Source organism: Haladaptatus marinus (assembly GCF_051194195.1).
The window spans coordinates 173,015-229,405 of the sequence record NZ_JBLZNK010000006.1 but is presented as its reverse complement, the minus strand read 5'-3'; the positions used below and the strand labels follow the sequence as shown (position 1 = coordinate 229,405).

Genomic DNA, 56,391 nt, shown 5'->3' with positions numbered 1-56,391 from the left:
AGTGCGGGGTGCGCTCACAGGCAGTCATGCGAAGGGTGTCTGCGTGATGGCGCCAGACAGTGAGGTTCTATGGCCGTGTGAGCGCAACTGAACCAACGGCCAGGAGAATGAAGGAAGTGCCGAAAACACAACATTTGGTTTTAGTATTCGAGTGGTTCTGGCTGATTCAGATAGATTCGCGGTGAGATGCCCAAATCAGAATGTCGCCGAGCATATCAAGGAACATGAGAAGAACCACCGATAAACTGATCATCGATCACTGACGGTCTGCCTGATGGGAACACTCGTCAAGGCTGTGAGCGCGACTCCTGGAATGGACGTTCTTGGCCTAGTATACAATACTAACTTGTACTACTTTCCAAAATCAACCCGCCGGAAGATAGCCAGCGATAATCTTCTATTTACTCGGATACGCTGTCGCAGTGCTACGAATTCGAATATGAGCGCATCGAAAGCGAAGGTCGGAAAGACCTTTGCTTTTCGACGCAGGAAACAGGTGAACAATCCTGAACCAGGATGTTTGTAAGACGATACTACGACGACATCATTTGAATCATTCACAACCACACATAATTGTTACTATTAGACAGTTACTGCCTAAATTCCGAGAGGAATAGACTCATCGACAGTTTATAAGTTATGAATTGGTTTTTGAGTTATTATTTGGTATGTATTTAGAACTTCAATAGTAGCTACAAAAACACTTATTTATTTACATTAATAGGATAATATAAATCATACCTGGATATTACGACCTTATTCTCGGGTTGATTCCACTCGCTCTGATTGGTGTCACCAGCGCAATCAGCGCTACTGGGCTTTCGTTGACACCCGCAGTTCCGATCGGCGCAACCATCTCAATTTTTCTCATTGGGCACGCACTCTTTGTCAACGATCCCTTCGATGTTTCTTCTGAATCCATGCCGTCAACGCCGTCATCTCAGATGAACTCCGCTGACTGAGTTCGATATCCAAATCCGTGCTATCTTTTTTCAAGGCGAGAATCCCGCCCTTTAGGATTGGCGTGAAGCCGACAAATCCTACACGTTCCACTGTCGGTTGCAGGCCGAATACCCCACGCCTGTAAACCGTTATTAGAATTGGGTATATGGAAATCAGTACGGCCAAATGAAGTACAATCTGCAAACCGGGTCGCACACGGTCTACGCACTCCAATATCACTTTGTGACCGTCACGAAGTACCGCGCAGGCCTACTCACCGACGAAATCGCAGAACGCATCGGTGAGATTGCCAGCGACATCTCCAAGGACTTCGGCGTGAACATCCAGAACGTCAACGGCGGTTCCGACCACGTTCACGTCCTGTTCACGGCGAAGCCAACAACCGACCTTACCAAGTTCATCAACTCGCTCAAGGGCGTCACGTCCCGCAAAATCCGTGACGAGAACCCCGAAGTTCGGCAGGCACTCGACAATGCGTTCTGGGAACCGGGGTACTTTCTCGCCACCACCGGCCAAGTCAGTATCGACGTACTTCATGAGTACGTTGAGGAGCAGTAGCGATGTCCACGACTGTCACAAAAACGTTGCAGGCGACGTTCGCGCCACCCACTGCGCACAAGCAGTCGAAACTCAACGACCTGCTCGAAACGTACCGTGACGGTCTGCAAGAGGCGTTCGACGCCGGGGCAAGTACCATGTCGGCAGTCAGCAACATCGTGACACCCTACGACCTGCCGTATCAGGCCAAAGCCGCTCTCTGCAACTATGTTCCGAAACTGCGCAAGTCGTACAACGCAAAGGAGTTGGACGACAGCCACCCGATACGGCTCACGAATCAAGCCGCGAAGTTCGACCACTCTGACGAACGCTACTACGAGTTCACGTGGTGGGTTCCGCGACCGGGGCGCGGAACGAACTTCTGGATACCGCTCCGCATCAACCCCGAACAGGAAGACCTCTGGCACGACCTCGTATCGGAGGACGCGAAGGCGGGCGAGATACGGCTTCAGAAGCATCGGAAGAACTGGGTGCTGCACGTCACCGTCGAGTACCCGGTCGAAGAACCAGCGACAGACGGTGACGCTACGCAGATCGGCTTAGACATCGGAGAAACGGCCCTTATCACGGGCTGTGCCCTCAAGGATGGTTCTCCGACTGACCCGTTCGTGTGTAGCGGAAGCAGAGCGAAGCATCTCCGCAAAGAGATGCACACCACCCTGAAACGCCTTCAAGAGCACGACGCATCCGAGTGGCGGATTGAAGAACGCTTCTCGCACTACCAGAATGCATTCACCGACATCGTGGAGAAGGCGTCTCGGCAGGCCGTCGAGTACACCCGACAGTTCGAGAATCCGGTGTTGGTGATGGAGGACTTGACGTACATCCGTGAGCGTCTTGATTACGGGAAGTACATGAATCGTCGCCTTCACTCGTGGGCATTCGCCCGGATCCAAGGGCGCATCGAGGACAAGGCGACGGATGCAGGCATCCCGGTCAAGTACGTGAACCCGGCGTACACCTCGCAGACGTGCCACTCGTGCCACCGTATCGGTCGGCGGGACTCCCAAGCCGAGTTCCGGTGTCCGAACGACGATTGCCACGTTTCGACGTTTCAGGCTGACATCAATGCTTCCGCGAATATTGCACAACGGGTTGACCCGTGGGGAGAGAGCGTCCCGCTTGACAAGGCGGAACGCGATGACTCGCCTCGGGATGGGAGCGGTTGTGACACCGCCACGACTCACCGTGAGAAGAGCGTACCAGCGCAGATGACGCTCACGGCGTTCCGAGAGTCGGAACCCTCTGCCAGCGACGACTAACTGGTATTCCCATTGCGTGGGAAGCCTCGCCGTTTACGGCGAGGAGGATGTCACCAGTCAAATCGTGATCCTGGGTTCCACGATCCGTCGAAGTCTTCGTGAGTGAACTGCTTTGCATCCCTTCCGGCATAGGTTCCGACAGTCTGTCCGTCGCCTTCGAGGTAGTACTGATAGGTTGTCAATCCCTCGAGACCGACTGGTCCTCTCGCATGTATCTTGCCCGTGCTGATTCCGACTTCGGCTCCGAGTCCGTACCGATAGCCGTCGCTGAACCGGGTTGACGCATTGTGGAACACGCTCGCTGAATCGAGACTCCGCATGAAGCGACTCGCACGGTCTGCGTCCTGGGTCACGATAGATTCCGTGTGCTTCGAACTATACGTGCTGATGTGGTCGATTGCCGCTTCGAGTGAGTCGACGATTTTGATGGCGATAATTAAATCACCATACTCTCTTTTCCAGTCGTCTGGCTGCGCCTGTTCCATGTCGACTATCGAGCGGGACACGTCGTCCCCGCGCATCTCGACATTCGCTTCCTCGTACCGCTGGGCTATTTCCGGCAGAAAATCTGCAGCCACACTCTCGTGGACGAGTAGGGTTTCGACCGCATTACACACGGCAGGATACTGCACCTTCGCGTCGTAGGCGATATCCGTCGCCATCGGGAGATCCGCCGCATCGTCGACGTAGACATGACAAATGCCCTCCGTGTGCCCGAGGACGGCGATACTCGTATTGTCCTGGATGTAGCCGACGAATTCCGAGCTGCCTCGTGGCATGAGAAGGTCGATAGAGTCGTCCATTTCGAGTAGCGTATCGACGTCTGCTCGTGCCTCGATGAGTTGTGACCAGCCGTCGGGCATGTCGGACGTCGCTTCCCGAATAACGTCGAAGAGTATTCTATTCGAATGACTCGCCTCACTGCCTCCTTTCAATATTACTGCGTTCCCCGACTTGAGGCCGAGGGCAGCAATTTGGATCAGTGCATCAGGTCTCGATTCGAAGATCGTCCCAATAACGCCGATCGGAACAGTACATTTGTAGAGTTCCAAGTCCTCGTCGAGTTTACGTGCTATTTGGGTCTTGCCCAACGGGTCGTCTTGGGAAGCGACGCTGCGAACCATCTCCGTGATGCTGTCGAGCTTCGATGGCGAAAGTTTGAGTCGATCGACGAGGGCTTGACTATACTCCCCTTCTGCAAGGAGATCTTCTGCCTTGTGAACGTCCCGTTCGTTGGCTTCGAGTATCTCATCCTGCCGTGCGGTGATTGCGTCCGCAATCGCATTCAATGCCGCAGATCGTTCGTCGTTAGATAGCTGGGCGAGTTTCAGTGCGGCGGTTTGTGCCTCTTCGACTTTTGCTTCCGTGGATTTCTCAGTCATCGTTCACACCGTCCTCTGGGATGAATATCGTTCCGACCGCTTTTCGGTCTACGATTCGCTCTACGACGTTATTCTTTGTGGATCGTGCGATGATGGCCGGGATACCTCGTTCGCTTACCGAACGTGCACCTGTCATCTTCGTTTGGATCCCACCGAATTTCGCACTCACGCTTTTGTCGACCATCTCCTCAACAGCCCTGTAGTTTTGTCCAACTGCTTCAATACGCTCCGCTGTGGGGTCGTCTTTCGGGTTGCTTGTATAGATGCCCCCGACATCGGTGAGCGTGATGAGCAAATCCGCGTTCACACCGGTCGCCACCGATGAGGAGAGCATGTCATTGTCACCGATTTGGATCTCTTCGGTTGCAACCGCGTCGTTTTCGTTGATTATTGGAACGATTCCCCACTCTAGCAGAGTTTCAATGGTATTCTTGAAGTTAGTGAACCGTTCCGTACTGTCGAGATCGTTCTGCGTCACCAGTATCTGTGCGACCTTTTGATCATAGCGTTCGAAACTTTCCGTGTATCGACGCATGAGGTGAGATTGGCCAACGGTCGAGAGAGCCTGAGATTCCTCGATGGTCGCATCAGCGTATCCGACCCGGCCCTTCCCAGCACCGATAGCCCCAGACGAGACAAAAAGCACGTCTCGCCCGTGCTCACGAAGTTTCATGACGTCATCGACAAGTTTGTCGAGTTTCTCGTTGTCGAGTTTCGATGTTTCGTCTGTCAGCGAGTTCGTCCTGGCTTTCATGACGATCCGGTTCGCCGTCGCTGCTTGCTGCCTCGCCTGCTCTAGTGCCCATGTTTCGGCCGCCTCATTCGTGGTCATACTCGGGTGTCAACTCCTTCGAACGGTCTTCCGCCGCCTTCACTGCCTCTCCAACAGTTGCTTTTACGGAACTGTCCCAAAAGACTTCCATCCCCTCTATCGTCGTCCCCTTGGGGGAGCAAACTGCGTCTATCAGTTCCTCGATGGTGTCGTCGGAGCGAAGCACTGTTTCCGCAGCACCTTTGAACGTCTGTGCAGCAAGTATTTTTGCGTCTTCCGGGTTCAATCCACTGTTTACGCCAGCCTGTTGTACTGACTTGAGTAGGTAAAAAACAAACGCGGGTCCGCTTCCATTGACAGCAGTTGCGATGTCCATCTGAGCTTCGTCGATTTCGACGAAGACACCGATATCTTCGAGAAGCGATGTGACGTTGTCAGTGATCTCCGCACCGGAGACAGCCGCTGCCATCATCCCCGATTCGGCCGCTAGATTCGGCATCAGCCGAATCACCGACGCGTCGGTTCTTGTTTCGAGAGCTGTAGTCGGAACGCCAGCCGCGATACTAATTAATGTCTGTTCTGAAGAAAGATCGAGATCGGTGACGATAGCCCCGACAAGGTCGGGTTTTACCGCAATAAACACGATGTCCGGTTCAGTCGCCATATCAATATCGGTTGTCGTTTTCGAGCAATGTTGCGAGACTGCATCAAGGGCGGTCGGGTCTATATCACAGGCAATTACAGTATGATTTCCAGTCTGGAAAGACCCCTCACTATAGCACCACCCATATTTCCACACCCGATGACGCTAGCTTGTACCATCGTATACTGACCCGTCGTAGACACGAAGACTAAATAACGTTGATAACGGCGGAGACTGCCAATCAGGACGAAGGATCGTTTCTGGCCACTATATTTTATCAACCTCCAGATGTGACGGTGTCCAAGCCATGGTGTGTTTGGCCGTCATTTTCTATCTTAGGCTACACTTTTAGCCAATCTATGTTGGTTAATACGAGTAGAGATTCACACTCTTGGAAAGGTGTCTAATTTGTTGAATATCGTTATTTCGAACTCACTGGGGCGAGATATTCGGATTTGATACGGTCTCGTTCTCTCCATTGGAAATAGTAATACTGGTTGTCGTTGATCGTCTTTGTGACGATTGACGCTTTCGTGGGGACTCCCTTTTCGACGATCGTATTCCAATCTACGACATCATCGGAAATCCCCTTCGTTTGTGCTTTGGCGGCGAGTTCGTTGGCTGTCGCCTGTTCAGTGTGAGGGGTGTTGGCGGCTGTGGGATCGGTCTTCGTCTGTGTGGCACGATAAACCCGGAGTTCTTGTGCATATTGAGCAGCGGCTCGTAATGTCTCGCTGTCTTGTTTTTGGAGTCCTTCGACGATGTATTTTGGCAGTAAATCGGAGGGTGTGGGCTTTGATCGCTCTGGCATCGATGTTATCGTCCAAACCGATGATGAGTCGTGAAGAAGTGTAGTTCTGTTGGTTAACGCCGTGAGTCTCATCTGAAATCGAATCGGTCAAATTCCAGTAAAGCACAAGACCCCATGGCTCATTCTCTGGGAAACCGTTGAAAATCTCCGGGAAAATATACTTCCGACCGATCACGCACGTAGACACTTTTGGTTCTCGTCAGAGCTGTGTGGACGGCAAGGCGAAGTAGGAAATCCACCGTCTGGAAAAGCTAAGATGTCTTCGACGAGGAGCAAAGATCGTCATTCATCGATCGTATCAGCCAAGACGAGTTGATCACCATCCTTGAGCTGTGTCGTATCACAGTCAAGCTGTTGGGCGTGAATACCGTTCTTCATAACAACGAGATCGCTCGGGTCGATGTCGTAGTCCTCAGTCAAGTCTGATAAGACGTCTCCAATGGTTGCACCGTCTTTGATAGTCATAGTAAATTGTTTATCATCCAGTACGAATCGCGCCGTTCCGTATGTTCGGACTTCGATCTGCATGATCAGACTACGAGTGGAGAACTCATGTTTGTTCGGGGAGCGTATTGGCAGTATACAAGTGCTCGCGAGACCAACCGTTGCTCGATGCATGTACGATGTCACTTCTTCGGGCCGCTCCGAGAGATAGTCGGCGAGAAGACCGTCGAACGCGAGGTTGGCCCGGAGACGACAGTTGATAGTCTCCTCACGGCGATCGCTGACGACCATCCTGGACTCGAAGAATTGCTGTTCGAGAACAAGGAGCTACGGGAATCGATGACGGTCACTCGGAACGGCACGCATGTGATCTACCAAAATGGGCCCGACACAGAACTGGAAACAGATGACGACATCCGTGTTACCCCATCGATTCAAGGTGGGTAATTAGTCGTTTGCCGTCGCAAAGCCATCGACATTGCTCTCGGGGACAGTTCCATCATCATTCCAGCCCCGCAGCTCATAGTACTCCTGAATCGATTCCTGCAGATCTGGTAGGTCATAGGGAAGGCGGTCTTCTTCTGCGTTTATGCCGCGTTGATTGTTGAAGTGTCGCTCGAGTTCAATCACCCGCGACCCCACTGTGAGCAAGTCATCATAATCGGTCTGGAAGACCGTCTCTTTTTGTTCTTCGGTGAAGTAATCGCCTGAGAACGCGCAGAAGATTCCGCTATCACGGATTGCGTGGTGGTTCTCTTGTTCGATGAGGACTTCCGCCTTGCCGGTAGTACCTTCGGGGTTGATCTCGCCATCGTACTCGAGACCGAGCATTGTCGAGTACATATGGTCGGCGCCGCGGTTCGCGACAGCGTATGAAAGACCCTGTCCGTGGATAGCACGACCATCGTGGGCTGCAAATTCCATGCCTTTCACCGTGAAGTTCTCCACACCAAGCTCATCGTGGGCCCGATTGACACCTTCTGCGAGTAAATCTCCCTCATCGTTCCGGTAAGCAATCTTTTCGACCAATTCGTGAACACGCTCGGCGTTGCCGAATTCATCGTGGGCTGCGAGGTACGCGGCGACACTATTGCCACACGAGATGGTATCCATCCCATAGATATCACATAGCTCATTGGACTGCATCACGTCGACAACATTGCCGATACCGCAGTTCGACCCGAACGAAAACACCGTCTCGAACTCCGGGCCCTCGGTCACGATGCCGCGATCCTCGTCCTTGGTTGGAAGTTTACAGGCGAATGCACAAACCGAGCAGGCTTCCTTCTTGAATTTTTTCTCCTCAACGGCATCTCCGCCGATATCCTCGACGTGTTCAAAGGACTGCTCGGAGAAGTACCGCGTCGGCAGTGAGAAATTGTCGTTAATGAACTCCGTCCCTGAGGTGGTTCCCTGTCGCTTCATCATATCATCGGTGGTCGCTGCCTCCGCATGAAGCTCTGATTGGACGTTTTCATCGATCTCAACAGGCGGTGCTGAATCACCTCGGAAGGATACTGTCTTAACGTTTTTCGAACCGAGAACGGCACCGAGACCACCGCGGCCGAACGCTCGGCTGTCATAAGTTATCGGACAGGCGAACCGGACGAGATTCTCACCGGCAGGACCAATAGTGACGAGATTCTCACTTTCGAGGTCGTGGCGCTCGTTCATCGCGTCAGTGACTTCAGGCACAGTCGCTTGTGCAAGATCGGGAACCTCCTCGAATTCGACGCCCTCGTCGGTGATATGAATCGCGAGCAATTCGTCGCTCGCGCCGATGATCTCGACGACGCTGTGGCCGGATCCGACAAAGTTCCGTGAGAGATAGCCGCCCGCGTTCGTAGACAACAGGCCATTGGTCAGTGGTGACAACCCAGTCATGTTCATTCGGCCGGTGAAACTCATCTGAGACTGCTGGAGCGGACCTGCCGAAATGTATGCGCGGTTCTTCGAACCAAGCGGATCAGCGTCAAATGGAATACGATCGTGTGCGAGTTTTGTCGCAACCCCTCGACCGCCAATGAACTGTGAGAGGACATCTCCGATGTCGGTCGTCGACGTGGATCGATCGCTCGCGTCGATGGTGAGAAGGGATCCTTTCGCGTGGAGCATTGCAAGCTATAACGAACTACTGTGATAAAAAGTCATAGGCTGCCGGTGTTGTTACGAGATTACAGCGAATTTAGTGTCCGAATGCAGCGAACGTCGCTGGGTACAACACCTGGAGGACCGACTTCGACCGTCACGTCAGGCAAGGCGAGAATGGAATCTGGATCTGGGCGCCGATCATCACGAAGCAGTGTCCCGAATGTGAGAACTCTTCTAGTTACCACGAGCAAAGTGAGTGTGAATATGACGAGACACCACCTGAAGCGTGGTCGAAAGGACTCGTCGGATTCAATCCTACGGCTGTTTTCGATGTGTCTCAGACAGAGGGTGAACCACTTCCCGAATCGGAGACTGAAGCAACCGGAGTTGCTGAAAGTCTCGTTCCTACCCGCCAAGATGTAGCCGATGATCTCGGTGTGACGGTTCGCATCGTCGACGACGAGTGGGAACATGGTGAGGCGAAGGGTGTCTGCAAACAGCGGAGTCTGTACGACCTCCAACCAATCGTGGAAGTGAAAGCGCGGACAAATCAAGCAGATCTCGCTGTGACGCTGATTCACGAATACGCTCACGCACTGTTGCACTTCGACGACGACGATGAGTGTGAGCGATCGAAACGCGAAATAGAGGCGGAAGCTGTCGCGTACATCGTCGGTCGGTACGTCGGATTAGATACGAGTGGATCAGCGTTCTACCTCGCAGCGTGGCAAGATGATGATGCGGACGTGATTCAAGACCGGCTTGGACGAATCCGTAGGACGGCAGCGACAATTATCCAAGTAATCGATGGATGAGATAGGCATTATTTAGGGAAAAGTCATCAATATCTCTCAAGCTTCTAGATTAGTATCACCGAATTTAGGAAAGTGAAATAATTATTTAAACCAAACCAGAGGACATGAATAGGTAAAGTTTCAAGGATACCCTATTTTCGTTGCACTCTACACAAAGCTTATTACGAGATTCAGAAGATACAGTGACCTCTAATGGATCGTAGAACATTCCTCCAAACCGTTGGAATTGGAGCGACCGCAACGCTCGCAGGGAACCAATTTACACGAGGCGCTGGTGCAACTGTTGTAAACTCAGCGACAAACTGGACGCGACCATGGGGAACCACAGGTCAGACACGGTTCAATCGATTTCATGAATCCACTCATCCATATGGGCAACTCGACTGGGAACGCCGTGATAGTGGCTATTGGTCGGGAACACCGACTGTGAGCGATAATATTCTCTACGTTGGCGAACTCACAGATGATGTCTCCTTTACCGGAGCGATCAGTGCGTACGATGCCGAATCTGGAAATCGACTGTGGAGTGCACGTGACCATCCCGTTACCGAATCAGAAAAGGAGAGAATAGCACAGAGTTCCGAATCACTCCTTGAGGAGTCCACTGCACCATACGGGTTCCTAACCCATGCTCCCGTGGTCGACAATGGCGTCGTATATGCGATTGGACGATCGTCGGGAGATGAACACTACTATGTTGCTCAGGGTGTGTACGCGCTCGATACGAAAACAGGTGAAGAGCTGTGGGCCCGCACTGATCTCACTGATTATTCAGCCCTCGAAATTGCGAATGGGCTTGTGTATCTTTCTGGAATTGCGCTTGACGCACAAACGGGCGACACAGTCTGGGAAACAGCCGCGGATGAGAAGATGATCGGTGTTGTCGATGACACATTCTACACATACGCAACTCTTGAGCGGCCAAGCGACGATGTCGTCATACTCATCGCACGCAATGCAAAGAGTGGCGGTGAAAAATGGCGTACCCTTTCGCCATTTGGTACAGAAGGGCGTCCAAAAGCAGTTGATGAAGACTTTATCTATATTGTCTCACCAGAAGCACCGGATGAAGATGGGATTGAGTCACAAGTCTGTGCGCTTTCAACCACTGACGGACAAGTCCAATGGAAGACAACCCTTACAGTTCGTGACGGAACGGTCGATGTGAGTGCTCCAGCAGTGGATACTACCAGCGTCTATCTGTTCACCAGAGGAACAACCGAGTCGCTCATGTCTCCGAATATTGAAGCGCCAATTGACGGAATTGGAACAGCACTCGCAATCGATCGAGAGACCGGAGCTGAACAGTGGCGATTTGAGACCCCGGCTGCGTTTGTTGGTGACCCAGCGGTTGATGCGAGTTCAGTGTATGGTGCTGCTCGATACCACACCTGTTCCGAGTCCCCAACTCAATGGGTGAAAGCAGGACTCTATTCGCTTGATAAGCAGACTGGTGTTGAGCGGTGGAACTATGCCATGGAGAATCTCTACACTATTTCCTCTCCTGCAGTGGCAGCTGACCGAATATTTCTTGCCACTCATGGAGTTGGCGGGACGATGGCTGATGCAACGATGTATTCGTTTAGAGGATGTGAGTGCCCGCCTGATTGTCATAGCCAGTTTGCAGACGATGGAAAAACGCAGACCGTTCCTCAACCACCTGAACAGCCCCAGACAACCACATCATCGCCAGAAACCACACAAAAAGACCACCAAACTACGACACCATCGCCAAAAACCACAGATAGCGAACAAACAACGACAACCACTCCAGCTAATTCACTAACAACAACTGACCGTTCTTCGACTGTGAGATCTACGACGACCGACCAGCGGTCGCAAACCAGCACTTCGAAAATCAGCTCGATCTCTACGAACACAGCAGCTCAAACAACGACGAGTGACGGTCAAGCCGGGTTCGGTGTTCTTGGAGCGATTGGTGGTCTGATTGGCGGTGGTCTCTATGCACTTCGTCGATCGACAGGAAGGGATGAAAACTGATACAAATTAGGCGACCATGTCGAAATTGCCCTGCTCACAGTCCACCTTCGTACGACGGCAGCGAAGATTATCGAGATAATCGAACAGAGAAGTGAGTGTAAATCTGTCTAATTCGAGCGCCGAATGGGGCCTTATCGCCGAGTCCATTCGCGCTATTCAGGTCGGTGATCAGTCAGCCGAAGCTTCCCCTCGACTTCATAGAGATGGCCTCGCATGTAGAGTCGTTCGATGATATCTTCGGCAGCCAGCTGCTCAAGCTCCTCGTAAATCCTCGGGACAAACTGCACACTCGCCTCATTTGTGGTCTGGTGATGCAAGGGGAGTACACGGCATGGCAGGATAGGTAAGGGCACAGGAGCCACACCGTGTACTGGGGGACGGCGACTGCAGATTCTTATTGAAGGAGAATAGACGAATACAGCCGGCCACTCGAATTGACAACGATAGTCGGCCTCCAGAAAACACCCCCACACCGAATTTCAAATGAATTCCGTTCCAAGGGAAGGGGAGCTTTCGAAGAAAATGGGGATGGCGTGAGTAGCCGAAAGACGGAATCACGTAATAAAACGGTTTTTCCCTATGAATTCTCGGGAACTGAGTTCATTTGGAGAACAGCACCACTATTCGCGTTATTATATATATTACTATGAAGGTAATATAGTAGTAGTAGTAAGGCTGCAAGAAACCTGATTCCAGAGGATACAACCACTCTGAATAGAGATCAATTTCTATGATCTACCTGTTTATATACTAAATTCTGAACCGCTGTTTTGATGATAAGTACTCATCTTGTCCGTCGTGTCCCACCAAACAACACCGGATTTCAAATGATTACCCCGAGAAAAAGCTTCTAACTCCCGTTTAATGGGTTTTCAGATGACTCCCTCTTTTTCCTCCCTCGCTGTGTGCCCGCCTAAATCGTGCCTGAATTCATTTGAAATGCGGTGTGGGGGTGTCGAGTATTTCTTGTCTTGCTACACCCTACCGAGAATTCATTTGAAATCCGGTGTGAGGAAAGAGGTAGTCGACACTTCTAGCATTACCCTTTATAAAGAATTCATTTGAAATCTGGTGTCATCCGTCCGTCTGACCTTTTTGCTTCAATGCATAGATTCCAACATCAGAGATCTGCTTTCGGTATCGATCAATGACACTGACGTACCCGGGGAAAGAACTAAGGTGAATTCATTTGAAATCCGGTGTATGGATTCAGGTACAGCACAGGTGAAAACACTCGGCGATTATGCTGCCGAGCATGGGGCGGTTGCCCACTCTCGCTCTAAAGCTCGCGAAGATCCTCTTTCCGTACTCGACGAGGATGATCCTATTTTCGCCAACGAAGATTTACTTCGTATCGACCACATTCCTGAGCATGACAAAATCGTTGGTCGAAATGACCAAATTGAAACCGTCGCTCGCCGACTCAAACCGACGATCACTGGTGGATCTGGAAAAGGGACACTCCTTCTCGGTAAGTCTGGCTCTGGAAAGACGCTTGTCACTCGGTATGTTAGTCGTGAAGTCGAAGAACGCGGTGCAGACAATGATATTCGAATCGGCCGTGCAATTATCGACTGCGCGCAACGCCGCTCGGAAGTTCAGACTGTCATTCATCTCTCGAAAAGTCTGAACGACCCACAGAAAACGGGTATTACTATCCCGCACTCGGGAATTGCGACGGGAGCGTACTACGACCGTTTGTGGATGATCATTGACAAACTCTACGACGCGATTATTGTCGTCCTCGACGAGATTGATCGGCTTGCACCGCCCGATGACGCCCGGAATATCCCGCCAGAGGAAGCGGACGACAGCAAACTTCTTATGCAGCTCTCTCGAGCTGGTGAGGAGAACGACGTTGATGCTAGCATCACTGTCGTTGGCATCAGTAACGATCTCAAATACGGTGATCGATTAGACACCCGTGTCGAGAGTTCCTTTGCTCCAGATGAGATCGTCTTCCCAGCGTACGACGCAAACCAACTTGGAGATATTCTAGACCGACGTCGCGACGCCTATCACGAAGGCGTCCTTTCGGAGGACGTGATCCCGTTGTGCTCTGCATTTTCCGCACAGGAACACGGGGATGCACGACGTGCACTCGATCTCTTTCGACTTGCTGGCGAAGTCGCTCGTGATGCCGATGTCGATCAGGTTCATGAAGAACACGTCCGTGCCGCGAACGACGATGCCGAGGTCACACGAGTCCAAGATTTGATTCGAGGCTGTCCAACGCAAGCAAAGATCGCGATTGCCGCACTTGCTGCAATGGACGAATTCACAAACCAATCCCATTTTAAGGCGACCGAGATGTATCGAGTCTATCGTACATTTGCAGAGTCAATCGGCACGAATGTTCTTGGTCAGAAGCGCATCACCGATCAACTTCGTGAATATGAGACGCTGAAAATCATCGATATGACCCGGACAAGTGATGGATACCGTGAAGGAACGTATCTAGAACTTTCCCTGTTGGATGAAGCAAGTCTTCTGCTTCAGTCGATCGGGCTCGATGACCAGTGTTCGCGAATCCCGATTGACACCCAAATGCGCCAAGAGATTGTTGGCCACGTGGGACGTTGACTTTTCACCCGGAACTACTGCTTCTAGACGATTTTAATCCAACACTTTTCGGCTGCAATTCGTCGCTACAGCTTCCAATACTCACTAGAAAGAAGCCGCGCGTCGTTCTAGAACGCTACGAGATTCTGTAGCATCATATGATGGCAACGAAATTGATTTTTCACAGAGAGACGAGCGGACTTTCGCCGATAAATTTTCTCGGATCACAAGATCGTTGCTCATCCCGATGATTCCGACTTTTCGATCCGCGATGTTTCCCTTGCTGCGGGCACGCGGGAGGATGTCAAAACGAATCGTCAAATTGATCAGCTGGATCCTGTTGTTCGTCGGCCATCTGCGAGAATAATTCTTCTTCGAACTCATCTTCTGATTCGTCATTCATACCGTGAACTGATATAGCAAGAGACAGGAGTTCTTCAATTGCTTGGTCTCTATTCACGAAATCTCCTTGGTCAACAAGACGATCGATCTCGCTTTCAGTATGGTCGGGCAGTACTACCTCGAAGGTAACCATAGGTATGAGTCTCTTTGAACGTTATTCATTGTAAGGGGCTTAACTCATGTATATCGGTACGTAACCCAATCCTATTGCCGATTAAACTGGTTGTACTGTTGTGGAATCATTGGTTAGTATGTTATACTAATACAAAATAGTCGTCTAGCCAGTGGCGTTCTCGGTGCAGTGGCATCCGGTAGTTCGTATCGTCGACAGGCAATAGGAAACGTACATTTCTTCCTGTGAATCCATCGACGTTCAACGTTACTTCCGCTCTAGCTTGGTTGACCTCTTTATTGATTACCTTCAAAGAGAGAACTGTAGTCGTACCCCAGTACACGGAGTGGCTCCTGTGCCCTTACCTATCCTGCCACGCCGTGTACTCTTCCTGTATCAAACCAACACCTCCCAAGCAATGAGGCGTGTGCCATTTTATACCAATTATTTTGGGGGTGGGAGAAATATCCAACCGACCGATTACTGACTCGAAAAGCGAGAATGACTCCTGTGATTTCATCGCGTCGAGTGTTGGAGTCGTCAAACGACATCGCCAAATTGGTACACGTTATCATCGATGCTCAAACTCGGACGCTTCTGTCGAGCGCACCGTACTATTTCTGGGGGCGATAAAAATGCCAGTCGAGTCGATGTGGGTACTGGTACATTGACTCCACTCTCGTGCGATTGTATGCGAAGAAATGGCCCATCTCTGGTTAGTGCACTGATCGACAGTGAATCTTACTCATTGAACACGTCCAATAAGATGCCAATTCTTATTGCGTTGGATTCAAAAGGACGGATGCTATGTCGCTCTCCGCCAAGGTTCGGCGGTGGTTGTCTGATGATGAGACTATCATGTATGAGTGTAGGGATTGTGGGACAACACTCCTTTCCACCAGGCAACGATGTCCCAACTGTGGGTCAACCGAAATCGCTAGTTTTGACGTCTCATAGCCCCGTTTTGTGTTCACTCCCGTGTTCAAAGAGAGACCATTTGGGGCATCGGTCTTCTCGATACAATATCAATGTAGTCCCGCCCAATGGCGAAGTGTGATTCGATCAAGTATCTCTTGAGATGTTGCGAGGGCTGCTAGCCCGGGGAAATTTGTATCGAGGTCTGTATAAATATAATATGAGAACAATTTATCATTCGATCTCTTGCGCTGATGTAGATAGGTTTGCCACCTGGCCGTAAGTTCATCGAGTTGCTGTTGTATTGCAGCTAATCGATCGCTTCGCTCTGCAAAGGGATACTCGCACCGTTCGATTGCAGCCAGTTCATCACCAATCTCAGCAAGTGAACTGCGAAGCTCCTCAAGTTGTTTTTGCTCCTCTGTTATTAACATGAGAGAGCGTTGTCGAGTTTCGATGGCCGTTTCACTTGCAGTTTGGAGTTGGTTCCACAGTAATTGTGACCACGTCGCTGAACCGCCTGCTAGACCTGCTGCCACCTCTGGTCCGAATTCATCTTCAATACTCTCGAGGACGGTTTCTTCACCATACTCGTCTTTCCAATGGTCAACTGATAGAACCGTTTCTCGGTAGGCGGTTTGAACAGCACCTGGAAATGTATGTACCGATTGTGGTCGAGTTTGAACTGATCCTTGCAGTGATCCGCCGTCCGTCTGATACGGGTGGGGCGGTATTTCGCTCAGTCGGTCAAGGAAGTTCTCAAATGCGTCGATTTCGGCTTGACACTGTGATTCTTCCTTGTTTGTGAGTCTCTCTGCCCTCGGCAAAAGCGTGTGATCGATTAATTGTTCTCCGTTTCGCGCCATTGTTAATCAGTACCATGGATGATTTGGCTATTATACTTTATTGGCAGTGAACTAGAAGTGATTATATAATATTAGCCACTTTTATCACACTTATATTAAGAGACAATTGGGACAGACCATACTTGGTACGAAGACAGACCATACTTGGTACGAATGGAGATGTGAGCATTCTTCTATGTTGCTCCCCTGCCGATTGAATCATTACTGTGGAGTGTGATAGCAACCCAATGACGTCACACCCTCTATCGACTCAAATTGAAATTGAGAATATTGTAGCCACATCTGCAATTGAGCAAGAACTCGATGTTGCACAATTAGGAGCTGATCTGTCGGGTGGAACATATGATGCCGAACAGTTTCCGGGTGTAATCTGTCGATTACCGATGACCTCTGCTACGATGTTGCTGTATCGTACGGGAACGATTACCTGTACCGGTGCTAACAGTATTCAGGACGTCGAACAGGGATATCAAGAGCTGTTTACACAGCTTCGTACCCTCGGAGTCTCTGTGCCAGACGAGCCATCGATTTCGATTGAAAATTTGGTCTCGAGTGCTGATCTTGAAACGTCACTCGACCTCAATACACTCGCCATTGGATTAAGAATTGAAGAAATCGAATATGAGCCAGAACAGTTTCCAGGACTCGTCTATCGGCTTGAAGAATTGTCAATTGTTGTCTTGATTTTTAATAGCGGGAAACTTATCATCACTGGCAGTAAAACAGAAGCCAAGACACATACCGCCGTTGAGCGTGTTAAATCACGGCTTTCTGAACTCGGATTTTTAGCTGAAAGTAGGCGCTAAGCCCCCTTCCTCAAGGAGCGAACGGCGTCAGCCCTGAGCGGGTAGGGTAGGGTAGGGTAGTTCACTAATGAACGTCTGCCCCGATAATATCGGGTTTCAAATAAAATCGGATGGAATTCTGTTGGGTAGTGACGGTCATATGATATCCTTGCACTTGCAACGAATAGACCGACTGGACACCGGAGACTACCATATAGTATAGAAGGGTGGGAATTGTTCCGACACCACCCAAGAATATTTAAATCTATAAATGATATAGAGTGAAATATTGCAATGTCTGTACCACAGCCTGACTCTGACGAAGTGGTTGAACAGTGCGAAAACTGTGCGGTGAAGACACCCCACAATGTATCTATCAAACTCATCACGGAAAGTAACAAAGAGGAAAACACTGCATTCTCACGAGAACCATATCGGATCACGGAATGCAGTCAATGTGGGGCTAAAACCCGTCAGCGAATGAACGACGCCTGAACGCGTTTCTTCGACCATGCCACAGCCACACCAAGTAATCGAAGGGAACACAGGTCACAATGAGCGTCGCTGTCGGAATTGTGCTTCGTTTATAACGCCGGAGTTTGCTCGTGTCTTCGGTAATAACGACGACGAAGTGTTCGGCTGTCTCGATTGTATGTCGGCAACAGCAGTACGAAACGGTCACGCCCACACACAAAACGCCGATAGATCTCTCAAGTGACATCCTCCCCGTCGTAAACGACGGGGCTTCCCACGCCCGATTACGCTGGTTTGGGAACTTACGTTTACAACCCGACGTGCTGAAGGGAGTGCCACGCCCCCGGTACTCCTATCCCGCAAAGGACTTGGAGGTACTTGGTTATTTTCTGTCGGTTTGGTATCCGTGGGCTTACTTTTTGATGCGGCAAACACCCAGTCAACTGCCAGTTGTCGGACTGTCAAACCCGATAGGGTACTATCGAATCGACAGTCACAGAAACACAGTGTGGGAACGCAAACCTTCCGATTTCAGTGTTTGCAACCAAAGACGGCGCTGTATCCCTGCCCTAAAGGGCGAGGTTTTAGCGCCTGCAATCTTCATAACCTTATAAAATTGCAGGCGAGAATACCACGCCCTTGAGGGTGTGGATGAATCGCCGTCTTTGGTTACTTTCACTGTACGGCATAGTCTTAGGTGCTCTCCCCGCGTATCTCTCGGTGTCAATTCGATGGTATCCCATCGGATTCTGACAGTCCGAAAACTGGCAGTTGACTCGGTGTTTGCCTCATCAAATACGTAAGCCCTCGGACACGCAGACCGACACAAAACACCCAAGTACCTCCGAGTCTCGTCCGGTCTTCGGACGGGATAGGAGTACCGGTACCGTGGCAGTGCCAGCACCTCGTCGGGGTGCGAACCCTAAACATCCCACCGAACCGCCCATTGGTGGGCGTGGGAGGCCCGCGTCTTCAGGCGCGGGAGGATGTCACTCGATCGCTTGGATGAACGCCTCAGGGTCAAGTCCCGATGCACTCGCCTTGTTTGTCCGTAGAAATCGAGCTTATAGAGATGTGTAGCTTCTTCCGGCAGACACCCCGTTTTGTCCAGTGTCTTCTCTACCGAACACCCCACCCTGTCCAGTGTCTTGCGACCGTCAGACAGTGGACAGGGTGGGGTGGCAATCTCAGACCTGGTCACCAAACCGTTGCTGGATTGACTCGGTTTTACCCACGATGTCCACTGTCTCTTCAAGAGCTTCTAAAAGGAGTTCCGGACTCGTATCGAGGCTGTACTCGTAGTAGCGCCCCCCTGCTTCTCCCTTGTTCCGTTCTGTCCGGCTCGCGATCCCAAGCATTGCCAATTCACCAAGATGATCACGCATTCGACGTGGAACAAGTGGATCAACGGCAGCACGCTCGCACACCATCTCGTATTGGGGCTGGACATCACGTGCGCGTGTGGGGGTTTTTCCTTCTTCATTCAGTATCAAGAGTGCGTAGAGAACGAGTTGACCTTGGTGAGTAAGCCCACTGACGCCCTCGACAACACGGCTCTTCTCAAGGGAGTCGCGTGCTTCGTCAACGTGTGCTTCTGTGAGTTGTTCAGCCTGATGTTCAACAGCGATATCACCCGTTTCCATCAGAAGATCCAAGCTCTGGCGAGCGTCACCAGCGTCCTTTGCGCCATACGCTGCGCATTTCGCGATGACAGCATCAGGAACGACGTCTTCATGGAACGCAATATCAGCCCGCTGCCGAAGGATGTCACGGAGTTCAGCTGCCTCGTACGCCGGAAATTGAAGTTCCTTCTCACAGAGACTCGATTGAACCTTTGACGAGAGTCCTTCACGGAATTTGAAATCGTTTGAAATTCCGATGATACCGACCTTCGCCTCTGTAAGGTTCTCGTTGGCTCTTGCACGAGGGATTTGGTAGAGAATGGAATCGTCATCGATATGATCGACCTCGTCGAGAACGATGATCACCGTACTACCAACCTTGTCAAGTTCCTCCCAGAGCATTTCGTAAATTTGGCGCTTTGAGTACCCAGTGGTGACGTGATCTTCTGGAGGACGAAGTTCATTAATGAGCTGAATTGCTACTTGGTAGCTCGTGGAGAGGTCTTCACAGTTTGTCCGGATAGTTGTGATATCGACATCGTATTCTTCTGCGTCTGACTGAAGTTCAGAAAGGAGATATCCGGTACAGGCGGTCTTACCCACGCCTGCTTTCCCGTACAGAAAGATGTTCGATGGCTGGTCGCCATTGATCACGGGTTGGAGTGCAGAGATATACTGCTGTAGTTCCTCATCACGACCAACGATCTTCTCGGGTTGATAATCCTCACGCAGGATATCACGGTCACGATAGATGTTCGTATCTGGTTCGAACAGCCCCATTGAACCAAGTCTCGTGAGATAGGGTAATAAAACCACCGCGTCTACTGTGTCTCGTGTGTCCGGTGTCCAGCTTCTCGTGGCACCCACACACCCCACCACGTCCAGTGTCTCGGCCGAAAAGATACTCGGTGGTTCTGCAGACAACTTCAAACACAGGGAAAGTTTATAACAATCCGTGTTCAATTACTCCGAACGACAGATAGAGCCAGAGAGAAGATAGCATCTCATTCGGCGAATCGCAGTATTTTTCCGTTCTATGTTCACCAAGACACTGGACACGGTGGGGTGTGGGAGGGCGACGATCGACCTTCTATGGCTGTATTCCGAATCGAGTCTGGCGTCATTTGGATAGGGTATGACAGAGATATCTCCCGTGAGTAGCGTACGAGTGGTCGGTTCTCTTCTTGGAGTTGGTCAACAAGCTCATCCATTCGATTGACGAACGTTCATGTTGGGGCACAAAGTGTCGATTCTGCGTCGGTCGCTACCTCGAAACGACAATCAACCTACCGACCAATACACTTTGAACGTAGGGTGGTGTGGACGGAATAGACTGGGACTGTCGCCATCAGACCGTGATTGTTACACATCGATACAGGGGTTGGGGATGATTTGCTGTCCGTCGTTCACGAACTCTTGAACTTCTGCATTCTCGTTTGCGCGATGGTCTTGAGATGGTCTGTTTCGCCAGCAATCGCTGTGAGTCGAGAATCCTCCGCGAGTAGATCCAGAATCGGACGAGAGTTATCCGTGAATGAAAACACCATGTGCAATCTTTGACCGCGGCCACGGCTTTTCCGCTCCGCGTCTACGACTCCATATGAGTTGATGGCGAGTTCCCGGAACTGCATCTACCAGCGTTGAGAACGGACGAACGAGCCGTACTTCTACTTAAGACGAGAGTTCTCCGTCTCATTCTGACTTCGCTGGCCGTAGAGATCGGCGTCCAATTGTGCGTTTCATGCCTTGTGGATTGATGCAGATAATTAGACCTGCTCTCGCCGAATCGTTACTATCTCGGCCGCCAGTCGTTTCGACCCTTCTGCTGCAATCACGAGCATATTCGGGACTGGCGTGCATGGGGCGCGATCTCCGACATGAAATCCTGCATCTGCAGCACCTGGCAATTGAACCTAATAGCCATTCCCCGCGATTTGGAGGGAAGCGTTTGCAGCTCGATGGATTGAGACGGTATCGAGGGCGGCGGAGGTCGCGAGTTCGACGATATTCTCGTCTGTGATACGGTCTATGTCGATGACGAGGAGGAGACCATCGAATGCAAAGACACGGATATTGGCAAGGCGAATGGTCTCGTTTTCTTTCTCTTCAACGAGCCTAGCGGCTCGGGCGGGCTTTGTGACATTGGAGGGCAAGTCCATCGCCGGAACGTTTGATTGTGTTGGGCATTACTGATTAGTATTGTATACTAACCCAAGAACGTTCGCCCCATCTCTTGATATTCGGTTCTGTTTCACTCTGCATTAGACACAGCAGATAGCACCGATCATTGAGATGCGCCCACCAGTATACCTATTCTGCGGCGCGTCAAATCGCAGATTATGCCTATTCCGAATGACCTGGAGAAGTACGACGCACCCTCGATCCTGACCCCGGACGGGATGCTTTCCGACGCACGAGAGTCCGGGGCACCACTCGTCGAGGACGCGCCAGACGGCGTCCTCCTCTGTTACCAGTCTCACTTTTTCGACCGCGTGCTCGACGTTCGCGAGACCGAGCCGCTCCACGGGGAGAGCGACCTCCTCGAATTCGAGCTCCATCGGTTCACCGACCTCGATACGGACGCCGAACTGGGAATCCTTGGGCACTTCGGCATCGGCAGTCCCACGACGGCAGTACTGATGGAGTTGCTGCAGGCAGCCGGGACAGAGGCGTTCCTCTCGGTCGGCTGGTCGGGCTGTCTCCAGCCGGACGTTCCGCAATCGCACTATCTCGTCATAGACGAAGCCATTCGGGACGAAGGCGTCTCACACCACTATCTCCCAGATTCGGAGCGAATCGATGCCTCGGACGCGATGGTCGCCGAACTCGAACGCGCGGTTGAGATGGCAGGCGGGGAGTTCGAGGTCGGAGCGACTTGGACGACTGACGCGCTGTTCCGCGAGACTGTCCCCGAAATCAAGGGGTACGGCGAGGATGGCGTGCTCGCGGTCGACATGGAGGCGGCCGCGACGTTCGCTGTGGGCGACTACCGGGGACTGAACGTCGGGTCTCTGTTCTTAATCAGCGACTACCTGACGACTGACGATTGGGATCCCGCGTTCGGGGAGAGTCCCGACGTCGTCGACGCGCTTCCGGTGGCGATGAACGCACTTGCGGGAGTGCTGGATCAGTAACCCAGATTGTGACGGTTTCACGAAATCGGGATGTAGAGGATCTACAAACGATTCTCGGCGGAACCGGACAAATCCGAGGAGTAGTCGGAAAGATTTCTGCATCGATTACTGACTGACGAGACGGCTCAAGTGGTGATCCCATTGTGTCACGGTTCTCTACTCAGCAAGAGACAACGTCTCGTCCAAGGGTTTACGTACTGATTGCCTCAATCAATAAGTGCCAATGGTTGCACAGGGAGGATCACCACTCACACCGCTCGCTCAAGACGCCCTTGACGCGCTTGCGACAGCATTCCGGGATGAGCGAGAATTCACGTACGAGCAAGCCTATGCCATTCTCAAGGAGAAAGAAGATCTCGGGCGACCGGCTGCTGAGGATATTATCGAACGGCTCTACAATAAGGGCCATCTGTATGAAGTCGAGGGGAAACTTCGACTCACTGATTACGGATTTACTCGGTAACGACCGTCCCAATGATGAGACAGCACTAGTTCAGTAGCTGTTTTTTTGCGTTTATGCAGGAGAGAGAATGTGGCGGGGCAAGCGCGGATCAGGAGTGATGGCGCCAAATCCGGCGAATGTTAGAGCTGCCCTGCCACATGCTAGATAATGTCTTGTATTGCTTGCCCAAAGTAAGGAGATGACGTCTCATTTTCGGAAATTAATCTGAGTGCTGGTGACTGCACACCCCCAGAGATCGGTAAGCACAATGTCTAACTCATTATCTTGTCTCTGGCTCTGCGGTGTGTTCGACAAGAACAATTCCATTCCCATAGAGATCAGTCGCGATGGCTTCGATTCCATAGGGCTGTTCTGTCGGCTTTGATGTGAATTCAACACCACGTCCGCGCAGCGTTTCATATGTTGCCCGGCAGTCATCCACGGTGAAGGCGAGTGCCGGTTGCTCACCAATCATCGCAGAACGACGGTCTGCCTCCTCGTCCTCGAACCAGTCAAGCGGTTCGAGGACGATTTCCACGGTATCATCGTGTTCGGCACCGACAGTAACCCAGCGACGATTCTCGGGACCAAACGTCTCGTCTGCAGTCTTTCTCAGGCCAAGCTTTTCTGTGTAAAAGTCAAGTGCTTCGTCTTGGTCGCTAACGATGCGGGTCGTGAGACGGAGCTTTTCAATCATGGTTTTCTCCGTCTCTATTGATACCGTTCAGTAGCAAATACGCTCGCCAAGCAGACTGAAAGTGACCATCAGTCGCTTTGCCATCGACACTTGGTTGCGTCGTGTCGTCCGCTATCTACTTGTCCTACAGGGCGATATTTAGGATCTTCACCAACCGTTTTGGCTCCATCAAACGCTCTCACGGAGCGACGCTGCGAGTGACTCGATGGCATCTTCCGCGGCGTCGATGTAGTGACCGAGATTGACAAACCCGTGGATTTGCTGCTCATAGTGAAGGTGATTAACGGAGATACCAGCGTTTTCAAGGCGATCGGCGTACGCGAACCCTTCGTCCCGCAAGGGATCGAATCCCGCTGTGAGAACCGTCACGGTCGGAAGATTAGCGTGGTCGTTCGCGCGGAGCGGGAACGCATAGATGTTGGCGCGATCTGCCTCCTTCGATAGATATTGGTCGAGGTACCACTCTACGCTCTCGAACTCAAGAAAGTAGCCGCTGCCGTTCTCATCGTATGAATCGAACCAGCGGATGTTTGGCGGGTTCACTGCGGGATAGATAAGGAGCTGGTGGGCGAGGTCGGGACCACCACGGTCGCGGGCCGCGAGTGCAACCGCAGCAGAGAGGTTTCCACCGGCGGAATCGCCCCCGATGGCGACGCTGTCACCATTGCCCTGGAGCGTCTCGGCGTGCTCGGCCACCCACGCGGTAGCGTGATAGCAATCCTCGAACGGAACTGGGAAAGGGTGCTCGGGTGCCCGACGGTAGTCGATGGCAACAAGGACGCTTTCTGATTCGTTCGCCAGCTGGCGTAGCATTGGATCGTAGGCGTCAACGGAACCTCGAACCCAGCCGCCACCATGGAGGTACACAAGGATACGATACGGTGCCTCGCCCGACAGCGGCGTGTAGATCCGCAGTGGAATCGAACCGTTCGGTCCCTGTATTTCGAGGTCAGTCGTCTCCTCGACATCCGCATCTGGTGCATCGCCGAAAAGGTCTTCGAGCAGCTGTCGACCTGTCTCCACGGAAAGCGTCCACGATGGCGGGGCGACGCCCTTCTCGAACTGGTCGAGCAGTGTTGCCGCCTGCGGATCGAGCAAATTATCAGACATACGATCACATCGAACGCGAAACAATAAATGTGTTAGCGATATCCACTATTTCATGGGCCGAGTCCTAGTCATAAATTCAATCGCCATAGAAGAACGACGCTGACGAGAGTGTATTTGTATTGAACTCACTATTAGGTGGTGCGTTCCTGATCTTGTGCTGAATAGAAGATACGTATCTTGCACGACCGATCGGTACGGATTAGTCGATAGCTACACCCCGCGGAAATATTAATAATCCTATACCACATATGGTGAGTGATTATGAGCGTGTCCACCCCACTGACAGTCCAGCGGGTCTCCGAACTCGTGATGGCGAACCAAGCAATCCGAGCACCCTATTACCAGTCCGCCCACGACGAGGGGGTTCGTTTCACAGATCTGGATAGGGGGCTCCAATGGGGTGCCGACGTTATTCCAGCCTTGATGGGACTTTTCCGAGTCGAGCAAGACACCCGGGACGACCATCCCGACGGCTGGGTGGGCTTTGCTCGTCACTGGCGAGGAGCGACGTTGTGGCTGGACTTCGACCTGTTTTCTGAATCCGAAGAGTCAGACTCGATCTTGGTCGTAACCGCGATATCAGGCCTGGATGGAAAGAAAACCATCGTGGACGAGGATTTCGGGGAAATCGAACTACCGACCCAGGTTCCGACACAAGAGGAATGGGGGGTACGACAAAAACAGTATCAGGCGGTGCGAAGGAAGGACGATGCCGATGGATCGGCAGCGGTAATGGCGTACATTGCAGCGCTGCCGGGGTGGAAGAGGGACGTCGCGACACAATTCGACGAGATCATCCAACGCGAAGTGTCCGATGTACGCCGCGCTGTGAAGTATCACCAGCCGTTCTATGGCGTTGAGGATCAGGGATGGTTTGCGTCATTCAGTGCGTTCTCGAAACACGTGAAACTGTCATTTGTGTGTGAAACGCATCTTGAGCCAGAGCCGCCTAGCGGGACGGCTCCGGAGCGACAAGCCCTGGATCTGAAGGAAACAGACATGATGGATGAAGAGCAGGTTGCTTCCTGGGTTCGGCAAGCCGCCGAGAATCCGGGAATGGGCTGGTTAATTTGAATCAATCTGGCCGCCGTGGCCATGTCCATCGCCACGATCTCAACTATTCCACGGCAGCCGCAGTTTATGCAGTATGTTCACGGCAGGAAAGAGTCACTATCGTCAAGTGGTGTAACTGGATCAATCATATCTTCTCCATATGACCATGAGAGAAGTCCATAATTTGCAAGGCGAGGAAGATGTTCATGTTCGAGACTAATACGCATTTGCTCTTGTTCGGTTGGTGTAACATCCGTGACTGGTCGATTATTTACTCGACTGGCGAGTTCTACCGCCATCTGGGAGAGTGGGATTTTAGTTTCTTGTTCGATGAGATAGAAAATCAAATGCCGACGCTGTTCATTCGCGAGTAATTTAAAAACTTCGTCAGGTGTGGACATCAATACGTCGGAATCAACCGATCCTAGCAATTGTTGCAAATATATGATATCATACGTCCATTCTGTATTGTTGGTCATTTTGACATTGGTTTCTGGCTGATATTTATCTATAACTTTTCCACCGATCTTATTGTGCGATACTACTATTTTAACGAACTAAAATATTTATAGCGTATGGAATAATATTAAATTTTTATAATATATAAGCAATTCTATGTCGTACAGTTGTGACCGATATCTCTCAGCTATTATTTCGACTCAATAAAATCAACATTTATTCATTAATCGCGGAGTGTACTGTGTGGAACGGGGTAGTTACCTTTTTATTCTATTTCATATTTTGGCTATATGACTGATTAATTCCAAACATATTTTTATTTCTTCGGCTCAAGATTCATAGAGTAATATGAGAATGGAGAGAAATGGGAACAATAATCCCTTCATTTGTGGGGTAGAAGCACCACTTGAGATACAGTACGACCAGCAACGCGATCACTCACTGAGTGCCGTCATTATTCAGGAAATGATTGAGGCAGCTGGTGTAGAACCTTCTGACATTCCTAACCCTCTGTATGAGAGTGTCGACCCAGATGCTTTAGAAGAGTTGTTCCAACCACTAATGGATGGAACTCCTCGAGAGAATTATGAGGTGTCATTTGCATTTGCAGGCCATTATATTACTATCCGAGATGGTGGACGTATCCAAATTGAATCTGAACTCGGGCGATTGAAGCGGACTGGTGGGAATATTCTGCTTACTGGTAACGTCCCAGAGGATGTTCTTGATCAAGTAAGCGGACAGCTCCTTGGTGAACAGTCATTAAACCGGACTCCTGTCATCGCACAGTATGGAAAAGATGCTGAGGTCGCACAAATGCGACTCTCACAGGTTGATTCTCCCCTGGATCACGCTCATATTCTAACATACAGGGCGGATGCTCGGTCAGCTACACAATTACAAGCGAGCCAGCCGAGTCAAATCGCTATTTCATACGTTACAGGGACGTTTGAGGAGTTCCAGGTTGCAATTCAAGACAAAATATCCGATTTGCAGAACCAACAGAATGGATTTGACCCCGCCGAGTTACGATTCTGCTTTGACTCTCTTCGATTGCTTATTGAAGAAACGGGCATTGAAACTACTAAAGAATTTATATCAAAAACCGTCAAAACAGTCGACAGCGTCAACGGATTAGGTCACTATATACACTCAGGCACATTCGATTCGGACTCTGTCCAAGCAGTAAAATCGAAATTTGATGTGGTGATTGAATTACGGGCAAACACCAACGGATTAGAACAACGGTTGCATCTTCATGGGACGAATCATACGACACAATGGTTCCCAATATAGTACTCGACGAACGAGGTGGTTGCATACTGTCGTGGAGTGAGAGATATTCAATAGTAAAGGATATACAGAGGATAGTATCCTCTGAAAACCAATGGCGGTGGGATGTATGAAGCCGATATTTCGATCCTCTGGAGACTCTTCTATTACGATTATCGATCCGATTCAGCGGCGTCAGTATCCATTACAATTATCAATGAGTCCTCGTCTTGAGCCAGCTGATACTGAACAATTCTATTTCCCGGTAGATAATGCAGTTACTCTGTCAACGGAAAATATTGTACTACCATATGTCGTCGGAGTACACGTCCGAACCCTAGAGGGAGAGACCATCGTTAGAGCCGAAGAGTTTGCATACGAGGAGTTGCCAGAACAGGAGTATATTGTTGAACTTAACGGACGAATCAAAGTATATCTACGTGTCACCAGTGAGCTCACGATCGCGTCGTCAACAGAGCGCATGGAGCTTGATTTTGGGACTACAACACGTGTTCAAGTTGGTGCTCGTTCATATCATGAACGACCAGGAACCACAATTACGACGACAACAGAGCCCTCTGATGTGATGAAAGCCATTTCGACATTTGGGTCAGCATTAAAAACCACGAGTTGTGAGCGCTCACTTCCGTCACTCCGAGGTCATCCTCCACAGATCGAACTAGGTGACGAACTTCAGATTCCAGAGGAATTATCTACACCTGAATCCGGCATAACTATTGAAATACCACCGAAGATCGAGATGATTTACCCGGTGAGCACACTTGTGTACTATCTTGGAGCAAATGTTATACCTGGCAATCGTCCTCGGTTGATTACTGATCGTGGATTTTGCCGAGCTTTCGATCGTTCAGTACGAGCTTTTGAAAGCGAAGTCGAACAAGTATTCAAGCAGATATTCTTCTTCGATTGTATTACTCGGACTGAAGGATATTATCAAATTGAGCTCAATGAGCGGCAGGCAATTGAGAAATATGTCGATTTTGCGTTCGATGAATTGTATCAAAAACCACTTGCTGAGCAGATTGAAGCATATCTCGATGTTCCGTTCCATTTAATCAAGAAATTCCTTCCGACGTGGCCGTTGACAACGTATGCTACCGATGAACTGAGAAATGTTGAATCACTCCCATTTTTAGCAAATAACTTTTCACTCATTAGAATGGCGAAAAAACAAGAACACAAAACTGAGATGACATTTCCGGATCCAGTCAGTGGGTTTTTACGGAGCAGCGGGACTGAGGATAGAGGACACTCAGTTGATGAGTATAAGTCGTATGTCTCTCCCCCAGAGACTGATTCTTTAGAACGAGCATGGCTTGGGACTGGAAACCCCCTTGGTGCAAACAAAATCATCAAGGATGCATTTGATAATAAACTCGACCGAGATTCATCCACCGATGGCATAAAAATTGCTGTTGTCTGTAACGAATCAGAAATGAGTCCCGAGTACGACGATGGAGATAATCTCTACGGTGAACGAGACGAACTAGAATTCAATATTGATGTGTATCGTAACCTATCCGTTGACGAGTTGGAAACGGTATTTGCAACTGAAACTGACTTCCTCCACTATATCGGGCATCTGACAGATGATGGGTTTGTCTGTCGAGATGGAGGACTCGACATCAAAGACGTCGATGACGTAGCAGTTGATACGTTCCTACTGAATGGGTGTCGATCATACGAACAAGGCAAACAGCTAATCGAAGCAGGAAGTATCGGCGGCATTGTAACGTACAGTCATATCGGAAACAAGAGTGCGACAACAATCGGACGACTAATTGCCCGTTTACTAAATCGAGGGTTTTCACTTCGATCGGCACTCACGCTGGCACGTGAACATCAAATTGTTGGAAATCAGTATCTCGTGGTTGGTGACGGGAGTGTAGAAATCGCGCAAAGTGAAAACGGGACTCCAATGAAGTGTTCGATTGAATCTGGTTCAATAGATGACGATTTCGAAGTTAAATTAACGACATATCCGACCCTCGAACAAGGGATGGGATCGTTATATAGGCCATATATCGATGAGATCCAGCCGTACTTTTTGACTGGTGGTGATCTTCCCACCTTCACACTCTCAGATGACTCTCTCTCCCAGTTTTTACGGTTAGAACAAGTTCCAGTTCTCTTTGAAAACGATTTAGGTTGGTCTACCGAATTCGAGGTGGATGATCTCTGATTTATGAAATTGTATTACCGTTAGCAGCCGCTACGTTACCAGTTTGCGCGAGCAACAGGCAAATGGTAAACAGGACGCCGAGCATTCGGGGGTTCTCTGCGAAGTATGCCGCTAACGCATCATTACTCATCGACATGCGAGCAATGCTTAGGAAACCTTTATCTTATCCTTTCCTAAATCCGTCGCGCAGAATAGTCGTTGATAGTTTTATTGCACAATTGGTGGGGGTTCACAACAATTATTAAGGTAATCAATAAGATAAATGTATCATATTTAAAATTGCAATACAATCAAATATATATATCATTTGAACAAAAATGGTTACGAAATGGTTCCTGAGGGTGAGTAATCTTATATTCAACTTAATAAAAAATTGGAAAGAGGCCGAATTTTTTATTACGTGGGGTCAGAGAGGACAGATCATATGGCACTCTCAGACATTGCGCGGCGATGGCTCTCTGTAGATGAGAGCGTTATTCGAGAGTGTCGCCACTGCGGGACGTCGCTCGAAACTACCACACAGCAATGCCCTACCTGCGGATCGACTGAAACCGTAGTTTTCGACGTCTCCTAATCGCATTTCACCATGTGTGGGTGCAAGCGTGGCTTCCAACACCAACTCCTCAGCGTGAAACAACCTGTTCGACTCAATAACAAGTGATCGGAACGCAGTATACTACGTTGAACAGACGCATTCGTGCGTAAGTACACGTCTTCGACTTATTGGCCCTCGGTGCGTTTCTCGTGTAAGTTGACGAGCTAGGTTTTCTGTTCCGAACGCTGGATCGTCTCGAAAAGTTGAGGGCCTTCGATGCTTTCGCGTCGTGGTTTGGTAAGCCGTCGTCAACGTTTTCCTCAATCACGTACGCTTAGTCAAGATTAATCACAAGTTGGAATCATCCTAAACGTCAGACCACATGAACTGGCACGTCAGATAGGCCAAGGACACGCTTCGTCGTCGAACCAATAAGTGGCTTGTCAGGGTCTGACCGTCCTCGTCTTCCCATCACCACCAGATCGACATTATTTTCATGGACATACTCAACTATCTCGTTTTCCGGGATTCCGGATTTTACGACGGCAATGCAGTCGACTCCACTTTCTTCGGCTTCCTCTTCTACTTCGTTTACAAATGCACGTCCCTTTTTTTCTAGTCGCTGCCGTGTCTCCTTGATATCGCTCGGAATTGCGACGAAACCTGTGTCCCCCATGTCCATCACGTATAGTGCGTGTACTGTTCCATTGCTTTCCTTTACGAGTTCTACTGCTTGTTGGGATGCGCGTTTTGCTGCTTTACTCCCATCCGTCGGCACCAAAACGTGTTTGTAAGATACTCTCCCCGTTTCGTCCATAGATACTGCTTCAACCCGGTGTCTAATGAAAGAACACTCATATTTTCGCCCGTTGTTTACTTAGTCGAACAGATATTCCTTGTCAAAAACGACGCTTGTGTTAGCGTCAACCGGTTAACCGTGGACGATGGAATGCGTGGACGAGGATTCCTCGCTTTTGTTCGGGCCAGAGATTATGATGCAGACGGAGGACGGACTGCCGATGCGGCTTGCGTCGCGGTAATCACTCTCGGCATGAATCGTGAAATCATAATATTACCGAATCAATGTGGAATATCCGGCCCAGCCATCGACGGCGAGTGTGTAAGCAAGTTTACGGCGCGTATCCACGGCCTAAAGACCGTGGTATTGCGCCTGTTCAATCTATAACGCTGTACCCTATGCATTCTTCATCATCTTCTACTCTCATGCACGTATTTAATAGCCACAAGACTTGAATATCAGACAACGTGTCGGTGGGGTGGAGAACTTATCCTTTTTAATCGCTAGATTTCATTGCCGCGATTCTCGCTCGCATCTCATCGATTTGTTCATCGAGGTTTTCGATAAATGAGCGTGTTTGATCGGTGCTCACGGCACCTTGCTGTGTTGGATTGATTAGGTTCTCTTCCTCGAGCACTCGAAGGGAATACCGGACTTCGTGATGAGCATGATCCGATTCGTTCGACATCTTCACAATTCCAATTGGTCCGTTATTGACAACCATCTGAAGAATGTGCAGATGGCGTTCAAGTATGTCGACTTCCTCCTCAACACTGTCGATCATTGTATGGTATCTCAGGAATCTGTGGCGTTATTCGTTTTCATCCCGGCAGTGTTTGACTCTCAAGTTAATAGAATATTCACTCATCGAAAATAGGGCAAGCAGTCAGCGTTTGATATCTTGAATTACTGTGATGTCTGGAGTGGTTCGTAGATGGGGATGGTATTGTTCCTGTAGGCGATGATGAGATCGCCCTCGCCCGTGAAGCGCTAGTTAGTATTGAATTCTAACAACGACGAGTTTTCCGTGGAGGTGCGGTCTGAACATGAACACGATGGTGTTCACTAGTTGTGTTCACTACTGTATCTCAAAGCTGTGGGGTCACATTTTGTAGATGTGGTTTCCGAGATTGGTTTTCGAGACTCATCTCTCAGCCGAACCGTTGCATGCCTTGAGGCACCGTATTCGAACGTATACTCGTTCAGAATATAGAAGACGACTACCGACCAGAGTGCAGTTCGTTAGTTTCCGTCGACGAACGGCAGGTGTAACGAGCACAACCCTAATCTCGGTCTTTGCGTTTATCGAACACGACGTACTCGAGTCAACAGCTGGTCTATTACATTTTCCTACTGTAATTGGATCAAATAATACTCGAAGAGATTGGTCGCCGGAATATTCTGCTGTATTATGAATGTATTTCTCCTTTCCTGAAAGATTTCACCTATGTCCCTCAACCAGTCGATTGGTGCGCTTCTGGCTCGCCTAGCTGTTGGCAGTATTATGATCGTCCACGGTGCTGGAAAAATGTTCTCGGTCGGTCCAGCCGTGATGCCGATGACTCAGTTTACAGGATTTCTCGCCAGTCTCGGTATTCCTGCACCATCTGTCGCCGCATGGGTCGTTGCACTCGTTGAACTCGTCGGCGGTCTCTGTATTCTGGTGGGCTTTCTCACACGTTTTGCCGCACTCGCGGTTGCGATTAATATGCTCGTTGCGACGCTCCTCGTCCATCTTCCGGAAGGATTCTCTGACTCGGAGCTCACTATCGTGCTGTGTCTGGTTTCGCTGGCCCTCGTGTCAATCGGGGCGGGTAACCTATCGGTCGACGAAGTCGTGGTCGATGATCGGTCGACTTCGATGGTACCAATCGGTGAGTAACCGATCGATTAGTCTCTCTTACCGGCATTCTGTACGCCGGATCCCATTTCTAGTGGTTCGATATGCTAGGGCCACAACCCCCGTGCTTCGTGAGCTTCGGCGATTCGTGAGAGGGCGACAATATAGGCTGCATCGCGCCACGTGACATCACGCTGTTCGAACTCTGATCGAACCGCATTCCAGGCAGCCTGCATTTCCGCTGCAAGTTCGTCGTTCACCCGTTCAAGCGACCATGCCCGGCGATTGATGTCCTGAAGCCACTCGAAGTAGCTCACCGTGACTCCGCCAGCATTGGCGAGAATATCGGGCACAACTGCAACGTCTCGCTCGGCGAGAATCGAATCAGCCGTGGACGTTGTCGGACCGTTCGCACCCTCGACGACGAAATCCGCGGCGATCGCCTCCGCGTTCTCCTTTGTAATCACGTTTCCAAGCGCGGCTGGAATGAGTACGTCGACGTCAAGGGTGAGCAACTCGTCGTTCGAAATGACGTTGTCCGCGTATTTGGTGACGGCCTCTGGCTCTTCGTCGTGAGACGGAACCGAAGCCGTATCGATTCCCTCTGGATCGTACATCGCACCGTTCACGTCACTGACTGCGACGACAGTCGCTCCCCAGTCGTCGAGTAGTCGAGCAGCATTCGCACCGACACTCCCGTAGCCCTGAATCGCAACCGTCGTCTCATCGAGTTGGCAGTCGTAGTGCTCGCAAACCAGCTGCGTGATGATCGCCACACTCCGTCCGGGAGCTTCTTCACGGCCTTCACTGCCACCGACGATGGGCGGCTTGCCGGTGACGACACCCGGTGTTGTCTCGCCTTCCTGCATCGAGTAGGCGTCCATCAACCACGCCATCGTTTGGGGATCTGTCCCCATATCTGGGGCTGGGATATCCTGGTTGGGGCCGATAACGTCCCGAAGTTCCTGTGCGAACCGCCTGGTGAGTCGCTCTTTTTCCGCCGAACTCAGCTCCTTGGGGTTAACAGCAACACCACCCTTGGCACCACCGAACGGGAGATCCATGACTGCGCACTTCCAGGTCATCCACATGCCGAGTCCGACACACTCGTCTCGGGTCACTTCGGGATGGTACCGGAGCCCGCCTTTGAATGGCCCTCTGACACTGTCGTGTTGTGCTCGGTAGCCGGTGAACACCTCAACAGTTCCGTCGTCCCGTTTGATCGGAACCGTTACCTCGTGAACCTTTTTTGGGAACTTGAGTCGTTCGACGATACTGGAATCGATATCGAGATGATTAGCAGCATGATACAGCTGTCGACGAGCCGTTTCGAGTGCGGATTCGGATGTGGATGATCCTGCCGGTGTATCTCCGGACTCGTTGTGGCTGCTATTGGATGTCGATGCCATTGTTATTCAAGGGATGTCTGCCGATTTCGCATCGAACCGCTGCAGTCTGGGCACGAGACTGGATTGCTATCAACGATAATAATATTCCCACATTCGAAGCACTCGTACGGACGTTCCGCGTCTGGATCGGTTTCGACATCTCTCATAGTAGATCATGAGCGCCGGCAGGCGTTCTGGGGCACTCTACAAAGGCGTAATAAGTGTATTAGGGAATATTCGGGTGTTAATCACCAAACCCTTCACTGAGACTGTGGTTTGTTATTTAACCAACCCTGAAGAGGGAGTGACGGCGAGGGTATCCTCTTCGAAGAGTGTCGTAAACAGCTTGCGCTGAACTGTACGTGCATGCTTATAGAACGCAGGTGGAGAGATTCCAAGTGTCTTCGCGATATCCTCTCCCGTGCTTTCGCGTGGCGACTCGAAGAAGCCACTGTAGTAGGCTGTCTGAATCACCTCGAGCTGTCGCTCGGTCAGCTTTTCGAGGAACTTCGAGTAGAGGTCGTGTTCGATTGCTTGGTTGAGAGTCCGCTTAGAGCGGAGTTCGACACTGGAGAATGACTCACGGACGAGTTGTGTGATCGTTCTGACGTCGATACTATCCGGGATATCGATGACGAGCGTTGTGGCGGTCGAACCAGCAGTCGCCTCTCGGAAGACAGCACCGTGATCGGCTAACTCTAAGGCGAGAAACGGCTGTGTGAGCCGCAACCGGAGGACGCCACCCTCACCGTCTGCACTGATTTGCTGTACGTCGTCGATTGCGACCAGCTGTGATGCAGCGTCAGCGACATCCTCCGGAGACGCATCTTCGACCGTGACGAACACGTAACTCCCCTCGGTGGATTGCTGAACACCACCTTGATACGAGAGAGTGCACGCTGTGTCCTTCGCAAGTCGTGAAAGGATGAACGTCGAGTCGTCGATGGCAAACTCGACGCGGGTCATCGACGTCGTGAGCAGTGCGTTCTTCCGTTCGATCGCACTGAGTGCCGACGCGATGGTTTCGCCGAGCTCGGCTAGGACGGCCTTCGCGGTGTCGTCGAACGCCTCTTGTGTCGGTGCATAGACCGTCAATACGCCGTGTCTGAGGTCGTTGTATACGAGCGGAATACTTAACACCGAGAGATAGTCGCGGGTGAGTGCGTCCTTTCGCCAGGCTTCATCGCGAAGTCCGGCAGCGACGTTAGACACCATCGTCACGTCGCCAGTGGCCGCGGTTTGTCCGGCGGGGTCTGTCCCTGAGGCTGCGACAGTGAATAACTGGCTATCCAGATACCCCTGGTTGATCCCTGCCCAGGCTCGAGGATCGACGGTGTCGGTCGTTGGATCGACCGTCCCGATCCATGCGAACCTGAACCGGTCGTCGGCGGTCAACAGCTCACAGACGGTATGGTCGATTTCCTCGCGTGTTTCAGCTTGCACGAGGGCTTGATCGATCTCTCGAATCGTCTCGTTGATGCGATTCAAGGCGGTCAATTGCTCGTTTTGTGTCTGGAGTGTCCGGTCTTGCTCCCGGAGTCGTGATTCACGCGTGATGCGGTCGAGGGCTGCCTCAGCGGTAGCTGCGAGCAAATCGGCCAGTTCTCGGGCCACGTCGTCATAGACACCGACCTCGTTCGAGCCCGCGATGAACACGCCATGGTTGCCAAGTGGAATATAGGTCGCACTTCGGAGGTCTGTCGCCCGGTTTTCGAGCCGGTCTGCGTCGTGGACGTCGTCGAAAAATAGCGACTCGTCCTCGACGAAACTGTAACTCGGGAGGGTTTCGCTGTTGGTCTGCACAGTTGGGAGAGGTCCGTACAGTTCTTTCATCCTCGCGGAGTGTGCTGCAGGTCGGAGCTCGTTGGCATCACCATCGAAGAGATAGACAGCACTCGCATCGAGATTGAGCACACCGGGCGTGTCATCTATAACGTGCTGGGCGATTTCCTGGTGGGTTTCGGCGTACAGAAAATCCCGAGCGGTCTCGTGGAGTGTTGCGAGTGCCTCTTCCCGTTGCTTGCGCTTTGTAATGTCCCGACAGCTAATGAGGAGGGTTCCGTCCTGAATCGAGACTTCACGAACGTTAACCAGAAGCGTGTGTTCGCGGCCGGCTTTGTCTGTCGCCGTCGTTTCGATGTTCTTGAGGACGCCTTTCCCTGCGAGTTCATCACGGTCGAACAGGTCTTCGCCGAGGAGTTCGTCGATGGGCCCCAGTTCACGAATCTCTGCAGCCGTGTAACCGAAGATGAAGTGGACATTGGGACAGACATAGGTGTATTCCCCGACTTCGTCCGTGATGAGGACGGTATCGGTCATGTTGTTGAGCGTAACGCGGTGGAGCTCCTCGGACTGACGGAGGTTCCGTTCGAGATCGACGCGATCGGTGATATCGACGCCTTCCACGACGATCGAGACAAGGTCGCCGCGTTCGTTCTCAACCGGACGAAGGGAGAGATCGATCACGCGCGAGCCGTCGATATGTGGCGGTTGTGAGACGACGACATTACCGAACGTACCGTCAAGTGCGTTCTCTACAATTTGGTGTACCTCCGCCTCTGTCGCATCGGTCTGTGACCACCACGGAAGTGTCCAGAATGGCTCGCCGACGATGGCTTCGACGTCCTCGTCTATCATTTCCCGTGCCGTCTGGTTCACCCGGGTGAGGGCGCCATCAGGATCGAGCACCCACGTCGCCGTCCGTGAATCGTTGAAGATCGCATCGAACTGTCTGGCGCGTTCCCGTAGGGTGCCCGATCGCTGTGCGGATCGAACCGCCCGCTCGGTTCGATCTAATAGCTCTTCAACCATCTGTTCGGTCGAATCCGTCAGTGCGACGTAATCGGTAACCCTGGCTCCGATGGCCTCGCTAGCGATGGCCTCACTTCCGGACGTTGTACCGAGTATCACAGGGAGTGCGGTGGTTTCACTGCGGATCGCTCTGAGGAGTTCGACTCCGGTTGTCTCCTCTAGTGCATACTCACTGATGAGGCAATCAATGGGCTGCGACTGGAAGACCGCAAGCGCCTCCGATTTGGTCTGAACCCTCTGGATAGTTGTGTCTGCCCGTGTTTCGAGCACCGTAGCGAACTGTGTGATCCACTCACTTGTTCCGACAAGCAAGACGGCTGACGAATCAAGGATGGTTGTGGAAGATGGCACTATTCGGTACCCACGTGTCTGCGGAAGTACAGTTGGATGTCGGCCCGAACCCAGCTTTGCTGTTTAGGAACGAGATTCATGATCATCGCTTGTTAACAATCTAACCTACGAAAAACAAAGACATTTGCTATGTAACCCCTGACGAAACTTTTCTTGAACGGCAATAGTTGAGACTGATTCTCTCAATGTATACGCCTCACTGTCCCCTCTCCAACCGCAAACCAAGACGTACTCGTCAGTAGTTATTGGTTGTTTACGGAAGATTCGAGGAGAAAGCCCCGTCCTTGAGGGCGGGGAGGAGGTCAATTGCGCTTAGCTGTTGTTTCAACGCGTAAGTCGTACTGTGGAAAGATTGATTATTGACACGCACCAAATCATCATAATCCATTAATGTGCTAAAAAATCTATAACAATAGATAACTATATTTCCTTCTGTGACCATCTATTTATGAATTCTATGAATTCAAATCAACTTCCCCAGACCCGCCGAACAATACTCAAAAAAGGAATTCTTGCGACAGCGACCGCGGCTATCGGTGTCCCATTAACCACGGGACTGGCCAGTGCCGAAGCCTGCTGTAAAACTTGCTGGGTGGACGTCAAACCCGACAGCTGCCCGAACTCGATCAACCCCAAAAACAATGGTGTCGTCTCCGTAGCTGTCGGGTGGCCCAACCTAAAAATGAACACCATTCGTCTCGTTCCATCGGCTGGAAACCCTGACATCCAATTTACCGGCTGTCAGGATTATCTGAATCCGGATTGGAAGGACGTCTCCTGTGAAGACATTGACCAACTCCTTTCGGAATCCGATGGTCGAGAGGCCAGTGCGATCCGAATGACGCGAGAAGACCTCAACGGCGATGGTGACAACGAGACGGTATTGAAGTTCAACACACGTGATCTCGAACTCAGGTCTGACGACGAGTATCTCGTTCTCGAAGCGGAGACCGGAAGCGGTTGCCGCCTACTCGGTATCGATAGCGTCAGAGTTGTTGGAAAATCGAACAACCGTAACTGATTTTTTGATCGGTGAAATCGCTCGCGATAGTCGTCTAAGTCATTTCGTCCTCCAGTTGTACCTGAGGTCGTACTACCTGATCCACTAATCTCCGACCACAGACGCGGTGGCCGGTACCACCTTTCCTCCTCTCCTGGTTTGTAGCCGATAGCTGCCGATCCAATTGCCGTCCTTACGAGTAGCCGTCCAGTGTCAGTTCCGAACTGTGTCAATTTGAGACGTCCACAACCGCGTTTACGCTGGGATTCGTGTTAGACTTGTCACCCTCTCGGGTGTGATTTCGTCCCGGCTACGCTACCCTCCGGTAACCTGGTCTGTGGCCGGAGCAGCGTTCGTGTCGCTGTTCGTTACCTCACCGGGCAACTCGACGTCGGCCTTGAGGACAAGACGTGTCTCTTTGTAACTCAACCCGTCCTTCGACCGTTGGCGCTTGATCTTTCCAAGGCGTTCATTCGAGAGTTCGTGCATCGCGTCCATTGTCCGGCGAGCGAGTTCCTGTGAGTATTTCTTGCTCACACCGGACTCTTTCAGCCGAATCCACTCGGCGAGGTCTGAGGCGTCTAAGTAAGCTCGAATCTCGCCACTGCCGGTCGACCAGAGTGAATTAGTCGATGCTAGTGATTCGACTCGTCGGCAGATGCTTGCATCGATTGAATCTTGAGGATGAGAATATTGTTTGTTGTATCCGTGCTATCGAGTTCACCTTCGATTTCCAGGTTTGAGAGCGGGGTCGGTCCAACACGAACCAAATCACCAGTGTGGAAATCGCTCAAAGACCCTTGAATATGAACCTCCGCACGGCAGCGCTCTGGGTGATGCACGCTACTCAACGAAATCTGATCAACAGTTGCGTTCTCGACAGGCTCATCATTGTGAACTAGCGGTACCTCCGCAGCTTCATCCAGTGTCTGGATATCGAGCGCATTAAAGGCGGTTGCCGTAGGTTTGTACCCACCCTTCGGTCCAGGCACTCCTTCGACGAGTTGGAGCGCTTTCAGTGATTGCATCTGATTCCGGATCGTCCCTGGATTGCGATCGACTTCGTCTGCAATCTCTTCACCCTTCACTGCGTCTTCGGACTCGCTATGGAGATTAACGAGTGCAGTGAGAATCGTCTTCTGACTTGCTGTCAGCTCGATCGATGACATATCGAACTCTCTCATCTTCCGGCGGATAAATCCAGCCTTTTAAAAATAGTACTATATATGACATTGCCATTCCTCTTTCTTGTTCACCTCTTCCATACGATTGTGAATGTATAGAGCTATTATTGCGATTCGTCCTCACGGTATGAAAGACCGTGAGGACGAATCGACGACGTGCAGAAAACTGAGTGATATCACTTCTAACAACCTTTCGTCATATGTGCTCTCGTCTGGCGCCAAATTGGTTTCACTGAATATCTACTGTTTAGCTGAATACAGGCACTAAGCCCCCTTCTCAGCGAGTGCGTTCTGTTAGAGGGACTTCACCGTCTGTTCTCTCTCCCACGAGAGTTCACGAACTCAATGACTTCCGCGTGGTCAACTGTCCACCAACCATCTTGTGAGCTGACGTACTGCTCACGGAATGCAATCTGGTAGTCTGCTGGATTCACATTGAGATTGCTATCTACGATACTTAGTGCGTGTTCAAGAATCGAGCGAGCGACGTTCGTTGGCCCTGCTCCGCTGTAGCCCCACGTAAAATCGTCTGGAGACGATTCCGTGTATGGAACGTGCGGAATCGGGATCCCATCGAACAAAATTTCGTTACGGCCTGTTCCGTCGTAGTCTTCGACTGCCGTATAGACTCGTGCCGCCATACTTGTTCACGGGTAGATGGTGTAATGTACCTTTGTGCTGCTGTTTAGATAATTCATTCGTCTACGACGATTCCCACTACCTATTCATTCCACAGAGTCCGAATCCGCTGTTCGATCTCGTCAAGAACGAGCGACTGGACATCACGATAATCGGCTGGCCACGACGCATCCTCACCCAGCGTCGGGGCAGTGGGTGGTGGGTGAAAATGATCTCGCATATTATGCGGATTTGGATGGCGATCCCAGCGACACTCCCAGGCTCTATCAGCGTGCACTTCTTGATAGTGGATTTTGAAATCATCAATGGTGTACCACCAGTCAGCGAGGGTCGCCTCATCCACCAACGTTGGATAATACGGCTGGGCAAACGTAACGCACAGTTCGAGCTGGCCGTGGTCATCAGTGATGCCTGCTTGTTCGACTTGCTGTGTGGCGGTGAGCCTGGTCTGTAGAGACTCAAGGATTGATCGGTCGATGGGTGCAGGACGGCTCCCATCGCCAGTTGGCGACACCATCGCTATCCTGAAGCCTGTTCGTGTTCGGTGGCTCCAGCACGTTGTTGGCGAGCGCGTTCGTAGCGTGTTCTCTCTTGTCGAGCGGTCGTCCAGTCGCCGCGATCGTACTACTGTCTCTTTCAAACGGGTTACTGACACCGTCGTCAGAACCAACTCACGCTTCTCTGTTCACTTTCCAACCGCAACACAAGACCGTACTAAGCAGTAATCGATGGTTGTTTCTTTAGTATGTCTGTACATCGAGATTCGGTATTCGTTCGAAGTGCGAGTCGTTCCGGGTTAGGACTGGTTCGTCCTCTTGGAGGGCAGTTGCAGCGATAATACAGTCTTCACGGTCGATCCGTTGCCCATCGCTAATGAGATCCCCACTGAATTCCCCTGCCTGTGTCATGATGCGGTGGTCAGCAGGAATGACGTGCTTCGAGTCCAAGATATTCAACACCTTGCGTTTTTCGTGCTCTGGTTTGTCCGATTGCTGGATTCCCTCGTAGAGTTCGAAGGACGTAATCGACGCTACCTTTTCTGGGCGATTCTCACGCTCTATGAGCTCAAGTTGATCGAGGGCATCGGCATCACCGTTGAGGACATCGATGAGGAAGGCCGTATCCTGAATCATCCGATTACTCGTTCAGTTCCTGCTGCAGTCTGTCACGACGTGCACGTGATCGTTCACGGCCCTCCTCGATTACCGCTTCGAGCTCGTCGGTGTCATCATCCCAGATTCCTGCAACCTCGCGCCACGATCGTTCGCCAGCGAGTCGCTTGACCACGGTGCTGAAGCTTTCTCCCTCGCGTTTGTGGGATTTTAGCCGCTCATACGCTTCGTCGTCGAGCGAGATTGTTTTCGTCCCCATGGTACACAGTAGTCTGTGTACACTTATATACTCTCTGTTCACATTATATCTGCTCTCGATTACAACGTTGTAATAGAGGGGATCGCGAACGTGACTCCCTCTGTTTCGCAGAAATAGACGCACTCCACCGTACCCAACCCACTACTACCATCATGTGTCACCGCCAAGGCGATGTGACTCTCGTGTGGTGGTGCCGAAGAGGGGTTCTCCGAACCCCCGTGATTACAGCGGTGTAATTAGCGACCTCCGGTTGTTCTCTCCGTGTTGGCTTCGTGTGCCCGCATCCATCCCGCTAGGTCGGGATGGGAACGTGATTTCGATGTGATGGCCACTAACGCCCATCGCGTCGTCGACGGACAACGTACGCGATGTTTTAGTAGCTCACGCCGGGGACGCGCTCTGCCATCTCTTCCATCACCCGATAGCCGTCGTTCTTGCATACACAGCCGTAGTGGGTTACGATCTCTCGATAGCCAAGGTGGGCAAGCATCACATCGTTCGTCTTGGCGACGTTCTTCGCGTGTGAAAACGATCATACAGTCTTCGTGCCTATTATTCTTGAAGCCACAATCGGCTTATTGTGAGAACCGAAGGTCTAGAGCATGCCCCGGTTTCAGACCGTCCTGTTTGATATGGATGGCGTCCTCGTTGATTCGGAATCATTTTGGCAGCAATTCTGGCGTGACCAGGTTTTTGCTCACGTAGAAACTGGTGACCCAACCCTGGAGGACGTGAATGGTCGCAATTTCCGTGAGAGTCTCGACGATCTTGCAGCGACGTATGGTCTTCCGGATAAACCTGAGTACTATGCACGGCAGTTCGAACTGGCTGCTGAGACGGTGTATGGCGAGCAGGTATCGATTACACCCGGAATCCCAGATTTCTTTGCGACGCTTCATGATCGAGATGTCAACGTTGGAATTGTGTCGTCAGCACCAGCCGACTGGATCAATATAGTCATTGAGCGGTTTGATTTGGCACCAGTTGATGTCCTGGTGAGTGCTGAACAGATCGATCTGCCAGGCAAGCCAGAACCCTTTATTTATGAGCATGCTGCTGCCGAACTCGATGTCTCTCCTTCCTCGTGCCTTGTTGTTGAAGACTCTGTCAACGGTATCCGAGCAGCAGCACGAGCAGGCAGCACTGTGATCCGGTTTTGTCATGGGGCTACTGTGCAGTCTACCGACCACACTGACTTTGTTGCCAACTCTCCAGGCGATCTTCAGCGAACCATCCTCGAATTACTTTCGTAGTTTTCTCTTCCCGTTTTGAAGAGGACTCGGTATGAATTCGCGTTCTAGTATTGCCATCGATAACGGAAAGTTCGAGGCGAAAGCCTCGGCCTTCAGGGCGGGGATGAAGCCGACCAACAGTATTCAACCGCCGACGATGGCACGGCCCGTGCGATTCGAGTGGGACGCCCACGAGTGGGCGGGGAAACCACACCCTCACGAAAGTCCCAAAGAAGTGCGCACGAACCCGCAAGTTGTCTCCGTGGGTCGGTAGCCGAACCCCCAACGGAGGAATCCTCGCGCTGTAGCGCGGGGAGGATGTCAATCTGAGGAACTAGAGGGTGATACCACTGCTCCTTCATCGATCAAATCTATCTCGATTTCAGGCTGTCACACCCGTTGTGACCGGCACTACGAACGAAACCACCGTTTAGACCTAAGATACTACCACACTACTACTGAAGCTGTCGAGAGTTTGGAACAGAAGGTGAACTAGCAACAGGAGCAACTCAAAGCTCTCCACGACGTCGACAGGCTCATCATGGGTCACCGGGGAACGCAACTCGCAGGAGCCGCGTCGGCATACCTTCCGCCGCTCTCTGCTCACAAAGACGCGTTCTGAAGAGAGGCAAACTAATTAGCGGATTCGCTCCATAGTTCTTTCTAGCACTCATGTACGAGGATATCTTGCTTCCATTCGATGGAACCGAAGGAGCGGCGGAAGTACTCCACCACGCCGGCGAAATTGCACACTGGGGCGATGCGACGATACACGTCCTCTACGTAGCCGACACCACTCGTGACAGCGTCACCGTCGTCGAAGGCCATCCTGTGGATGCACTAGTTCAAGAGGGGGAAGCCATCGTCGAAGAGGCTGAGGAAACCCTGCGTACGCTCGGTGTCGACTACGACTCCGACGTCGTCCAGGGGAATCCAGCGCCGACGATCGTCGAGTACGCTGAGCGCTACAATCACGATTTGATCGTGATGCCGACCCACGGCCGGGAGGGTATCTCCAGATATCTCATCGGGAGCGTGTCCGAGAAGGTCGTCCGCCTGTCGCCGGTGCCCGTTCTCACGGCCCGGATGCAACCCGACGAACAGTTCGCGTTCCCCTACGAGAACATCCTCATCCCAACAGACGGCAGTGCAAGCGCCACCCATGCCGCCCAGCACGGGCTTTCACTCGCGGCAGCCCTCGATGCAACTGTGCATGTTCTGTCCGTCGTTGACGACACGTGGCTCGGTCCGGACATCCGATCGGCTATCTCGAACCAGGAGAGTGAGCAGGCAGCGACCAAAGCTGTGGACGACCTTCTCTCGGAGGCGGCGACACACGGCATTGCGAACACTGTTCGATACGTCGAATACGGGCAACCCATCTCGGAAATTCTCGACTGTATCGAGACGAACGACGTCCACGTCGTCGTGATGGGTACGACAGGAAGACGTGGAACCGACCGCATCTTGCTCGGCAGCGTCGCCGAAAAGACTGTGCGCTCTGCACCAGTCCCCGTTATCACGGTTGGAGAAACAGAGTAAAGCGCCTGCTCTCGTGTTTAAAAACGAGAAATAAGAGCTATCCGGGGAGGAAAATGTTGATGAGTGCAACGACGATACCGGCAATGCCCATTCGGATTCCGGCGACGTACCACCGCTGACGCGATATCGACGCCATGTACGCGCCAAAGGCGAACAGAACGCCGCACGCGATTGCGACCGAGAGAATAGTGGCGTGGAGCAACGAGAGTGCCGCGCCCTGAAACAGAAACGGAACGAGCGGCACCACGAGACCACATAACGGGCCGAGACCGCTCATGAGGGCATTGATGACCTGGTTGCTGGTCTTATCCCGCTCAATTCGCGTGTCGCTCAGGTCGGTGAGCATCGCATCCTCCAGGTCGTGTAGTTCGGCGCGCATCTCGGCGCGTTCGATCTCCCAGACGCTCCAGACACCCGAGGTCGTCAGTCCGACGGCGCCACCGAGGCCGATCGCAATGACCTGTAACCCGTCCGAGACTCCAGAGAGATACGCGCTGACGGTAACACCGACGCCAGTCAGTGCACCGTCAAACCCATTCGAGACGAAGTATCGTCTCGCGATCGGTCCAATCCTATCGTCGATACGTTCCAAAAGGGACGCCGAGTTTTCCGCTCTCATCAGTCCTGAGGCGTAGGTGCATCTTCGACAAGATGCTCTCCACAAACGACCTGGTCGACCGAGTGGATCGTTCCTCCTGCATCTTTGACAGATGCTCTGACATCGTCGTACTCGATCCCATCGCCTTCGAGCGTGAGTTTCAGATTTTTAACTTCTTGGTCAAGTTCGATGAGCGTCGCGTTGACAGCAGCGACATTGCTCGTCCCGGCGACGTGTTGAGCGAATTCGATCGTCGACGGTTCGTGCGGTTTCAGTACGTCAATAACCAGCCGCTTTACAGGGGCCATCATACTATCTTACAATGCACAGTTTAAAGTTCGTTTGGTGGACGAATATCAGAAAGATCGGATTTGAATCGATACTTCGGTATAATTCGGCACTTATTAGCGTTCAGCGGGAGACCAGCGAGACAGAGATGTCCAGCAAGGCTACGTTCGAAATATTCCATGACAAGGCGGGCGAATGGCGTTGGCGACTCGTTGCCTCAAACGGGAACATAATCGCGGATAGCGGGGAAGGGTACCAAGCGAAACAGGGAGCAAAACGGGGGATAGAAAGTGTCAAAAAGAATGCTGGCAGGGCCGACATACGGGTCGTCGATAACACTTGAGCTTGGACGCTCAGACTGCTTCTTCAATATGTTCCCCAGCAGATACGGAACCCATTCGATTGCAGTACGTGGTTCAGCTCCAACAGCTAGGCTACGCATCTGGCTTCTAGAGTCTGTATCGGTGACAAACGAGTGGTCTTGTCCCCATCTATCCGAGGTATCGCTACTCACAGGTTCTCTCGCTCCTAGATAGCTGAGCGGGGGCGTAATGGGGCTGTACGCAGTCTCACTACGTTGGTAGAAGGAAGAAAACTCGCGAGCGAATTTTTAAATTTCGGGTTTTTCGCCCCACGAGGGAGGCAACTTCTGGTAAGTGGGAGTGAAACTCTCAGACGAGGGGTGCATCTCTCTCCGGCTTCTATCGATGAATTCAGCGCTTTCAGGGCTCAGAACGGTAAGTTAGTGAGTAAGTCGAGTAATGAGCGATTCGAACATTTCAGCACTTGTAAGCGCCGAAATCGGATATCTGAGGTATATCTTGTGTATTATACGGCAGAGAATCCTGTATAACAGTGAATGAGGTATCTAGATAATGGCGTTTGATCGCTTTCGCCATCCGTTAGTCGCTGTTTTCGCCACACTGGTACTGACAATCCCATGGATCGGAGCGTTCGTCTCGTACGGTGGGTATGGAACCGTGCATCCAGGCGAAAACATCGCGCCCGTTATGGCCGTCGCCGTTGCAGGATTCGCGATCCTGGGTGCGGCATTCCTACTCGCGTGGGCGGCCGAAACTGCCGAAAAAGACGTCCCGCAGGCGTTTGCTATCGCTGTCCTAGCGGTGCTCGCCGTCGCACCCGAATACGCAGTTGACGCACTGTACGCGTGGGAGGCCGGCGCTGGCTCGAGTGAAGCCGCCAACCTCGCGGTCGCCAACATGACTGGAGCGAATCGCATCCTCATTGGCCTCGGGTGGTCCGGGATCGCCCTGTTCACTATCTATCGCGCAAAACGCACCCGCGACTCAGCAGTTGAACACCGTTCGGGATTCCTCGCGGACGTCGTCGGACTTGACCAGAAGATATCGACCGAGATTGTCTTCCTACTCGCGGCGACGACGTACGCGTTCTTCGTTCCCCTCGGCGGCGGTATCGGATCGTTCGACACGCTCATTCTCGTGGGCCTGTACGTGCTCTATCTTCTCATCACCATCCGCGGTGATGTTGAGGAATCCGAAGAACACGTTGGGGTTCCCGCGTACTTCCAGCAGTATCCAAAAGTATCTCGGATTGCTGTTGTCCTGTTCGGATTCGCGTTTTCGGGCGCGATCATCTTCACTGCCGTCCACCCGTTTGCCGAGGGACTTGAGCAGTTAGGGCTACAGTATGGCATTCCGGAGTTCTTCATGATCCAGTGGCTCGCGCCGCTCGCTTCCGAGAGTCCTGAACTCATCGTCGTCGCCTATCTTGTGAACAAAGCCCGCTCGACGGCAGGCTTCAACGCGCTCATCTCTTCAAAACTCAATCAGTGGACGCTGCTGATTGGAACGCTCGCGGTGGTGTACTCTATTTCGGCCGGTGCTGTCGGCACACTCTCATTCGATTCAAAACAGGCCGCAGAGATCTGGATCACCGCCGCCCAGAGCTTCTTCGCGATCGCCATCCTGACAAACTTCGAAATCAGCATCCGTGAGGCGGTCGCACTGCTCGTACTGTTTGTCACGCAGGTTCTCGCAGAGTTCTACGTGATTCAGACCTACACAGAGCCAACGGCAACGAACGTCAGTATGACCATTCTCTATGCCTACACGGGTGTCTACATCGTCCTCGGCGTGGGGTTGTTCATTACGCGCCGCGATAGTGTTCGTCGGCTCGTCAACCGGACGCTTTCAACCGCTCAGACAGCACTTGGAAGAGGCTCCAGTCAAACGGAACACGCCGACTGAATAGCGTGCACCCCTTCCCTGCGCTACATCATCAACGGGATGGTTCGGTCGTATTAGGTATATACGGACTCCATGTAAGTTCTATGCAGAAAGAAATGTAGTCTCAACTGTTGGCACGGGGCGGACGGTGAGTCTATATCGGTCACAGAGGCGCTGTAATGTACAATATTTGGCTCTGTTGAAATCCTATTGGTTAGACACCTTTCCCGCCGAAACAGCCGTTAGGTAGGACTGCGTGTCGAGCAAGTCGAAGTTTGAATCTACAGAAAGAGTTTATCCCGTCTTGTCTATGGAAACGTATGGTCGCTGAATTGGGCAACAAGATTCTGGTTGCCGGCGGTGCAGTTGCCGTTGCAGTCGGCGCGTATCTTCCTTGGCTGAGGACAAATCCAAACCTGCCTCCTGACGCCGAGGTCCCGACAATCTACTACACCGGTATGGGTGCCGGATTTGAGGGGTTCGACTTCGCACTACTCGGTGCAGTCGGGCTTGTCCTTCTACTCCGTGGTGCCAGCTTCCGGATCCCGATACGTATTGTGGCGGGAGTTGGAACGGCGGTGTTTCCGGTGTACTACCTTTCTTACTCTACGTTGTTTGGATTCTCCGCCACGTTCGTGCCCGCGCTTGGTTGGTATCTCACCGTTCTTGGTGGCATTCTGCTCTCTGTCGCCGGAGGACTCCAACTACCATCCCTGATTCACCGGCTGAAGGCGACAGCAACTCCGAGAGAATAGTCGGCTGTGCTGTTCAACCTGTTCTCTCTATTGAACGTTCAGAGTATCTTGTCGATGTTGTGAGTGAGACAGCCGATAGCGAGTTCACGGAACTGCTTCCACCAGTGTCGTGAGCGCACGAATGCGCCATATTTCCGTTTCAGGCGAGAGTTCACCGTCTCGTTCTGACTACGTTGCCCGTAGAGATCGGTGTCCAGCCGAGCGTTCCACGCCTTGTGGAGCGACGAAAATTCGCGGTGCTTGATGAGCGGGCGAACCCACTCTTCACGGGCTAACACCCGAATCTTCTGGTCGTCGTATCCCTTGTCACCGAGGAGAAACGCCACCTCACCGGTGTTCCGCTTGATGAGTGACGGCGCGATTTTCGAGTCGTGTTTTCTGGTCGTCGTTACGTGGAGATCGAGGATAGCATTCGCTCTGGTGTCCACGAGAAGTGTGACTTTCAACTGCTGAATCGTCAACTTCGTTCGCTTTGTGTAGTGTTTTGAAGCGTGGCTACGGTCGAAACCGGATGCATCGATACCGACGACACCGTTGGTCGGAAGGAGGGTGACCGAGAGGTTAAGCAGGATACGCCACACAGCCATATCGAGTCGATTGAACGCCTTACACAACGTCGAAGGCGATGGAAGTTCCTCAAGTTCGATTGCTCTCCGAATCCGGGGCATCTCGATGAGTTCGTCAAGGAGCGTCCGATACGTTGTATTCTTCCGTACCTTGAGACAAAGCAGAACGATGTGTTGGTGGAGTGTGTACCGCCGTTTCGAGAATTTCGAGGAGTAACGAGCGACAGCTCGCCGAGACAAGTGAATCGCTTGTTCGACGAACTGGAGCAATCGTGACTTCGGGAGGGCCTGCATTCGCTCACACTACCGGTCGAACCTGTAACCATCTGAGGATTTCAACAGAGCCCAATATTTATAGATCTCCTAATCTACAACCGGTTGATATTCGATTAGAACGGATTGTTGATTCGTATTCTACCCTATCCCTGACTCAAGGACTGTTTAGAAGGCGCTGCCGCACGCCACTACCTATTCATTCCGTCTTAAACCGAGCATTACCAGGAACGTCTATTCTCTAATATTGGTAGTTTTGTGATCAACTGGTACGTTAATCGTTTGCCACCGTTGGTCTATATGAACGACTGATTCGCTTCCAGTGGCCCCCATCGAAGCGATAATACGTTACGATCGCTGGAATGCCAGTTTCGACGATCAAGGTGAGTGACAGAGCAATGAGCCCGACGGAGGTCGTTGCACCGAGGTACGCGACGGGTAGTGCGAAAAGGTACAACCCCAATGTCTGTCCATAGAATGGCCACCGGGTGTCGCCGCCCGCACGGAGTGGACCAGTTGCGCTCCCGATCACACCATAGAAGATGACGCTCACACAGGTTGCGTAGATCAAATTCTTCACAATTGGGAGGACGGCTGGATCGCTGACAAACACTCGACTGATAGGATGTGAGAAGAGAGCAACAGCGATTGCAATGAGCACGTACACAGCCACAGTAAATCGGAATACGTCTCTCGCATATCCCTCGGCTTTCCGTTCGGCACCAGTCCCAAGTGCTTGCCCAACAAGGCTGCTCGAAGCAAGACTCAATCCCCAGCCAGGTGTATCCATGAGTGCTCGAATTCGAAGCGCAATGACGAATGCGGCAACTACGTTTGGTCCGAAGAGGCCAACAATGGCGATTAAGGGGAGTTGACCACCGGTTCGAGCAAGGTTCGTAAGAACGAGAGGTGTTCCAATCTCCGTGATTTGGTGTATGAGCTGCTGATCGACATGCGGGCAATCGAGAGTAATCGTCACAGGGAACGCTCCGACCAGTGGAAGGCTTCCAGCTATGAATCCCCAGGCAAAGAGAATCGTCACGAGGACTGTGCTGACCACCGTTCCGATCGCTGCACCAAGAACCCCAAAGCCAAGACCAAAGATCAGAACGGCATTGATACTAATGTTCACCACTGCGCCACCAGCACGGAGGAGCATCGGAATCCGTGCATTATCAGCACCGACGAGCGTTCGACTTCCAATCAGGTTCACTGCTGCGAAGGGTATCCCAAGCGCAACGACTTGGAGATAGCTGGTTCCATATTCGATTGCAAGGCTATCGGAGCCAACAAGTGAAATCAGGGTATGAGGGAGGAACCAAAGCAGGAGTGCCAGCGGTATCGTTACGGCAACCGTTAAAAATGTGCTCGTTTTGACGATGCGGTTGAGTTCGTCATATCGGTCCGTACTAAACCGCTGTGAGATCAGTCCGATTGTACCGTCTGCGATCCCACCACCAAACGAAAATGCGAGCCCCCAGAACGGCGATGCAAACCCGATACCTGCAATTGCCGCAGGACCCACCGCCAGCCCGACCATTGCAATATCTGCTGCTGATTTCGACATTCGGGCAACACCGGTGATAATTCGCGGCCATGCAAGTCGCGTGGTATGGTAGACCCGGTGCTTATCGATCAGGTTCAGCGCAGCCAGTAGATAGCCAACCTGAAGGAGAGCAACTCTCACGGGATTGTATGATTTGAGTTCCACAGATTCTACTACGACAGATGGTAGTTGTGTATAAATTACTTGCGAGACATTGAGGAACAATCTAATAAATGTTCATGATTGAGATAGACTACCAACGATTAGACGTTTTCTGAAAGTTGCCTATAACGTGATTGTACATGCGCAAACCAATGACTAAGGAAGATTCTATCGAAATCTATGGTATCTCGGATCCCAAAACACGAGACACAGTCGTCGATGCTGGACGAACTCAGGGATTAGTTAAGTGTGACATCACTGACCCCGATGGAAAATTCGTTGCGCATCTGGAGGGCGTCAATAAGACCCCGCGTGATGATCAAGCGGCCGGTCGGTAACTCGACACGATTCCCCAGCTACAACTCCCGCCATACCACTCAATGCAGAGTGTCCAGACATGAGAATAACGGCCACACAAATCTGATTACACTGTCGTAATCATCTCCAGACGAGCTGTGTAATCGGCTGAACTGCTTCATATCTTCTCTTCGTGGCCCGAAGAGAAGAAGAAGCAATTACACCCCACAGTAGCCGACTGTTCATTCCGCCATCAGAGGGGGTGCAAGTTTCACTCCCTCCTCATTTCTTCATTGTTTCAGCTCCCTCCGACCACAGACGCGGTGGTCGGTACAACCTCTCCCCCTCCCACTGGTTCCGGAACGGTTGAGTCATCTGCCTTTGTAGAACTAGAGAGTGAGGAGACGTCTATTCGGAACGTTGTGTGGATTGGTCTTCCTGATGAACTTCGGACGAACCGTCTTTGCACCGCTGCTCGAACCACTGACAGTCGCCTTTGGGACTGATCGGGCAACCATCGGTGTATTAGTATCACTAGTATGGCTTGGCACTGCAATTCCACGGATTCCGATGGGATATGTACTGACTCACATTCCACGGTATCAAGCAATCCTCGCGACGGGTGCCGTACTGGCTGGTTCATCCGCAGTCATCGCGTTCGCACAGTCATTAGTTACACTCCAACTCGGAACATTTCTGCTCGGCGTTGCCAGTGGGGCCTACTTCGTCGCTGCTATTCCCCTCATCGCAGAATTGTATCCAAATGCAGTCGGACGCACGGTTGGCATTCACGGTACAGCGGCCCAACTGGCTGCCGTTCTTGCACCAACCATTGTGGTCGGTATTCTACTGATTAGCTCATGGCGCATGGTGTTCGTCGTTTTGGCAGTGTCTGCGGTCATATTCAGTATCGTTTTAGCAACTGTCGTTCGTGGATCTCGAATTGCTGATGAGGCTGTCCCCGACCACGCGTTTCTTTCCGCCGTGCGAGCTCACTGGCGACTCATCGCAACCGGTCTGTTGATGGTCGGTGCTACTGGGTTCCTCTGGCAAGGACTATTCAATTTCTACGTCGTATATCTGAGCACATCAAAAGGAGTGTCGACAACAACGGCAAACCTTCTTCTCACCGTTGCTTTCGCAGCCGGACTACCCGCATTTTGGTTTGGCGGACGGCTTGCCGATCGTCTGCCAATTGTCCCGTATATTTTGGCAATATTGACTGGATTCGTGATCTCGGTGGGGGCACTCACCTATGCAGGCAGGTTGGTTGCTCTGATTATCATCTCTGTTTCTATTGGCTACTTCATTCACAGCCTCTTTCCTGCGCTGGATACGTACTTTCTCAACTCGCTTCCAGACGAGAGTCGTGGTGTCGCATACGCGGCATTCACCGGCCTGTCATTGCTGGTCGAGGCGAATGGCACTGCTGCTGTCGGTCTACTCACCGATGCAGGATACCAATTCAACGTCGTTTTCCTCGCGCTTGCGTCGCTCGTTGGCTGTGTTGTACTCGTCCTTGCAGGGCTCTATCTGACAGATCGACTTCCGGGTTCGCACAGAAAGTCCCGCTGGTCAATTGAGTGAACAGATGATCATCCATGGTTCGAAGGCGGTTGGATCGAGCAACGATTAAATAATTATAGGAGACCAAATGGTTGGTTTCCTTTCTCCCCTTATTAGCAAGAGGAGAAACGTTTCATCGATTAATCCATCTTGGACTGCGGTACATCGTGACATCCTCCCCGCCGTAAACGGCGGGATTCTCTCCTTGTAGAAAGATAGTAATCAACCGACTACGATCACCATGTGTCACCGGCAGTGCGGTGTGACTCTCGTGTGGTGACGTCGCCGAAGTGGGGGTTCTGCGAACCCGTTATTACAACGTAATAATCCGATCCGTTCGTGGTTAGTTTCCTCGGCGTTCGCGTCGTGTGCTCGCATCCAGCCAGCTACGTCGGGTTGGGCGAACGTGATCTTGATGTGGTGGCCACCTAACGCCCATCGCGTCATCAACCGACACCGTTCGAGAAGTCTTGTAGCTCTCGCCGGGCACACGTTCGGTCAACTCCTCCATCACACGGTATCCATCATTCTTGTACGCATAGTCGTTGTGGGATGCGACTTCCCGATAGCTGAGTCGGGCAACCATCACGTCATTCGTTTTGACGACGTTCATCGCATGCTCTAGGACGCGCGAAGACTATGTCGAACCGGAGGACTGTGACGGCCTCAATGGGTTCTCGTGCTGGCCGTGCGTGAGAACAGGACGGACGGAACTGCCGAACGAACCACCGCTTCAGCTCTTTTTATCTATATCTAGCAAATTGAAATTATTGAATCTCACTGTCCAGCGACCGCTCACTGAAAGCACGGATGCAGCGACCGACGATACTCCCGAGACATCAAAACCTGATAGGAGTTTTTAGTGCATACCCGCGTCGTCAGGCGCGGGTCGAACGATAGGCCGGGCCGACACATCGCCGTCAATGACTGAGCCGGATATCCAACAACAGTATATTTAAGCGCCTGTACCACCTGTTTACCGGTGTACTCCAATGGAGAGAGTCATATCAGAGAATACACGTATGCCGATGACTCGGTCGGAGATGGGGTCTGAGTGACCGGACCACAGCCCTACCACGGGCGGTAAACCGAGAGGTTCCTCCGGTATGCTGCCGGTTCCTGTGAGAGTGCGGGTTGAAACCTCGAAGGCCGCTGGCCGATCTCCCATGGTGGGATGCCACACCGTTTACGGCGTGGAGGAGGTCACTCGATCTAGCACAACAGCACGCAACGAATGTCGCCACAGAGCATTTCCAGGACCTACCGGTCGAAACGATCAACTGGGAGATCTCACACCGGGCCCAACGACAGGCAGGGGTCACGAAGTGAGAAACCAGATGGCGTATGAGGAAATTCAATTCGAATTATTGAGTAATTGGTTACTATAGCAAGCGGTCAGCGATGATGTTTTTCTGTATCTCACTGGTACCTTCGTAGATTTTCGTGATGCGAGCATCACGATAGTACCGCTCGACTGGGTGATCGGAGACGAATCCGGCACCTCCGTGTACCTGAATGGCCTCGTCGGCCACGTCGACAGCGTGTTCGGAAGCGAAGAGCTTTGCCATGCTTGCGAAACGAGCAGCGATGTCGTCGTCACCGCTTTCGACCTGAGAGGCGGCGCGATACGTTAACGACCGCGCGGCCTCGACGTTGGTAGCCATCTCAGCAAGCTTGTGCTGAATGGCTTGAAACTCACCAATGGGTTGATTAAACTGCTCACGTTCACCAGCGTAGTCCAATGCCGCATCGAGGGCCGCCTGTGCGGCTCCGACCGCCTGAGACGCGACACGAGTGCGGCCATGGGCGAAAAAATCCATTAGCTGGTAGAATCCGTTATCAACTTCTCCGATGACGTTCTCCTCGGAGACCCGAACATCGTCAAGGATGACCTCCGCAAGGTCGGAGGCTCGAATACCGAGTTTGTTATCTATCTTCTCGGTAGAAAATCCGTCAAGATCTGTCGGCACCAAGAAGGCGGTAATACCGCGGTGCCCCTCATCTGGAGAGGTTTTAGCCATCACAAGACCGACATCAGCCACGGTCCCATTCGTAATCCACATCTTGTTACCATTGAGGATGTAACCGTCGCCGTCGCGCTCAGCGACCGTCTCGATGCCAGCCACATTCGATCCGTGTGCTGGTTCGGAGATTGCAGAGTAGGAGACTGCTTCACCGGCTGCTATTTTCGGCAACCATTCCTGTTTCATCCACTCGTCGCCGTATTTGATGATCATGTTCGTCCCGAACCCGGCGCTTCCGACAGCGCTTCCAATACCGGGATCGGCTCGCCAAAGCTGTTCAGTCACAAGCACTGCCGATAGGAGACCCATTCCAGCACCACCGTACTCGGTCGGAATGTGTGGGGCGACGAAGTCGTACTTCGCTGCCTCTTTGCGGATTGCTTTGGGGTAGCTTCCCTTCTCGTCATGTTCTTTTGCAACCGGTGCGATTTCGTTCTCACCAAACTCACGAACAGCCTGCTGGATAGCACGGTGTTCGTCAGATAGCTGAAAAGCCATATTTATAAGATTGAATCCTGTGGCAAAGTAAATTCGGATATGTTGAGAAAAATATTATTTTGATGAATGCTTGGTAACCGCTAGTAGCGAGATTCGTTCGAATGATGGACGTCGATCACTCGTTCTGTCGGAGTGCATATTTTTGAACCTTGCCGGTTGTCGTTCGTGTCAGTTCCTCACAGAATTCGATGATACGGGGGTGTTTATACTCGGCTAAGTTGGCGAGAACGTACTCGCGAATCTCGTTTTCGGTCACATCAATGCCCGGTTCAGAGCCGGGTGCTGGGACGATGAGTGCCTTGATTGTCTCGCCACGACGATCGTCCTCGATACCGATCACTGCCGCCTCACCGACCGCCTCGTGTTCGTAGAGAACTTCCTCAACCTCGCGAGGGTATACGTTGTAGCCACCAGTAATGATCACGTGCTTCTCACGGTCGACAATGTAGAAGTAGTCGTCTTCGTCCCAGTAACCGAGATCTCCCGTATGGAACCATCGTGTCCCGTCCGCCGCAGTAAAAGCACGATCGTTGGCCTCGGGCAAACCATAATAGCCTGCCATCACGTTTGGTCCGGAGACAACTAGTTCGCCGACCACATCTTCGAGTGCGACCGTATCCTCGTCGACCGGCCCTTCCGCGACACGTGGGAGATCCTTGAACTGTTGGTCAACGATCTTGGCGTTGACCGCCTCGATCGGTTGGCCGATGCTGCCCTTCCGGCGGGCACCTGGCCGGTTCGCATGAGTGACTGGACTGGTCTCGGTCAGGCCGTAGCCTTCGAACAACTCGGTATCGAATAGCTTCTCGAACTGCTCAAGAACCTCGAGTGGGAGACTGGAGCCGCCAGAATTAACAAATCGAAGTGACGAGAGGTCAACATCATCAGCATTGGGCTGGTTAATCATGTCATTGAACATTGCCGGAACACCGTACATGACGGTAATACCATCTGTATCAATACAGTCGAAAACCTCCTGAGGATTCCACTCTGCGACCGGGTAGTACGTCGCACCCGTGAACATGGCAGCGTTCATGACAGCAGACATCCCATAAATGTGAAACAGTGG

55 protein-coding genes and 5 pseudogenes (1 of these 60 running past the window's edge) are annotated in these 56,391 nt (G+C 51.7%); 25 read left to right on the top strand and 35 right to left on the bottom strand.

The genetic code is table 11. From position 1 onward, the window contains the following. The first annotated feature begins 737 nt into the window (after positions 1-737). The 3 genes from ACN2TU_RS21095 (at position 738) to ACN2TU_RS21085 (ending at position 2,783) form a co-directional block, all read left to right on the top strand. Positions 738-962, top strand: coding sequence for a DUF8015 family protein (locus tag ACN2TU_RS21095; RefSeq protein WP_435158426.1), 225 nt, complete (start codon positions 738-740; stop codon positions 960-962). Between the two features lie 166 nt (positions 963-1,128). Further along, positions 1,129-1,521, top strand: coding sequence for an IS200/IS605 family transposase (gene tnpA, locus ACN2TU_RS21090; RefSeq protein ID WP_435158201.1), 393 nt, complete (start codon positions 1,129-1,131; stop codon positions 1,519-1,521). A gap of 2 nt (positions 1,522-1,523) precedes the next feature. Beyond that, the gene (locus ACN2TU_RS21085; RefSeq protein WP_435158199.1) at positions 1,524-2,783 is read left to right on the top strand and encodes an RNA-guided endonuclease TnpB family protein; all 1,260 of its coding nucleotides are present in this window, start codon (positions 1,524-1,526) and stop codon (positions 2,781-2,783) included. Between the two features lie 50 nt (positions 2,784-2,833). On the opposite strand, the gene ACN2TU_RS21080 is transcribed toward ACN2TU_RS21085, so the two are convergent. From ACN2TU_RS21080 to ACN2TU_RS21060, 5 genes and pseudogenes are all read right to left on the bottom strand, one after another. Then, positions 2,834-4,165, bottom strand: a complete 1,332-nt coding sequence (locus ACN2TU_RS21080; RefSeq protein WP_435158197.1) for a glutamate-5-semialdehyde dehydrogenase — start codon at positions 4,163-4,165, stop codon at positions 2,834-2,836. Further along, the gene (gene proB / locus ACN2TU_RS21075) at positions 4,158-4,997 is read right to left on the bottom strand and encodes a glutamate 5-kinase (protein ID WP_435158195.1); all 840 of its coding nucleotides are present in this window, start codon (positions 4,995-4,997) and stop codon (positions 4,158-4,160) included. Before proB ends, ACN2TU_RS21080 begins: the two co-directional genes overlap by 8 nt. Further along, positions 4,984-5,726 (bottom strand): annotated as a pseudogene (gene proC / locus ACN2TU_RS21070) (pyrroline-5-carboxylate reductase). The gene proB and the pseudogene proC overlap by 14 nt, the downstream one beginning before the upstream one ends. A 275-nt stretch (positions 5,727-6,001) precedes the next feature. Beyond that, on the bottom strand, positions 6,002-6,391 hold the full coding sequence (locus ACN2TU_RS21065) for a DUF6788 family protein (RefSeq protein ID WP_435158193.1): 390 nt from the start codon (positions 6,389-6,391) through the stop codon (positions 6,002-6,004). Between the two features lie 282 nt (positions 6,392-6,673). Then, on the bottom strand, positions 6,674-6,919 hold the full coding sequence (locus tag ACN2TU_RS21060) for a MoaD/ThiS family protein (RefSeq protein ID WP_435158191.1): 246 nt from the start codon (positions 6,917-6,919) through the stop codon (positions 6,674-6,676). Between the two features lie 84 nt (positions 6,920-7,003). Here ACN2TU_RS21060 and ACN2TU_RS21055 point away from each other — a divergent pair, with 84 nt between their 5' ends. Beyond that, positions 7,004-7,282 (top strand): ubiquitin-like small modifier protein 1, encoded by a 279-nt coding sequence (locus ACN2TU_RS21055; protein WP_435158189.1) that lies wholly within the window; start codon positions 7,004-7,006, stop codon positions 7,280-7,282. Here ACN2TU_RS21055 and ACN2TU_RS21050 read toward each other — a convergent pair whose 3' ends face one another. Continuing rightward, positions 7,283-8,950, bottom strand: a complete 1,668-nt coding sequence (locus ACN2TU_RS21050) for an aldehyde ferredoxin oxidoreductase C-terminal domain-containing protein (protein WP_435158186.1) — start codon at positions 8,948-8,950, stop codon at positions 7,283-7,285. 74 nt (positions 8,951-9,024) lie between these two features. Here ACN2TU_RS21050 and ACN2TU_RS21045 point away from each other — a divergent pair. From ACN2TU_RS21045 to ACN2TU_RS21035, 3 genes and pseudogenes are all read left to right on the top strand, one after another. Beyond that, positions 9,025-9,741: pseudogene (locus ACN2TU_RS21045) on the top strand (ImmA/IrrE family metallo-endopeptidase); the annotation flags it as partial. A gap of 192 nt (positions 9,742-9,933) precedes the next feature. Beyond that, positions 9,934-11,742: an outer membrane protein assembly factor BamB family protein gene (locus ACN2TU_RS21040; RefSeq protein ID WP_435158184.1), complete on the top strand. Its 1,809-nt coding sequence runs from the start codon at positions 9,934-9,936 to the stop codon at positions 11,740-11,742. Positions 11,743-12,945: 1,203 nt separating this feature from the next. Then, a complete protein-coding gene (locus tag ACN2TU_RS21035; RefSeq protein WP_435158181.1) occupies positions 12,946-14,325 on the top strand; it encodes a Cdc6/Cdc18 family protein in 1,380 nt (459 codons plus the stop codon). A gap of 283 nt (positions 14,326-14,608) precedes the next feature. On the opposite strand, the gene ACN2TU_RS21030 is transcribed toward ACN2TU_RS21035, so the two are convergent. Then, entirely contained in the window at positions 14,609-14,839 is a 231-nt protein-coding gene (locus tag ACN2TU_RS21030; protein ID WP_435158178.1) for a ribbon-helix-helix domain-containing protein, read from the bottom strand. A 786-nt stretch (positions 14,840-15,625) separates the two neighbouring features. Here ACN2TU_RS21030 and ACN2TU_RS21025 point away from each other — a divergent pair. Next, positions 15,626-15,775, top strand: coding sequence for a zinc ribbon domain-containing protein (locus tag ACN2TU_RS21025; protein WP_435158176.1), 150 nt, complete (start codon positions 15,626-15,628; stop codon positions 15,773-15,775). Positions 15,776-15,843: 68 nt separating this feature from the next. Here ACN2TU_RS21025 and ACN2TU_RS21020 read toward each other — a convergent pair whose 3' ends face one another. Next, positions 15,844-16,599, bottom strand: a complete 756-nt coding sequence (locus tag ACN2TU_RS21020) for a DUF7260 family protein (RefSeq protein WP_435158174.1) — start codon at positions 16,597-16,599, stop codon at positions 15,844-15,846. Between the two features lie 227 nt (positions 16,600-16,826). Between ACN2TU_RS21020 and ACN2TU_RS21015 the strand changes: the two genes are divergently transcribed. From ACN2TU_RS21015 to ACN2TU_RS21005, 3 genes are all read left to right on the top strand, one after another. Further along, positions 16,827-17,405 carry a TATA-box-binding protein gene (locus ACN2TU_RS21015; protein ID WP_435158172.1) on the top strand — a complete coding sequence of 193 codons (579 nt, stop codon included), beginning with the start codon at positions 16,827-16,829 and terminating at the stop codon, positions 17,403-17,405. 273 nt (positions 17,406-17,678) lie between these two features. After that, complete coding sequence (locus ACN2TU_RS21010) at positions 17,679-17,879, top strand: DUF7835 family putative zinc beta-ribbon protein (protein ID WP_435158170.1); 201 nt, start codon at positions 17,679-17,681, stop codon at positions 17,877-17,879. A gap of 16 nt (positions 17,880-17,895) precedes the next feature. Next, positions 17,896-18,102: a DUF7563 family protein gene (locus ACN2TU_RS21005; protein ID WP_435158168.1), complete on the top strand. Its 207-nt coding sequence runs from the start codon at positions 17,896-17,898 to the stop codon at positions 18,100-18,102. Positions 18,103-19,045: 943 nt separating this feature from the next. On the opposite strand, the gene ACN2TU_RS21000 is transcribed toward ACN2TU_RS21005, so the two are convergent. The 3 genes and pseudogenes from ACN2TU_RS21000 to ACN2TU_RS20990 form a co-directional block, all read right to left on the bottom strand. Further along, positions 19,046-20,260 (bottom strand): orc1/cdc6 family replication initiation protein, encoded by a 1,215-nt coding sequence (locus tag ACN2TU_RS21000; protein WP_435158166.1) that lies wholly within the window; start codon positions 20,258-20,260, stop codon positions 19,046-19,048. A gap of 851 nt (positions 20,261-21,111) precedes the next feature. Continuing rightward, positions 21,112-21,219: pseudogene (locus ACN2TU_RS20995) on the bottom strand (IS5/IS1182 family transposase); the annotation flags it as partial. Positions 21,220-21,393: 174 nt separating this feature from the next. Next, positions 21,394-21,639, bottom strand: a complete 246-nt coding sequence (locus ACN2TU_RS20990) for a hypothetical protein (RefSeq protein ID WP_435158164.1) — start codon at positions 21,637-21,639, stop codon at positions 21,394-21,396. A 180-nt stretch (positions 21,640-21,819) separates the two neighbouring features. On the opposite strand from ACN2TU_RS20990, the gene ACN2TU_RS20985 reads away from it, so the two are divergent. Continuing rightward, positions 21,820-22,614, top strand: a complete 795-nt coding sequence (locus tag ACN2TU_RS20985; protein WP_435158162.1) for a nucleoside phosphorylase — start codon at positions 21,820-21,822, stop codon at positions 22,612-22,614. 223 nt (positions 22,615-22,837) lie between these two features. Continuing rightward, on the top strand, positions 22,838-23,077 hold the full coding sequence (locus tag ACN2TU_RS20980) for a hypothetical protein (RefSeq protein WP_435158160.1): 240 nt from the start codon (positions 22,838-22,840) through the stop codon (positions 23,075-23,077). Between the two features lie 259 nt (positions 23,078-23,336). Here the strand turns inward: ACN2TU_RS20980 and ACN2TU_RS20975 are convergent, their stop codons facing one another. Together ACN2TU_RS20975 and ACN2TU_RS20970 are read right to left on the bottom strand one after the other, a co-directional pair. Next, positions 23,337-23,753, bottom strand: coding sequence for a VOC family protein (locus ACN2TU_RS20975; protein ID WP_435158158.1), 417 nt, complete (start codon positions 23,751-23,753; stop codon positions 23,337-23,339). A 168-nt stretch (positions 23,754-23,921) separates the two neighbouring features. Then, a complete protein-coding gene (locus tag ACN2TU_RS20970; RefSeq protein WP_435158155.1) occupies positions 23,922-24,863 on the bottom strand; it encodes an alpha/beta hydrolase in 942 nt (313 codons plus the stop codon). Positions 24,864-25,124: 261 nt separating this feature from the next. On the opposite strand from ACN2TU_RS20970, the gene ACN2TU_RS20965 reads away from it, so the two are divergent. Continuing rightward, positions 25,125-25,937, top strand: a complete 813-nt coding sequence (locus tag ACN2TU_RS20965; RefSeq protein WP_435158153.1) for a DUF1801 domain-containing protein — start codon at positions 25,125-25,127, stop codon at positions 25,935-25,937. A 77-nt stretch (positions 25,938-26,014) separates the two neighbouring features. Here ACN2TU_RS20965 and ACN2TU_RS20960 read toward each other — a convergent pair whose 3' ends face one another. Next, positions 26,015-26,395 carry a DUF7344 domain-containing protein gene (locus tag ACN2TU_RS20960; RefSeq protein WP_435158151.1) on the bottom strand — a complete coding sequence of 127 codons (381 nt, stop codon included), beginning with the start codon at positions 26,393-26,395 and terminating at the stop codon, positions 26,015-26,017. Between the two features lie 328 nt (positions 26,396-26,723). Between ACN2TU_RS20960 and ACN2TU_RS20955 the strand changes: the two genes are divergently transcribed. Beyond that, entirely contained in the window at positions 26,724-27,671 is a 948-nt protein-coding gene (locus ACN2TU_RS20955) for a DUF7504 family protein (protein ID WP_435158149.1), read from the top strand. A gap of 91 nt (positions 27,672-27,762) precedes the next feature. Next, the gene (locus ACN2TU_RS20950) at positions 27,763-29,850 is read left to right on the top strand and encodes a hypothetical protein (protein ID WP_435158147.1); all 2,088 of its coding nucleotides are present in this window, start codon (positions 27,763-27,765) and stop codon (positions 29,848-29,850) included. Between the two features lies 1 nt (position 29,851). Here ACN2TU_RS20950 and ACN2TU_RS20945 read toward each other — a convergent pair whose 3' ends face one another. From ACN2TU_RS20945 to ACN2TU_RS20930, 4 genes and pseudogenes are all read right to left on the bottom strand, one after another. After that, positions 29,852-29,980 carry a DUF7503 family protein gene (locus ACN2TU_RS20945; RefSeq protein WP_435158424.1) on the bottom strand — a complete coding sequence of 43 codons (129 nt, stop codon included), beginning with the start codon at positions 29,978-29,980 and terminating at the stop codon, positions 29,852-29,854. A 778-nt stretch (positions 29,981-30,758) separates the two neighbouring features. Beyond that, a complete protein-coding gene (locus ACN2TU_RS20940; protein WP_435158145.1) occupies positions 30,759-31,202 on the bottom strand; it encodes a universal stress protein in 444 nt (147 codons plus the stop codon). Between the two features lie 478 nt (positions 31,203-31,680). After that, on the bottom strand, positions 31,681-31,968 hold the full coding sequence (locus ACN2TU_RS20935; protein WP_435158143.1) for a hypothetical protein: 288 nt from the start codon (positions 31,966-31,968) through the stop codon (positions 31,681-31,683). A gap of 395 nt (positions 31,969-32,363) precedes the next feature. After that, a pseudogene (locus ACN2TU_RS20930) lies at positions 32,364-32,447 on the bottom strand (type II toxin-antitoxin system death-on-curing family toxin); the annotation flags it as partial. A gap of 184 nt (positions 32,448-32,631) precedes the next feature. Between ACN2TU_RS20930 and ACN2TU_RS20925 the strand changes: the two are divergent. Continuing rightward, positions 32,632-33,066: a DoxX family protein gene (locus tag ACN2TU_RS20925; RefSeq protein WP_435158141.1), complete on the top strand. Its 435-nt coding sequence runs from the start codon at positions 32,632-32,634 to the stop codon at positions 33,064-33,066. Between the two features lie 65 nt (positions 33,067-33,131). On the opposite strand, the gene gdhB is transcribed toward ACN2TU_RS20925, so the two are convergent. From gdhB to ACN2TU_RS20910, 3 genes are all read right to left on the bottom strand, one after another. After that, positions 33,132-34,439 (bottom strand): glutamate dehydrogenase GdhB, encoded by a 1,308-nt coding sequence (gene gdhB, locus ACN2TU_RS20920; RefSeq protein ID WP_435158422.1) that lies wholly within the window; start codon positions 34,437-34,439, stop codon positions 33,132-33,134. Then, positions 34,436-34,579 (bottom strand): rubrerythrin-like domain-containing protein, encoded by a 144-nt coding sequence (locus tag ACN2TU_RS20915; protein ID WP_435158139.1) that lies wholly within the window; start codon positions 34,577-34,579, stop codon positions 34,436-34,438. The genes gdhB and ACN2TU_RS20915 overlap by 4 nt, the downstream gene beginning before the upstream one ends. Before the next feature lie 112 nt (positions 34,580-34,691). Further along, positions 34,692-37,574 carry a bacterio-opsin activator domain-containing protein gene (locus ACN2TU_RS20910; protein ID WP_435158137.1) on the bottom strand — a complete coding sequence of 961 codons (2,883 nt, stop codon included), beginning with the start codon at positions 37,572-37,574 and terminating at the stop codon, positions 34,692-34,694. A gap of 457 nt (positions 37,575-38,031) precedes the next feature. Between ACN2TU_RS20910 and ACN2TU_RS20905 the strand changes: the two genes are divergently transcribed. After that, positions 38,032-38,595: a twin-arginine translocation signal domain-containing protein gene (locus ACN2TU_RS20905; protein WP_435158135.1), complete on the top strand. Its 564-nt coding sequence runs from the start codon at positions 38,032-38,034 to the stop codon at positions 38,593-38,595. A 294-nt stretch (positions 38,596-38,889) separates the two neighbouring features. Here ACN2TU_RS20905 and ACN2TU_RS26990 read toward each other — a convergent pair whose 3' ends face one another. The 7 genes and pseudogenes from ACN2TU_RS26990 to ACN2TU_RS20870 all read right to left on the bottom strand — a co-directional run bounded on the left by ACN2TU_RS26990 (position 38,890) and on the right by ACN2TU_RS20870 (position 41,768). Further along, positions 38,890-39,234, bottom strand: a complete 345-nt coding sequence (locus tag ACN2TU_RS26990) for a DUF8008 family protein (protein WP_472850215.1) — start codon at positions 39,232-39,234, stop codon at positions 38,890-38,892. Further along, positions 39,210-39,743: an Rrf2 family transcriptional regulator gene (locus tag ACN2TU_RS20895; RefSeq protein WP_435158131.1), complete on the bottom strand. Its 534-nt coding sequence runs from the start codon at positions 39,741-39,743 to the stop codon at positions 39,210-39,212. Before ACN2TU_RS20895 ends, ACN2TU_RS26990 begins: the two co-directional genes overlap by 25 nt. Positions 39,744-40,063: 320 nt before the next feature. Then, a complete protein-coding gene (locus ACN2TU_RS20890) occupies positions 40,064-40,399 on the bottom strand; it encodes a DUF6166 domain-containing protein (protein WP_435158129.1) in 336 nt (111 codons plus the stop codon). Positions 40,400-40,479: 80 nt separating this feature from the next. After that, a complete protein-coding gene (locus tag ACN2TU_RS20885; protein WP_435158127.1) occupies positions 40,480-40,914 on the bottom strand; it encodes a toxin-antitoxin system TumE family protein in 435 nt (144 codons plus the stop codon). A gap of 2 nt (positions 40,915-40,916) precedes the next feature. Continuing rightward, positions 40,917-41,018: pseudogene (locus ACN2TU_RS20880) on the bottom strand (DUF7342 family protein); the annotation flags it as partial. A gap of 119 nt (positions 41,019-41,137) precedes the next feature. Next, positions 41,138-41,530, bottom strand: a complete 393-nt coding sequence (locus tag ACN2TU_RS20875) for a PIN domain-containing protein (RefSeq protein WP_435158125.1) — start codon at positions 41,528-41,530, stop codon at positions 41,138-41,140. 4 nt (positions 41,531-41,534) lie between these two features. Continuing rightward, complete coding sequence (locus tag ACN2TU_RS20870) at positions 41,535-41,768, bottom strand: antitoxin VapB family protein (protein WP_435158123.1); 234 nt, start codon at positions 41,766-41,768, stop codon at positions 41,535-41,537. A 602-nt stretch (positions 41,769-42,370) separates the two neighbouring features. Here ACN2TU_RS20870 and ACN2TU_RS20865 point away from each other — a divergent pair. The 3 genes from ACN2TU_RS20865 to ACN2TU_RS20855 all read left to right on the top strand — a co-directional run bounded on the left by ACN2TU_RS20865 (position 42,371) and on the right by ACN2TU_RS20855 (position 44,542). Continuing rightward, positions 42,371-43,021, top strand: a complete 651-nt coding sequence (locus ACN2TU_RS20865; protein WP_435158121.1) for an HAD family hydrolase — start codon at positions 42,371-42,373, stop codon at positions 43,019-43,021. Positions 43,022-43,052: 31 nt separating this feature from the next. Further along, positions 43,053-43,274, top strand: a complete 222-nt coding sequence (locus ACN2TU_RS20860; protein ID WP_435158439.1) for a hypothetical protein — start codon at positions 43,053-43,055, stop codon at positions 43,272-43,274. Between the two features lie 398 nt (positions 43,275-43,672). After that, complete coding sequence (locus ACN2TU_RS20855) at positions 43,673-44,542, top strand: universal stress protein (protein ID WP_435158119.1); 870 nt, start codon at positions 43,673-43,675, stop codon at positions 44,540-44,542. A gap of 37 nt (positions 44,543-44,579) precedes the next feature. On the opposite strand, the gene ACN2TU_RS20850 is transcribed toward ACN2TU_RS20855, so the two are convergent. Beyond that, complete coding sequence (locus ACN2TU_RS20850) at positions 44,580-45,161, bottom strand: VIT1/CCC1 transporter family protein (protein WP_435158117.1); 582 nt, start codon at positions 45,159-45,161, stop codon at positions 44,580-44,582. Continuing rightward, positions 45,161-45,448: a DUF211 domain-containing protein gene (locus ACN2TU_RS20845; RefSeq protein ID WP_435158421.1), complete on the bottom strand. Its 288-nt coding sequence runs from the start codon at positions 45,446-45,448 to the stop codon at positions 45,161-45,163. The genes ACN2TU_RS20850 and ACN2TU_RS20845 overlap by 1 nt, the downstream gene beginning before the upstream one ends. A 128-nt stretch (positions 45,449-45,576) precedes the next feature. On the opposite strand from ACN2TU_RS20845, the gene ACN2TU_RS20840 reads away from it, so the two are divergent. The 3 genes from ACN2TU_RS20840 (at position 45,577) to ACN2TU_RS20830 (ending at position 48,390) form a co-directional block, all read left to right on the top strand. Further along, positions 45,577-45,771, top strand: coding sequence for an HVO_2922 family protein (locus ACN2TU_RS20840; protein WP_435158115.1), 195 nt, complete (start codon positions 45,577-45,579; stop codon positions 45,769-45,771). Between the two features lie 532 nt (positions 45,772-46,303). After that, positions 46,304-47,656 (top strand): sodium/calcium exchanger protein, encoded by a 1,353-nt coding sequence (locus tag ACN2TU_RS20835; RefSeq protein ID WP_435158113.1) that lies wholly within the window; start codon positions 46,304-46,306, stop codon positions 47,654-47,656. 299 nt (positions 47,657-47,955) lie between these two features. Then, the gene (locus tag ACN2TU_RS20830; RefSeq protein ID WP_435158111.1) at positions 47,956-48,390 is read left to right on the top strand and encodes a hypothetical protein; all 435 of its coding nucleotides are present in this window, start codon (positions 47,956-47,958) and stop codon (positions 48,388-48,390) included. 38 nt (positions 48,391-48,428) lie between these two features. Here the strand turns inward: ACN2TU_RS20830 and ACN2TU_RS20825 are convergent, their stop codons facing one another. Together ACN2TU_RS20825 and ACN2TU_RS20820 are read right to left on the bottom strand one after the other, a co-directional pair. Next, positions 48,429-49,250, bottom strand: coding sequence for an IS5 family transposase (locus ACN2TU_RS20825; protein ID WP_435158109.1), 822 nt, complete (start codon positions 49,248-49,250; stop codon positions 48,429-48,431). Positions 49,251-49,503: 253 nt separating this feature from the next. After that, positions 49,504-50,940, bottom strand: a complete 1,437-nt coding sequence (locus tag ACN2TU_RS20820) for an MATE family efflux transporter (RefSeq protein ID WP_435158420.1) — start codon at positions 50,938-50,940, stop codon at positions 49,504-49,506. A gap of 690 nt (positions 50,941-51,630) precedes the next feature. Between ACN2TU_RS20820 and ACN2TU_RS20815 the strand changes: the two genes are divergently transcribed. Further along, on the top strand, positions 51,631-52,821 hold the full coding sequence (locus ACN2TU_RS20815; protein ID WP_435158107.1) for an MFS transporter: 1,191 nt from the start codon (positions 51,631-51,633) through the stop codon (positions 52,819-52,821). A gap of 322 nt (positions 52,822-53,143) precedes the next feature. On the opposite strand, the gene ACN2TU_RS20810 is transcribed toward ACN2TU_RS20815, so the two are convergent. The 3 genes from ACN2TU_RS20810 to ACN2TU_RS20800 all read right to left on the bottom strand — a co-directional run. Then, positions 53,144-53,413, bottom strand: coding sequence for a hypothetical protein (locus ACN2TU_RS20810; protein ID WP_435158105.1), 270 nt, complete (start codon positions 53,411-53,413; stop codon positions 53,144-53,146). A 769-nt stretch (positions 53,414-54,182) separates the two neighbouring features. Continuing rightward, positions 54,183-55,322, bottom strand: coding sequence for an acyl-CoA dehydrogenase family protein (locus tag ACN2TU_RS20805; RefSeq protein ID WP_435158102.1), 1,140 nt, complete (start codon positions 55,320-55,322; stop codon positions 54,183-54,185). A gap of 115 nt (positions 55,323-55,437) precedes the next feature. Next, positions 55,438-56,391: the 3' portion of a long-chain-fatty-acid--CoA ligase gene (locus ACN2TU_RS20800; RefSeq protein WP_435158100.1), read on the bottom strand. The gene runs 615 nt beyond the window's last position; the window shows 954 of its 1,569 coding nt (coding positions 616-1,569); the start codon falls outside the window, past its right edge — the gene reads right to left on this strand; the stop codon is at positions 55,438-55,440.

What these genes read in the sequence shown, in the direction of transcription:
- tnpA (WP_435158201.1), top strand. Translation starts at nt 1,129, where the DNA reads ATGAAGTACAATCTGCAAACCGGGTCGCACACGGTCTACGCACTCCAA.
- ACN2TU_RS21085 (WP_435158199.1), top strand. Translation starts at nt 1,524, where the DNA reads ATGTCCACGACTGTCACAAAAACGTTGCAGGCGACGTTCGCGCCACCC.
- ACN2TU_RS21080 (WP_435158197.1), bottom strand. Translation starts at nt 4,165, where the DNA reads ATGACTGAGAAATCCACGGAAGCAAAAGTCGAAGAGGCACAAACCGCC.
- proB (WP_435158195.1), bottom strand. Translation starts at nt 4,997, where the DNA reads ATGACCACGAATGAGGCGGCCGAAACATGGGCACTAGAGCAGGCGAGG.
- ACN2TU_RS21065 (WP_435158193.1), bottom strand. Translation starts at nt 6,391, where the DNA reads ATGCCAGAGCGATCAAAGCCCACACCCTCCGATTTACTGCCAAAATAC.
- ACN2TU_RS21060 (WP_435158191.1), bottom strand. Translation starts at nt 6,919, where the DNA reads ATGCAGATCGAAGTCCGAACATACGGAACGGCGCGATTCGTACTGGAT.
- ACN2TU_RS21055 (WP_435158189.1), top strand. Translation starts at nt 7,004, where the DNA reads ATGCATGTACGATGTCACTTCTTCGGGCCGCTCCGAGAGATAGTCGGC.
- ACN2TU_RS21050 (WP_435158186.1), bottom strand. Translation starts at nt 8,950, where the DNA reads ATGCTCCACGCGAAAGGATCCCTTCTCACCATCGACGCGAGCGATCGA.
- ACN2TU_RS21040 (WP_435158184.1), top strand. Translation starts at nt 9,934, where the DNA reads ATGGATCGTAGAACATTCCTCCAAACCGTTGGAATTGGAGCGACCGCA.
- ACN2TU_RS21035 (WP_435158181.1), top strand. Translation starts at nt 12,946, where the DNA reads ATGGATTCAGGTACAGCACAGGTGAAAACACTCGGCGATTATGCTGCC.
- ACN2TU_RS21030 (WP_435158178.1), bottom strand. Translation starts at nt 14,839, where the DNA reads ATGGTTACCTTCGAGGTAGTACTGCCCGACCATACTGAAAGCGAGATC.
- ACN2TU_RS21025 (WP_435158176.1), top strand. Translation starts at nt 15,626, where the DNA reads ATGTCGCTCTCCGCCAAGGTTCGGCGGTGGTTGTCTGATGATGAGACT.
- ACN2TU_RS21020 (WP_435158174.1), bottom strand. Translation starts at nt 16,599, where the DNA reads ATGGCGCGAAACGGAGAACAATTAATCGATCACACGCTTTTGCCGAGG.
- ACN2TU_RS21015 (WP_435158172.1), top strand. Translation starts at nt 16,827, where the DNA reads ATGACGTCACACCCTCTATCGACTCAAATTGAAATTGAGAATATTGTA.
- ACN2TU_RS21010 (WP_435158170.1), top strand. Translation starts at nt 17,679, where the DNA reads ATGTCTGTACCACAGCCTGACTCTGACGAAGTGGTTGAACAGTGCGAA.
- ACN2TU_RS21005 (WP_435158168.1), top strand. Translation starts at nt 17,896, where the DNA reads ATGCCACAGCCACACCAAGTAATCGAAGGGAACACAGGTCACAATGAG.
- ACN2TU_RS21000 (WP_435158166.1), bottom strand. Translation starts at nt 20,260, where the DNA reads ATGGGGCTGTTCGAACCAGATACGAACATCTATCGTGACCGTGATATC.
- ACN2TU_RS20990 (WP_435158164.1), bottom strand. Translation starts at nt 21,639, where the DNA reads ATGGACTTGCCCTCCAATGTCACAAAGCCCGCCCGAGCCGCTAGGCTC.
- ACN2TU_RS20985 (WP_435158162.1), top strand. Translation starts at nt 21,820, where the DNA reads ATGCCTATTCCGAATGACCTGGAGAAGTACGACGCACCCTCGATCCTG.
- ACN2TU_RS20980 (WP_435158160.1), top strand. Translation starts at nt 22,838, where the DNA reads ATGGTTGCACAGGGAGGATCACCACTCACACCGCTCGCTCAAGACGCC.
- ACN2TU_RS20975 (WP_435158158.1), bottom strand. Translation starts at nt 23,753, where the DNA reads ATGATTGAAAAGCTCCGTCTCACGACCCGCATCGTTAGCGACCAAGAC.
- ACN2TU_RS20970 (WP_435158155.1), bottom strand. Translation starts at nt 24,863, where the DNA reads ATGTCTGATAATTTGCTCGATCCGCAGGCGGCAACACTGCTCGACCAG.
- ACN2TU_RS20965 (WP_435158153.1), top strand. Translation starts at nt 25,125, where the DNA reads ATGAGCGTGTCCACCCCACTGACAGTCCAGCGGGTCTCCGAACTCGTG.
- ACN2TU_RS20960 (WP_435158151.1), bottom strand. Translation starts at nt 26,395, where the DNA reads ATGACCAACAATACAGAATGGACGTATGATATCATATATTTGCAACAA.
- ACN2TU_RS20955 (WP_435158149.1), top strand. Translation starts at nt 26,724, where the DNA reads ATGAGAATGGAGAGAAATGGGAACAATAATCCCTTCATTTGTGGGGTA.
- ACN2TU_RS20950 (WP_435158147.1), top strand. Translation starts at nt 27,763, where the DNA reads ATGGCGGTGGGATGTATGAAGCCGATATTTCGATCCTCTGGAGACTCT.
- ACN2TU_RS20945 (WP_435158424.1), bottom strand. Translation starts at nt 29,980, where the DNA reads ATGAGTAATGATGCGTTAGCGGCATACTTCGCAGAGAACCCCCGAATG.
- ACN2TU_RS20940 (WP_435158145.1), bottom strand. Translation starts at nt 31,202, where the DNA reads ATGGACGAAACGGGGAGAGTATCTTACAAACACGTTTTGGTGCCGACG.
- ACN2TU_RS20935 (WP_435158143.1), bottom strand. Translation starts at nt 31,968, where the DNA reads ATGATCGACAGTGTTGAGGAGGAAGTCGACATACTTGAACGCCATCTG.
- ACN2TU_RS20925 (WP_435158141.1), top strand. Translation starts at nt 32,632, where the DNA reads ATGTCCCTCAACCAGTCGATTGGTGCGCTTCTGGCTCGCCTAGCTGTT.
- ACN2TU_RS20915 (WP_435158139.1), bottom strand. Translation starts at nt 34,579, where the DNA reads ATGAGAGATGTCGAAACCGATCCAGACGCGGAACGTCCGTACGAGTGC.
- ACN2TU_RS20905 (WP_435158135.1), top strand. Translation starts at nt 38,032, where the DNA reads ATGAATTCAAATCAACTTCCCCAGACCCGCCGAACAATACTCAAAAAA.
- ACN2TU_RS20895 (WP_435158131.1), bottom strand. Translation starts at nt 39,743, where the DNA reads ATGTCATCGATCGAGCTGACAGCAAGTCAGAAGACGATTCTCACTGCA.
- ACN2TU_RS20890 (WP_435158129.1), bottom strand. Translation starts at nt 40,399, where the DNA reads ATGGCGGCACGAGTCTATACGGCAGTCGAAGACTACGACGGAACAGGC.
- ACN2TU_RS20885 (WP_435158127.1), bottom strand. Translation starts at nt 40,914, where the DNA reads ATGGTGTCGCCAACTGGCGATGGGAGCCGTCCTGCACCCATCGACCGA.
- ACN2TU_RS20875 (WP_435158125.1), bottom strand. Translation starts at nt 41,530, where the DNA reads ATGATTCAGGATACGGCCTTCCTCATCGATGTCCTCAACGGTGATGCC.
- ACN2TU_RS20870 (WP_435158123.1), bottom strand. Translation starts at nt 41,768, where the DNA reads ATGGGGACGAAAACAATCTCGCTCGACGACGAAGCGTATGAGCGGCTA.
- ACN2TU_RS20865 (WP_435158121.1), top strand. Translation starts at nt 42,371, where the DNA reads ATGCCCCGGTTTCAGACCGTCCTGTTTGATATGGATGGCGTCCTCGTT.
- ACN2TU_RS20860 (WP_435158439.1), top strand. Translation starts at nt 43,053, where the DNA reads ATGAATTCGCGTTCTAGTATTGCCATCGATAACGGAAAGTTCGAGGCG.
- ACN2TU_RS20855 (WP_435158119.1), top strand. Translation starts at nt 43,673, where the DNA reads ATGTACGAGGATATCTTGCTTCCATTCGATGGAACCGAAGGAGCGGCG.
- ACN2TU_RS20850 (WP_435158117.1), bottom strand. Translation starts at nt 45,161, where the DNA reads ATGAGAGCGGAAAACTCGGCGTCCCTTTTGGAACGTATCGACGATAGG.
- ACN2TU_RS20845 (WP_435158421.1), bottom strand. Translation starts at nt 45,448, where the DNA reads ATGGCCCCTGTAAAGCGGCTGGTTATTGACGTACTGAAACCGCACGAA.
- ACN2TU_RS20840 (WP_435158115.1), top strand. Translation starts at nt 45,577, where the DNA reads ATGTCCAGCAAGGCTACGTTCGAAATATTCCATGACAAGGCGGGCGAA.
- ACN2TU_RS20835 (WP_435158113.1), top strand. Translation starts at nt 46,304, where the DNA reads ATGGCGTTTGATCGCTTTCGCCATCCGTTAGTCGCTGTTTTCGCCACA.
- ACN2TU_RS20830 (WP_435158111.1), top strand. Translation starts at nt 47,956, where the DNA reads ATGGTCGCTGAATTGGGCAACAAGATTCTGGTTGCCGGCGGTGCAGTT.
- ACN2TU_RS20825 (WP_435158109.1), bottom strand. Translation starts at nt 49,250, where the DNA reads ATGCAGGCCCTCCCGAAGTCACGATTGCTCCAGTTCGTCGAACAAGCG.
- ACN2TU_RS20810 (WP_435158105.1), bottom strand. Translation starts at nt 53,413, where the DNA reads ATGAACGTCGTCAAAACGAATGACGTGATGGTTGCCCGACTCAGCTAT.
- ACN2TU_RS20805 (WP_435158102.1), bottom strand. Translation starts at nt 55,322, where the DNA reads ATGGCTTTTCAGCTATCTGACGAACACCGTGCTATCCAGCAGGCTGTT.